This window comes from Burkholderia sp. 3C (genome assembly GCF_054589155.1).
Window position 1 is genome coordinate 45,506 of sequence record NZ_BAAILN010000087.1, and the last position, 56,622, is coordinate 102,127.

Consider the following 56,622-nt stretch of genomic DNA (forward strand, 5'->3'; position numbering starts at 1 on the left):
GGCCTCGTCGCGCAGGCCGCGTCGGCCGCTCCGGTCGCCGGCAAGGACTACGAAATCATGAAGTCGCCGCAGCCGGTGTCGGCGCCGGCCGGCAAGGTCGAAGTGATCGAGTTCTTCTGGTATGGCTGCCCGCACTGCTACGAATTCGAGCCGACGCTCGAGGCGTGGGTCAAGAAGCAAGGCAACAACATCGTGTTCAAGCGCGTGCCGGTGGCGTTCCGCGACGATTTCCTGCCGCACACGGGGATGTACTACACGCTGAACGCGCTCGGCGTGGCCGAGAAGGACACGCCGGCCGTGTTCAACGCGATCCACAAGGAAAAGAACTATCTGCTGACGCCGCAGGCGCAGGCCGATTTCCTGGCCACGCAAGGCATCGACAAGCAGAAGTATCTGGCCACCTACAACTCGTTCAGCGTGCAAGGCCAGGTCAAGCAGGCCGGCGAACTGGCCAAGAGCTATGCGATCGACGGCGTGCCGACGGTCGTGATCCAGGGCAAGTACAAGTCGGGGCCGTCGTACACGGGCAGCATCGAAGGCACGGCGCCGGTGCTCGACTGGATCGTCCAGCAGGTCAAGGACAAGAAGCTGTAAAACCCCTCCTACCGCTCGGGACGCCGGCATGACCGCTCCACTCAAGGTCTTCATCACCGGCGCATCGAGCGGCCTCGGGCTCGCGCTCGCCGCTGCCTACGCACGGCAGGGCGCGACGCTCGGGCTGGTTGCCCGCCGCGCCGAGGCGCTCGCCGATTTCGCGCGGCAACATCCCGCCCTCCCCGTTTCGATCTTTCCCGCCGACGTGCGCGACGCCGAGGCGTTGCAGCGCGCCGCCGCGGCCTTCGTGGCCGAGCACGGCTGGCCCGACGTGGTCATCGCCAACGCCGGCATCAGCAAGGGCGCGATCACCGGCGAAGGCGATCTCGCGGCGTTCCGCGAGATCATGGATATCAACTACTACGGCATGGTCGCCACCTTCGAGCCGTTCGTCGCCGAGATGAAGGCGCGGCGGCGCGGCACGCTGGTCGGCGTGGCGAGCGTGGCCGGCGTGCGCGGGCTGCCCGGCTCGGGCGCCTACAGCGCCTCCAAGTCGGCCGCGCTCAAGTACCTCGAAGCGCTGCGCGTCGAGCTGCGGCCCTCGCAGGTCGGCGTGGTCACCATCGCGCCCGGCTACATCCGCACGCCGATGACCGAGCACAACCCGTATCCGATGCCGTTCCTGATGGATGCCGACCACTTCGCGGACCGCGCGCTGCGCGCGATCGCGGCGCAAGACGCGTTCCGCGTGATCCCGTGGCAGATGGGCATGGTGGCGAAAATTCTGCACGTCGCGCCGCGCTGGCTCTACGACCGCGTGTTCGAGAAGGCGCCGCGCAAGCCGCGCACGCCGGGCCGGCCCGGCGAATAACGGGCGCGGCCACCGCCCGCCCCCGATGCACCGGAAAACAACAGCGCGCGGCCGGCCCGGCGCCGATCCCGATGCGTCCGCAACCGTCATCTCCGCCGCCACGGCGGCCGCGCCGCGATCGCCGCGCGCCTTCCGACATGCTTTCACACCTTGCCCGCTTTGACGGTATCCTAGTTGCCCGGCGCCCGGCCGCGAGCCGCCGCGCCAGCCGACAACAGACCAAGCCCGTGGGAGATCTCATGCGTTTCACGATGTTCGCCGCCGCCGCGCTCGTCGCCGCCGCCCCTCTCCTCGCCACCGCGAAGCCGCTCACGGTCTGCACCGAATCGAGCCCGGATGGCTTCGACGTCGTGCAGTTCAACTCGCTCGTCACCACCAACGCATCGGCCGACGTGATCTTCAACACGCTGGTGTCGTACGACGAAGCCACCAAGAAGGTCACGCCGGCACTGGCCGACAAGTGGGACGTCAGCGCCGACGGCCGCTCGATCACGTTCCATCTGCGCCCGAACGTGGCGTTCCAGACCACCGACTACTTCAAGCCCACCCGCACGCTGGACGCCGACGACGTGGTGTTCACGTTCGAGCGCATGCTCGACAACGACAACCCGTGGCACAAGGTGGCCGGCGCGAGCGGCTTCCCGCACGCGCAATCGATGGGCCTGGTGAAGCTGGTGAAAGCGGTGTCGAAGGTGGACGACCACACGGTGAAGTTCGAGCTGAACGAGCCGAACGCCACATTCGTGCCGATCCTGACGATGGGCTTCGCGTCGATCTACTCGGCCGAGTACGCCGACCAGTTGCTGAAGGCCGGCAAGCAGCAGGACCTGAACGCCAAGCCGATCGGCACCGGCCCGTTCGTGCTCAAGAGCTACACGAAAGATGCCGTGATCCGCTACGACGTCAACCCGACCTACTGGGGCGCCAAGCCGAAGGTCGACCGGCTGATCTACGCGATCACGCCCGACGCGACCGTGCGCGCGCAGAAGGTGAAGGCCGGCGAATGCCAGATCGCGCTGTCGCCGAAGCCGCAGGACGTGGCCGCCGCGAAGGGCGACAAGGCCGTCACGGTGGTCCAGACGCCCGCGTTCATGACCGCGTTCGTCGCGCTCAACACCGAGCACAAGCCGCTCGACAACCCGAAGGTGCGCGAGGCGCTGAACCTGGCGTTCGACCGCACGACCTACCTGAAGGTGGTGTTCGACAACACCGCGACGCCGGCCGTGAACCCGTATCCGCCGAACACCTGGAGCTACGCGAAGTCGATCTCGGCCTACCCGTACGATCCGGCCAAGGCCAAGCAACTGCTCGCGCAGGCCGGCTTCCCGAACGGCTTCTCGACCACCATCTGGGTGCGCCCGACGGGCAGCGTGCTGAACCCGAACCCGAAGGCCGGCGCGGAACTGCTGCAGGCCGATTTCGCGAAGATCGGCGTGAAGGCCGAGGTCAAGGTGATCGAATGGGGCGAGCTGATCAAGCAGGCCAAGCTCGGCCAGCATGACATGCTGTTCATGGGCTGGGCCGGCGACAACGGCGATCCGGACAACTATCTGTCGCCGCTGTTCAGTTGCAACGCCGTGAAGTCGGGCATCAACTTCGCGCGCTACTGCGATCCGCAGCTCGACAAGCTGATCGCCGACGGCAAGGACACCGCCGACGTGGCCAAGCGCACCAAGGCCTATGAAGCGGCGCAGAAGATCATCCACGATCAGGCCGTGTGGATCCCGCTCGGCTATCCGACCGCCTATGCCATCACGCGCCCGAACGTGAGCGGCTATCACGTCAGCCCGTTCGGCCGCCAGAACTTCGGCGCCGTCTCGGTGCAGTAAGCCACCTCGGGCGGGCGGCGGCCTGGGTCGACCGGGTCCGCTGCCCGCTTGTCTGCCGGTCCTCAGCGCGGCGCGCCCGCGCCGCGGAACCGGAACACCCCATCCCCGCCCGTCTCGCGCACCAGCTCGCCATCCAGCCAGAGCAGGTGCAAATGCGCGATCGCCTCGCCGAGCGCGAACGTGAGCTGATGCACGTCGAGCTCGCGGCGGCGGAACATGATCGGCACGATGTCGGCCGCGCTCGTCGGCTGTTCGGCGCACGCCTGACGCACTTCGTCGAGCCGCGCCGCATGATGCTCCCGCAACTGCTGGATGCGCGTGCGCACGCCGCGAAACGGCTTGCCGTGCGACGGCAGCGCCAGCGTGTCTTCCGCCATCGGCTCGTAGCGGGCCAGCGAATCGAGGTAGAGCCGCAGCGGGTTCGCTTCGGGCTCCAGATCGAATACCGACACGTTGGTCGAGATGCGCGGCAGCACCATGTCGCCCGAGATCAGCAGCTTGTCGTCGGCGCAATGCAGCGCGCAGTGCTCGGGCGAATGGCCGAAACCGGTCACCACCTCCCAGCGGCGCGCTCCGATCGTCACCGTGTCGCCGTCGCGCAGCCGGCGGTAGCGCGCCGGCACCGCGGGCACCAGGTTCGAGTAGTAGCTGTTGCGGTTGCGCAGCGTGTCGAGCTTGGCCTCGTCGGTCAGGCCGTGGCGCGCGAAGTGCTCGGCCGCCGCCGGGCCGCCCGCGTTCGAGCCGTTGCCGGCCGCCATCACGTTGCCGAACAGATATTCGCCGAGCGTCATCCAGAGCCGCACCTGCCAGCGGCGGCGGTCGCCGCCCTCGCACAGCCAGTTCGCCAGCCCGAGGTGATCGGGGTGGCAATGCGTGACGAGCACGCGCAGCACGGGCAGGCCATCGAGGTGCGCATCGAATACCTGCTCCCAGTGGCGGCGAATGTCGTCGGACGCGATCCCGCAGTCGATCACGGTCCAGCCGGCCTGCCCGTCGATCTCGTCGCGCAGCAGCCAGAGGTTGATGTGATCGAGCGAGAACGGCAGCGGCATGCGCAGCCAGCGCACGCCCGGCGCGACTTCGAGAAAGTCGCCGGCGGGCGGCAGCGTGTCGGCGAACGGGTAGTCGAGTTGGTGTTCCAGGGCGTTCATAGCGTCTCGTCTGTTGTGTGCGGGCTTGCGCCGGAATCGGCGGCGGGGAGTGGGTCGATTCTAGCGCGGGTGGTGCGGCGCCGTTCGCACGGCGCGGCGCGACCGGGGCGGTCAGGCGCCGCGGCCATCGGCACACGCATCGGCGCGGCAAAAATATTTCCCGCCACGATCGCCCCCGAACCCGGCCGCTTGCCGGAAGATGCCGGCATCCGCCGCGAACCTCGCCGATCCGGCCCCGTACCGCCCCCGTCACGGCCGCGCGCGCCTTAGGTTTCCGCCCGGCGCGGCGGTAAAATGGCGGCTCGCCCAGCCACGAGCACGGACGGCCCATGCACCACTTTCCCAAACTGCTATCGTCGCAAATCGGTTTCGATGTCGCCCAGACGATGCTGGAAAACTTCGATCGCCATTACCGGATCTTCCGGGATGCGGCCATTGAAGCGAAAGCCCGGTTCGAGGCCCGTGACTGGCATGGCCTGCAGGCGCTGGCGCGCGAACGCATCACGTCCTACGACGCGCGCGTGCGCGAATGCGTGATCCTGCTCGAAGACGAATACGACGCCGCAACCATCGACGACGAAGTCTGGCAGCAGATCAAGCTCCACTACATCGGCCTGCTGACCACGCACCTGCAACCCGAGTGCGCGGAAACCTTCTTCAACTCGGTGTGCTGCAAGATCCTGCACCGCTCGTATTTCCATAACGCGTTCATCTTCGTGCGCCCGGCGATCTCGACCGAGTACCTGGAGAACGCCGCGCCGGCCGCCAAGCCCACCTATCGCGCCTATTACCCGGCGCGCGACGGCCTGGCCGCCACGCTCGAACGGATCGTCACGAACTTCCAGCTCGCGCCGCCGTTCGAGGATCTGGCGCGCGACACGGCCTGCCTGATGCAGGCGATCGACGACGAATTCGGCGCGTTCGACGAGGCGGCCAACTTCCAGATCCATGTGCTGTCCTCGCTGTTCTTCCGCAACAAGAGCGCGTGGATCGTCGGCCGCATCATCAACGGCGATCGCACGCTGCCGTTCGCGGTGCCGGTGCGTCATGCCGAGAGCGGCGCGCTCGCGCTCGACACGGCGCTGCTGCGACGCGAGCAGTTGCAGGTGGTGTTCAGCTTCGCGCACTCGTATTTCCTCGTCGACATGGATATCCCGTCGGCCTACGCCGGCTTTCTCGGCACGATCATGCCGGGCAAGCCGAAGGCCGAGATCTACACCTCGCTCGGCCTGCAGAAGCAGGGCAAGAACCTGTTCTATCGCGACCTGCTGCATCACCTTTCGCATTCGAGCGACCGCTTCATCGTCGCGCCGGGCATCAAGGGGCTCGTGATGCTGGTGTTCACGCTGCCGTCGTTCCCGTACGTGTTCAAGGTGATCAAGGATCGCTTCCCGCCGCCGAAGGACACCTCGCGCGCACGCATCATGGAGAAGTACCAGCTCGTGAAGCGCCATGACCGCCTCGGGCGCATGGCCGACACGCTCGAATATTCGAGCGTCGCGCTGCCGCTCGCGCGGCTCGACGACGCGCTGCTGCGCGAGCTCGAGCAGGAAGTGCCGTCGCTGCTCGAATACGAAGGCGACAGCGTCGTGATCCGGCATCTGTACATCGAGCGCCGCATGACCCCGCTGAACCTGTATCTCCAGCACGGCAGCGACGCCGAGGTCGCGCACGGCGTCAGGGAATACGGCAATGCCGTCAAGGAGCTGATTCAGGCGAACATCTTCCCCGGCGACATGCTCTACAAGAACTTCGGCGTGACGCGCCACGGCCGCGTGGTGTTCTACGACTACGACGAGATCGAATACCTGACCGATTGCGCGGTGCGCCGCGTGCCGCCGCCGCGTCACGAGGAAGACGAAATGTCGGACGAGCCGTGGTACTCGGTCGGCCCGCGCGACATCTTCCCCGAAACCTACCGGCCGTTCCTGCTCGGCGACCCGCGCGTGCGCGAGGCGTTCCTGGCCCAGCATCCGGATTTCTTCGAGACGGCGCTCTGGCAGGACAGCCAGGACCGCGTGACGCGCGGCGAACTGCCTGATTTTTTTCCTTACGACCCGTCGCTACGCTTCAGCGTGCGCTACCCGGCGCGCTTCGCGCGGCCCGACAGAGCGCCACGCGCCGCGTAAGACGACGGCCCGATATCCACTCCCCAGCACGGACCACCGCGATGAATGCCAACACTCACCCGCTCTCCCACCTGTTCGACAACAACGAAGCCTGGGTCAAGCGCAAGCTCGCCGACGATCCGCAATTCTTCGAACGCCTGAAGGACCAGCAGGCGCCGGAATATCTCTGGATCGGCTGCTCCGATTCACGCGTGCCGGCCAACCAGATCATCGGCCTGCCGCCCGGCGAAGTGTTCGTTCACCGAAACATCGCCAACGTGGTCGTCCACACCGATCTGAACTGCCTGTCGGTGCTGCAGTTCGCGGTCGACATCCTGAAGGTCAAGCACGTCATGGTGGTGGGCCATTACGGCTGCTCGGGCGTCAACGCCGCGCTGAACAACCGCCGCGTGGGCCTCGCCGACAACTGGCTGCACCACGTGCAGGACGTGCGCGACCGCCATGCCGCGCTGCTCGACGAATGGCCGGTGGGCGAGGCGCGCTACCGCCGCCTGATCGAACTGAACGCGATCGAGCAGGTCGTCAACGTGTGCCGCACCACCATCGTCAACGACGCCTGGTCGCGCGGCCAGCCGCTGACGGTGCACGGCCTCGTGTACGGCGTGCACGACGGCCGCATGCGCAACCTCGGCATGGCCGTGTCGTCGGCCGACGAGCAGGCGGGCGTCTACCAGCGCTGCGTCGATGCGCTGTCGGCCGGGCGCGCGCGCGGCGAGGAGAACGACAACGACATGGTGACGGCCGACGCGGCCCAGCTCACCGATGTCGCCGAACAAGTCGCGAACACCTTGAAGGAGACCAAGCATGACAACTGTTGATCAGGATCCCGTCGTCATCGCCGCGGCGGCCCGCACGCCGATCGCGGGCTTCCAGGGCGTGTTCGCCTCGCTCACCGCGCCGCAGCTCGGCGCGGCAGCGATCACGGCGGCGCTCGAACGCGCGGGCGTGGCGCCCGAGCAGGTAAACGAAGTGCTGATGGGCTGCGTGCTGCCGGCCGGCCAGGGCCAGGCGCCGGCCCGGCAGGCCGCGCTCGGCGCGAAGCTGCCGCTCGGCACCGGCTGCACCACGATCAACAAGATGTGCGGCTCGGGCATGCGCGCGGCGATGTTCGCGCACGACATGCTGCTGGCCGGCTCGGCCGAGGTGGTCGTGGCAGGCGGCATGGAGAGCATGACCAACGCGCCGTACCTGCTGCCGAAGGCGCGCGGCGGGATGCGCATGGGCCACGGCCAGGTGCTCGACCACATGTTCCTCGACGGCCTCGAAGACGCCTACGACAAGGGCCGCCTGATGGGCACCTTCGCCGACGAATGCGCGGCCGAATTCGGCTTCACGCGCGAAGCGCAGGATGCCTACGCCATCGAATCGCTGGCCCGCGCCAGGCACGCCAACGAGAGCGGCGCGTTCGCCTGGGAAATGGCGGACGTCACCGTGCCCGGCAAGAAGGGCGACACCGTGGTGTCGCGCGACGAGCAGCCGTTCACCGCGAACCCCGAGAAGATCCCCACGCTGCGCCCCGCGTTCGGCCCGAACGGCACCGTGACGGCCGCCAACGCCTCGTCGATCTCCGACGGCGCGGCCGCGCTCGTCATGATGCGCGCGTCGACGGCCGAGCGGCTCGGCGCCACGTCGATCGCCCGCGTGGTCGGCCACAGCACGTTCGCGCAGGCGCCGTCGCGCTTCACCACGGCCCCGGTCGGCGCGCTGCAGCGCCTGTTCGAGCGCACCGGCTGGCGGCCGGCCGATATCGACCTGTTCGAGATCAACGAGGCGTTCGCCGTGGTGGCGATGGCCGCGATGCGCGAGCACGGGCTGCCCCACGAGCGCGTCAACGTCAACGGCGGCGCCTGCGCGCTCGGCCACCCGATCGGCGCCTCGGGCGCACGCATCCTCGTCACGCTGCTCGGCGCGCTGCGCGCACGCGGCGGCAAGCGCGGCGTCGCCAGCCTCTGCATCGGCGGCGGCGAAGCCACCGCGATGGCCGTCGAACTGATCTGAACCCGATCCGATTCACCGGGCGGGGCGCGTGCCCCGCCAGCAAGGAGCCCTTCTGATGAAAACCGTCCTGATCGTCGGCGCCTCACGCGGCCTCGGCAGGGAATTCGTCCGTCAATACCGGCACGACGGCTGGAACGTGCTGGCCACGGCGCGCGACGCCGCCTCGCTCGACGCGCTGCGTGCGCTCGGCGCCACGGCCCACGCGCTCGACGTGACCGACGCCGCCCAGCTCGCCGGCTTCGGCTGGAAGCTCGACGGCGAACGGCTCGACACCGCGGTGGTGGTGTCGGGCGTGTACGGCCCGCGCACGCAAGGCGTGGAAACCGTCGACGCGGCCGACTTCGACGCCGTGATGCACACCAACGTGCTCGGCCCGATGCAGTTGCTGCCGATCCTGCTGCCGCTCGTGGAAGACGCGCGCGGCGTGCTCGCGTTCGTGTCGAGCCAGATGGGCAGCACCGGCGACATGCGCGGCACCACCGGCTGGCTCTATCGCGCCAGCAAGGCCGCGCTCAACAACGTGGTGCGCGCCGCCGCGCTGCAAACGCGCGAGGCGGCCTGTCTGTCGCTGCATCCGGGCTGGGTGCGCACCGACATGGGCGGCGAGACCGCCGCGCTCGACGCCGACACCAGCGTGACCGGCATGCGCCGCGTGCTGGCCGACGCCGCCACCGACATCGCCAAGTCCAACGGCCGCTTCTTCCAGTACGACGGCGAGGAACTCGCGTGGTGAGCCAGTCGCCCGAGCGCCCGGCGGCGTGCCCGTGCGGCGGCGCGCAACCGAGCCGCAAGCCCGAGCGCGCACCGCAATACACGGCCTGTTGCGGCCCCCTGATCGACGGCGGCACGCCGGCCCCCAACGCGTGGCAACTGATGCGTTCGCGCTACACCGCCTATGTGCTCGGTGCGACCGATTACCTGCGCGCCACCTGGGACCCGGCCACCTGTCCCGCCGATCTCGACGGCGAAAGCGGCACGCGCTGGCTCGGCCTCGACATCAAACGTCACGTCGAACAGGACTCGAGCCACGCGCTCGTCGAGTTCGTGGCGCGCTTCAAACAAGGCTCGCGCGCCCATCGCCTGCACGAAACCAGCCGCTTTTCCCGCGACGAACACGGAATCTGGCGCTATATCGACGGCGATGTAAGCGAACGCTGATTTCACGCTGCCGTCACGGAACGCAGATAAAGAAAGGGTTTTTACTGCGTTGCACAAGCTGAATTTGTCGGGCTAGGATGGATCCGGTTTCAAACGAATCGGGTCATAGGTCACGACATGGCGTGGAGCAAGGTGTTTGCAGGTTGGATGGCGGCGTGCGTGCTGTCGGCCGCCCAGGCCGGCACGCTTGCCACGCCCGAAACGTCCGTGCCGGCGGCCGGCGTTTCGTCTTCAAACGTTGCGGGCGCGCTGGCCGCTGCCGAACGTTTCGATTACAACGAACCGGGCCTACCGCAAGTCACGGCCGACATGAACGAGCAGATCATCCGGATTCCGGCCGATCACAACGGCTCCGTGATGCTCGAAGCCACCGTCTTCAAGCCGAACGGCCCCGGCCCGTTCCCCCTCGTCGTCTTCAATCACGGCAAGAACCCCGGCGATCTGCATGACCAGCCGCGCAGCCGGCCGATCGCGTTCGCCCGCGAGTTCGTGCGTCGCGGCTACGCCGTGGTCGCGCCGAACCGCGAAGGCTTCGCGGGCTCCGGCGGCACCTACGTGCAGGAAGGCTGCGACGTCGAGCGCAACGGCATGGCGCAGGCGAGCGACGTGAGCGCCACCGTCGATTACATGGCCAAACAGTCGTACGTCGATGCGAACCGCATCGTGGTGGCCGGCACCTCGCACGGCGGGCTGGTCTCGCTGGCCTACGGCACCGTCGCCGCGAAGGGCGTGCGCGGCATCATCAATTTCTCGGGCGGCCTGCGCCAGGACCTCTGCGACGGCTGGCAGAAGAACCTGGTCGGCGCATTCGATTCGTATGGCGAGCAAACCCGCGTGCCGTCGCTGTGGATGTACGGCGACAACGATTCGGTCTGGTCGCCGGCACTGGTCGAAAAGCTGCGCGAAGCGTACGTGTCGCACGGCGCGAGCACGCTGTTCGTCGATTACGGCGTCTACAAGGACGACGCGCACCGCCTGATCGTCGATCGCGACGGCGTGCCGGTGTGGTGGCCGTCGGTCAACGCGTTCCTGGCCGAACTGCATATGCCCACCACGGTGCTGTACGCCGTGGCCTGCCCGCACACGCCGTCCGCCTCGGGCTACGCCTCGATCGACGCCGTGAACGCCGTGCCGTTCCTCGATGCGGCCGGCCGCGACGGCTACCGCCACTTCCTGAGCCAGCATCCGAGCCGCGCGTTCGCGGTGTCGTCGGAAGGCGCGTGGTCGTGGGCCGAAGGCGGCGACGACCCGATGGCGCTGGCGCTCGACAACTGCCGCCAGCAGGGCACCGGCCCGTGCCGCCTGTACGCGGTCGACAATTCGGTGGTCTGGCGCAGCAACGAAGCCACCGCCACGGCGCAGGCCGTCGTGCCGACCGATCCGGTCGTGGCGCGTCCGCTGGCCAGCCGCTAACGCCTGCGCTGCTTCTCGGCTCGCGTTCAGTTCCGCTTCGCGCCTTCGCACCTTCGCACCGTTTCGTATCGCTTTCCTCGCGCGGCCTTTCCCGGCCGCGCCTCGTCTTGCCCATCAATCCTTTCTCGAAGCTTTCATTGCGCACGTCGCCCACGCGGGCGACGGTCGATCCATCCCCTTTTCACCAACGCTCCCCCCTCCCCGCATCGCCCGATTTGCGTCGATCGAATGCACGCGGATTGCCGTCGCTATCTCCGGCCTTTTCGAGACATCACACCCGAACCGTCGCCAGCATCCCGAAACATCGCCGAAACCATGCCGGACAAGGCTTTGCCGGTTTGTAACCGATGCTGCGCCAGGCCCGGAATCGCGCTAATCTCTGGCCCGTTTTGGTTTTGCACGCAGGCGCGTGCGCGGCCGCCGTCGAGCCCGACGCGCCTCGGCCGCCATCGCCGATTCGCCCGCGCGGCAGCCTTGGGCGCCGCCCGCCCGAATCCCGCCGCGCCGCGTCCCGTTCCGGAGCCGTTTTGAGCACACACACCGATGACTGGGTTGCGCGCAGCCTGCGCGCAGTCTGGCACCCCTGTACGCAGATGAAGCACCACGAGCGCATGCCGCTCGTCCCCGTCGCACGCGGCGCCGGCCCCTGGCTGTACGACCGCAGCGGCGCACGCTACCTCGACGCCATCAGCTCGTGGTGGGTGAACCTGTTCGGCCACGCGAACCCGCGCATCAACGCGGCGCTGAAGGCGCAGCTCGACACGCTCGAACACGCGATGCTGGCCGGCTGCACGCACGAGCCGGCGATCGAGCTGGCCGAACGGCTGGCCGCGCTCACGCAGCACACGCTCGGCCACGCGTTCTTCGCCTCGGACGGCGCCTCGGCCGTCGAAATCGCGCTGAAGATGAGCTTCCACGCCTGGCGCAACGCCGGCCGCGGCGAGAAGCGCGAATTCGTGTGCGTGGCGAACGGCTATCACGGCGAGACGATCGGCGCGCTCGGCGTGACCGACGTGGCGCTGTTCAAGGATGCCTACGACCCGCTGATCCGCCACGCGCACGTGGCGGCCTCGCCCGACGCGCGTCAGGCCGCCCCCGGCGAGACCGCCGAGGACGTGGCCGCGCGCGCGCTGGCCGATGTCGAAGCACTGTTCGCCGAACGAGCCGGCACGATCGCCGCGCTGATCGTCGAGCCGCTCGTGCAATGCGCGGCCGGCATGGCGATGCACGATCCGTCGTACGTGCGCGGCCTGCGCACGCTGTGCGACCGCTACGAAGTGCACCTGATCGCCGACGAGATCGCCGTGGGCTGCGGGCGCACCGGCACCTTCTTCGCCTGCGAGCAGGCCGGCGTGTGGCCCGACTTCCTGTGTCTGTCGAAGGGCATCAGCGGCGGCTACCTGCCGCTCTCGCTGGTGCTGTCGCGCGACGCGATCTACGAGGCGTTCTACGACGACGACACCGCGCGCGGCTTCCTGCACTCGCATTCGTACACCGGCAACCCGCTGGCCTGCCGCGCGGCACTGGCCACGCTCGACCTGTTCGCCAGCGACGACGTGCTGGCCGCCAACGTGCGCAAGTCCGCGCGCCTGGCCGCCGCGCTCGCGCCGCTCGGCGAGCGCGACGAGATCCGCCATCTGCGCCAGCGCGGCACGATCTTCGCGTTCGACGTGGCGCTCGACGCCGAACAGGCACGCGGCTTCTCGCGCCGCTTCTTCGAGCAGGCGCTCAAGCGCGAACTGCTGCTGCGCCCGATCGGCACCAGCGTCTATCTGATGCCGCCTTATGTGCTGGACGACGGCGAACTCGACTGGCTCGCCGCGCAAACGCAAGCGACGCTCGACGCCACGCTCGCGGAGGTGCGCGCATGAGCACGCCGAACCTGCTCGCCGCGCAAACCCGGGCGACGCGCGACGCCACGCTCGCGGAGGTGCGCGCATGAGCCAACCCAACCTGCTCGCCGCGCTCGAACGCGGCCTGGCCGAGATCGACGCGCAAGGGCTGCGCCGCGTGCGCCGCATCGCCGACACGGCGTGCAGCGCGCACATGACGGTGGACGGCCGCGAGATCGTCAGCTTCGCCAGCAACGATTACCTGGGCCTGGCCGCCCATCCGGCGCTGATCGAGGCGTTCGCCGAAGGCGCGCGCCGCTACGGCTCCGGCAGCGGCGGCTCGCACCTGCTCGGCGGCCATTCGCGCGCCCACGCACGGCTCGAGGACGAGCTGGCCGCATTCTCCGGCGGCTTCTGCGACGCGCCGCGCGCGCTCTACTTCAGCACCGGCTACATGGCGAACCTCGCCGCGCTGACCGCGCTGACGGGCCGCGGCGCGGCGATCTTCTCCGATTCGCTGAACCACGCCTCGCTGATCGACGGCACGCGGCTCTCGCGCGCCGACATCCACGTGTATCCGCACGGCGACGTGGACGCGCTGGCCGCGCTGCTCGCGGCCTCGACGGCCGACACCAAGCTGATCGTGTCCGACACGGTGTTCAGCATGGATGGCACGATCGCCCCGCTGCCGCGCCTGATGGCGCTGGCCGAGGCGCACGGCGCATGGCTCGTGATCGACGACGCGCACGGCTTCGGCGTACTCGGCCCGCAAGGGCGCGGCGCGCCGGCCGCGTACGCGCTGCGCTCGCCGAACCTGATCTACGTCGGCACGCTCGGCAAGGCGGCCGGCGTGGCGGGCGCGTTCGTGATCGCCCACGAAACCCTGATCGAATGGATGATCCAGCGCGCGCGCAGCTACATCTTCACGACGGCTGCGCCGCCATCGGTCGCGCACGCCGTGTCGGCCAGCCTCGCGCTGATCGGCGGCGACGAAGGCGAGGCGCGCCGCGCGCATCTGGCCGCGCTGATCGAACGTACCCGCGCGATCCTGCGCAACACGCGCTGGCAGCCGATCGATTCGGCCACCGCCGTGCAGCCGCTCGTGATCGGCGAGAACGACGCCACGCTGGCCGCGATGCGCGCGATGGACGCGCACGGCCTGTGGGTGCCGGCGATCCGCCCGCCCACCGTGCCGGCCGGCACCTCGCGGCTGCGCGTGTCGCTGTCGGCCGCGCATTCGTTCGAGGATCTGGCGCGGCTCGAAGCGGCGCTGGCCGAGGCCGGTGCCGACTTGGCGGAGGCGGCGGCATGAGCGCGCTCTCCTGCTTTGTCACCGGCACCGATACCGAGATCGGCAAGACCTTCGTGTCGGCCGCGCTGCTGCACGGCTTTGCGCGGCACGGCCTGCGCGCGGCGGCCATGAAGCCGATCGCGGCCGGCGCGGAGGAACGCGACGGCGTGCTGCACAACGAGGATGCCGACCAGCTCGACGCCGCCGCCAACGTGGCGCTGCCGCCCGCGATCCGCACGCCGTTCATGCTGAAGGCGCCCGCCGCGCCGCATATCGTCGCCGCGCAGGAAGGCGTGACGCTCGACATCGCGCCGATCGTCGCCGCCCACGCGCAGGCCTGCCGGCAGGCCGACATCGTGGTGGTGGAAGGCGTGGGCGGGTTCCGCGTGCCGCTCGGCCCGACCGGCGACACCGCCGATCTGGCCGTCGCGCTGCAACTGCCGGTGGTGCTGGTGGTGGGCGTGCGGCTCGGCTGCATCAACCACGCGCTGCTGAGCGCCGACGCGATTGCCGCGCGCGGCCTGCGCATCGTCGGCTGGGTCGCGAATCGCGTCGACCCCGCGATGCTGTACGCTGACGAGAATATCGCCACCGTCGCCCAGTGGCTCGACCGCGAACACGGCGTGCCGCTGATCGGCGAGATCGCCCATATGACGCCGCCCGCGCCCGACCAGGCCGCCGCGGCACTCGACATCGACCGGCTGCTGACGGCGCTGCGCGCCGCGCGGCCGTAACCATTCGCTCCCCGCTCTTACCGAGGACTCCCGACCATGAGCCAAGCCCACACCGTCGCCACGGACGCCGCCAAGACGCCCGACGCCGTGACCATCGCCGCGCCGACCTCGCCGCGCTGGCGCGTCGCCGACGTCGTCAAGCTCTACGAACTGCCGTTCAACGATCTGCTGTTCCGCGCGCAGCAGGTGCACCGCGAGCATTTCGATGCGAACGCGATCCAGCTCTCCACGCTGCTGTCGATCAAGACGGGCGGCTGCGAGGAAGATTGCGGCTATTGTTCGCAGTCCTCGCATCACGAAACGGAACTGAAGGCCAGCAAGCTGATGGATGTCGGCGCCGTGCTCGACGCGGCGGCCGCCGCCAAGGCGAACGGCGCGACGCGCTTCTGCATGGGCGCCGCGTGGCGCAGCCCGAAGGAGCGCCATATCGAGCCGCTGGCCGAGATGGTGCGTGGCGTGAAGGCGATGGGCCTCGAAACCTGCATGACGCTCGGCATGCTCGACGACGGCCAGGCCGAGGCGCTGTCCGAAGCCGGCCTCGACTACTACAACCACAACCTCGACACCTCGCCCGAGTTCTACGGCCAGGTGATCTCGACGCGCACCTACCAGGACCGTCTCGACACGCTCGACCGCGTGCGCGACGCCGGCATCAACGTGTGCTGCGGCGGCATCATCGGCATGGGTGAATCGCGCCGCGAACGCGCCGGCCTGATCACGCAACTGGCGAACATGAGCCCGTATCCGGAATCGGTGCCGATCAACAACCTCGTCGCGATCCCGGGCACGCCGCTCGAAGGCACCGCGCCGCTCGATCCGCTCGAATTCGTGCGCACCATCGCGGTGGCGCGGATCACCATGCCGAAGGCGATGGTGCGTCTGTCGGCCGGCCGCGAGCAGCTCGACGATTCGATGCAGACGCTGTGCTTCATGGCCGGCGCGAACTCGATGTTCTACGGCGATCAGTTGCTGACCACCAGCAACCCGCAGGCGCAGAAGGATCGCGAACTGCTGGCGCGGCTCGGCATGCGCGCGGAAGCGGCGCAGCAGATGCCGGTGGACGCGGCGGCCGACGCGGTGAAGTGCGCGCACGCGCCGGGGCCGGTGGCGAACTGAGTTGGTTGTTTGGCTTGAATGGGATCGGCGCACAGGGGTTGGGGTGCGCCGGTTTTGTTTTTGGGCGGCCCTAGCGCCCCACCCCATCCAGCGTCGCCCGCACCTTCCCCACCAACCTCGCATCCACCGGCCCCCAGGTCTCGCCGCGCTCGCGCACGCCCGAGCCGAGATGCACGGCGCGCACACCGGTAATCCGCACGAATTCGCCGATCGTCTCCACCGTCAGCCCCGCGCCGGCCAGCACTTCGCACGATTGCCCCACGGCACGGCGCGCAAGCCGCGTGACCGCATCGCGCCCCGCCAGCACCGACGGGTGCCCGCCCGAAGTCAGCACATTCGTGACGGCGGGCGTCTTCAGCAAGATATCGAACGCGGCGTTGAGATCGCGCGACACGTCGAACGCGCGATGGAACGTGATCGGCTTGCCGCCGGCCGCCTCGACGATGCGCGCCAGCGCGGCGGTGTCGATATCGCCCTGCGCGTTCAGCGCGCCGAACACGATGCCCGAAGCGCCGGCCACCACCGCGGCACGCGTGTCGCGTTCGAGGATCGCCAGTTCGTCCGGCGCATAGACGAAACCGCGCGCATGCGGGCGCACGATCACGTTGACGGGAATCGCCACGGCGGCCGTGACGGCCTCGATCAGCCCGATGCTCGGCGTCAGGCCGCCTTCGGCCAGGCCGGTGACGAGTTCGATACGATCCGCGCCCGAGCGCGCGGCGGTTTGCGCGTCGGACAGCGTGGTGGCGATGACTTCGAGGAGGATCGGCGCGGCAGGCATGGAGGCGGCTCCGGTTGGGTCGGCGGAACCGGCATCGTAACCGAGAAGCCCCCCGCACCTCGCCCCGCGCCGGCCTCAGCTCAGGTGGCCCACGCCCCCTCGTGCCAGTCGATATCGCCGCACAGCACGCGCACCGCATCGTCTACCCGCACCGCGATCGACAGCGTCACGCACGGCAGCGCCTCGTTGATCGACAGATACGGCTTGGTCACATGCACGCGTTGCGGCTCGGCGATCGCCGCGCGGAAATACGGCCGCCGCAGCCAGTTCGCGCCCTGCGCGTCGGCGAGCGGCAGGAAGCGCGTCTCGTGCGACGCGCGGTCGGCGCGCAGCACCACGTTGCGGCCGGCCTGACGGCCATGCGCGTCGAGCAGGAAGCAGCGCGCCGCGTCGTCGAGCGCGAGGAAGTTCCAGCACACCTCGTCGAGCGATTCGCCGGCCGCGAGCCGCTCGGCCGCACGTTCGAACGCACGCAGATACGGCGCGATGCGCTGCGCGTCGCGCCGCTCGCGCGCCTCGGTCTGCAGGCGGTAGCGCTCGGTCAGCTCGCCGATGCAGGCCGAGGCGGCAGCGCCGTCGGTCAGCCCGGCGGCCGGCCGGCCGAAGAAATAGCCCTGCACGAAATCGGCCTCGCAGGCGAGCGCGACCTGCGCGTCGTGCTCGGTTTCGATGCCCTCGATCAGCACCAGCTTGCCGGCCTCGTGCAGCAGCGTGACGAGCCCGTGCAGGATCGCGATCTGCCCGCTGCGATGCTGCGCGTGCGACAGCATGATGCGATCGAGCTTGACGATGTCCGGGTTCAGTTGCCAGATCCGTTCGATGTTCGAATGGCCGGCGCCGAAATCGTCGAGCGCGATCAGGAAGCCGTGCCCGCGAAATTCCTGCACCGCCTCGGCAAGCCGATCGAGATCGTCGGCGCGCTGCTCCAGCACTTCGAGCACCACGCGGCGCGGCGAGATGTCGAGCCGCTTCAGGTTCGCGAGCAGCGCGGCGGCCTGGAACGGGTCGGTCAGCACGCCCGGGTGCACGTTCAGGAACAGCCACTCGCGCTCGGCGCCGAGCAGCGAGAAATTCTCGAGGTGCAGCGCCTGCGCGAGCCGATCGACCTGCATCGCCTCGCCGCGCCGCGCGGCCTGCCCGAACACGTCGAGCGGCGACACCGGCCGGTCGAGCGCATCGTGCGCGCGCAGCAGCCCCTCGTAGCCCACGGCGCGCTGGTGCGACAGGCTGAAGATCGGTTGAAACATGCTCGACAGCGCCAGATCACGGTGGCTCGACGCCGCCCGCTCGAAGCCGGACGTCACCTCGCGCTCGAACCGGTAGGGCGAACCCGACGACACCGGGGCCGTCATCGCCAGCGGCCGTTCCTGCTGCATGGTCAACATGCGACGTCCCTCCTGATGGCCGCCGCCGTTGCCGGCACGCGACCCGTTATCGATCCGCTGCTCATCATTGCACCCTCGGTCATTTCGCCGTGTTGTCGTCAGGTATAAGCAAGCTCCGTGCTCACTGGCAAAAACCGGGCAAAGCCGCGCCGCCATTGACTCGATGCACCGCGCCGTGATCCTGAAAGCACCAATTCGGTGCGCATCGGCACGACGCCGTTCATCTTCGCGCGCTACACTCGCCCGGTCCCCCGCCTTACGAGAACCCGACTTTATCGATGGAAATCGTCTTCACCGTCCTCATCCTGCTGCTCGCGGTCGCGCTGTCCGGCATCGTGATCCGCCTGCTGCCCTGGCGCCCGCCGCTGCCGCTCATGCAGATCGCCATCGGCGCGCTGCTGGCCTGGCCACGCCTGAAGCTGCATGTGAGCTTCGATCCCGAAATCTTCATGCTGCTGTTCATCCCGCCGCTGCTGTTCGCCGACGGCTGGCGGATTCCGAAACGCGAGCTGTACCTGCAACGACGCGCGATCCTGATGCTGGCGTTCGGGCTGGTGTTCATCACGGTGGTGGCGGTCGGCTACTTCGCGCACTGGCTGGTGCCGGGGCTGCCGCTGCCGGTGGCGTTCGCGCTGGCCGCCGTGCTGTCGCCCACCGACGCCGTGGCGCTGTCGGGCATCGCCGGGAAGGGCCGGATTCCGCCGCAACTGATGCACATCCTCGAAGGCGAGGCGCTGATGAACGACGCGTCGGGCCTGGTGGCGCTGAAGTTCGCGATCGCCGCCGCGCTCACCGGCGTGTTCTCGCTGCGCGAGGCGTCGCTCGATTTCGTGCTGGTCGCGACCGGTGGCCTGGCGGCCGGTGCCGCGCTGGCCTGGCTGTTCAGCCTGCTGTCGACGCGCTTCCTGAACGCCGCGCAGGAAGGCGACCCGGCGCCCGGAATCGTCATGACGCTGCTGATCCCGTTCGCGTCGTACCTGATCGCCGAGCATTTCGGGCTGTCAGGCATCCTGTCGGCCGTGGCGGCCGGGATGATGATGAATTACACGAGCTTCTCGCGCAGCAGCACGGTGGCCGCGCGGGTGCGCGCCGAGAGCACCTGGTCGATGATCGAGTTCGTGTTCAACGGCATGGTGTTCATCCTGCTCGGCCTGCAGATGCCGCAGATCATCGGCCGCGCGCTGGTGTCGGCGCACCACGAGAGCGACGTGCTGGTGGCCGCGATGATCGGCTACGTGCTGGCGATGCTGGCCGCGCTGTACGCGATCCGTTTCACCTGGATCTGGCTGCTGCGCTGGATCGCCAGCCAGCGCGCCGCGCGGCGCGGCATGACCGGCGCCATGCCCGGCTTTCGCACCCTCGCGCTGATGACGGTGGGCGGCGTGCGCGGCGCGGTCACGCTGGCCGGCGTGCTGTCGCTGCCGGTGACGCTCGGCAACGGCACGCCGCTGGCCGGGCGCGACACCGCCATCTTCATCGCCTCGGGCGTGATCCTCTGCTCGCTGCTGGTGGCGGTGGCGGGCCTGCCGCTGCTGCTGCGCGGCCTGCGCTCCACCCCGAACCCGCACCTGCGCGAGGAACGCGCGGCGCGCGCGACGGCGGCGCAGGCGGCGATCCGCGCGATCGACGCCACTCACGACACGCTGATCGCCGATCTCGACGAAGCCGATGCCGCGCGCTGCACCGACATCACCGCGCGCGTCATGGATCTCTACCGCCGCCGCCTCGATAGCCTCGACGACGACGACAGCGACGACGCCGCCACGCTGCGCGCCGAAGCCAAGCAGGCCGAACGCATGGAGCTGCAGATGAAGCTCGCGGCGATCCGCGCCGAGCGCGCGGCGCTGTACCGGATCCGCACCGAGCAGAAGATCAACGACGTGACGCTCGCCAAGCTGATGCGCGAAATCGACCTGTCGGAGACGGCGCTGACGACGCGCAAGAAAGGGCTGACCTGAGCACGACGGCCGCGCGTTGCCCGCGCGGCCGTCGTTTTTTAGCCGCGCTCCTCCGGCTTACTTCGCCGCAACCACCACCGGAATCCCGCGCAACGCGCCCGCGCCCTTGATCGCGTCGATCGCTTGCGCGACCGCCGCGCTCGTCGCCGCCTCGATGCCCGCCTGCAAGGCCAGCGCCGGTTCGGCGCGCTTCATCGCGGCCACGCCCGCCAGCTTCACCGGCCCGTAGCCACGCACCTTCGCGGGCAGCGCGGCGAGCGCCGCCACGGCCTGTGCGTTGCCGTCCCTGCCCTCTTTGCCATCTTTGCCCGCGTTCCCCGCTGCAAGCGCCGCGAACGCACGCGTCATGGTGACGGCGTAATCGTCGGCCAGCGCGCGCTCCATGCGGCGCTCGGCGGTGCGGCCGAACGGATCGAACGGCGTGCCGCGCAGGCCGCGGCAGCGCGCCAGCACGCCGAGCACCGGCCACATCCAGCCGCCGAAACGCTGCTTTTTCGGGCGCTCGCCGTGAACGGCCTTCGTGGTGGCGGGCGGCGCCAGATGGAAAGCGATCCGGTAATCGCGGCCGGCCACGCCGTCGAACTGCTCGCCGAGCGCGGCGCGAAAGCTGCCGTCGCTGTAGAGCCGCGCCACCTCGTATTCGTCCTTCACGGCCAGCAGCCGGTAGAACGCGGTCGCCACGGCCTCGGCGATCCGCGCGTCGCCGGTGGCGCGCGCGGCGTCCACCAGCGTGCGGTAGCGCGCCACCACGCGCCGGCCGCCGTAGGCATCGAGCCGCGCCGCGCGATCCGCCACCAGCGCGTCGAGCGTGCGCGGCGCGGCGGCGGCCCGCACCGGATGACGCGCCTGCCACAACGCCTCGAGCCCGGCCGGATCGCCCGCCGCCATCCGCCCGATCGAAAACGCCAGCCGGTTCGCGGCCACCGCCACGCCGTTCAGTTCGAGCGCGCGCATCAGCGCCGCCAGCGACACCGGCACCAGCCCGTGCTGCCACGCGAAGCCGAGCATCAGGATGTTGGCGCCGATCGAATCGCCGAGGAACCGCGCGGCCAGCGCCTGCGCATCGCATTCGGACACGCGCGCGTCGCCGGCCGCGTGATGCATCTTGTCGAGCAGCGCGTCGGCGTGCAGGCTCGCGTCGGGGTCGCGCACGAACGCGGCGTTCGGGATCGGGTGGGTGTTGACGACGATGCGCGTGCGATCGTGGCGCACCGTCTGCAAGGCCTCGGCGCTCGCGCCCACCACCATGTCGCAGGCCAGCAGCAGGTCGGCCTGCTGCGTGTCGATGCGCACCTGGTTCAGCCACGCGTCGCGCGCGGCGATCCGCACGTAGGACAGCACCGCGCCGCCCTTCTGCGCGAAGCCCATGAAATCGAGCACCGACGCGCTGTTGCCCTCCAGGTGCGCGGCCATGCTGATCAGCGCGCCCACCGTCACCACCCCGGTGCCGCCCACGCCCGTCACCAGCATGTCGTACGGCGCCGCCTCGAGCCGCGCGGCGGGCGACGGCAGCGCCGCCACGCGCTCGGCCAGCGCGGCCTCGTCGAACGCGATGCCGGCCGCCTTCTTCAGCGCCGCGCCCTCGACGGTCACGAAGCTCGGGCAGAAGCCGTTCACGCACGAGTAATCCTTGTTGCACGACGATTGATCGATGCGGCGCTTGCGGCCGAGCGGCGTCTCGACCGCCTCGACGGAAAGGCAATTCGACTGCACGCCGCAATCGCCACATCCTTCGCACACCTGTTCATTGATGAAGGCGCGCCGGGCCGGGTCGGGATACTCGCCCTTCTTGCGGCGGCGGCGCTTCTCGGCCGCGCAGGTCTGGTCGTAGATCAGCACCGTCACGCCGTCGGTGTCGCGCAGCTCGCGCTGCACGGCGTCGAGTGCGTCGCGATGATGGAAGCTGGTGCCGCGCGGAAACGCGTCGCGCAGGCCGTCGTACTTCTGCGGCTCGTCGGACACCACCACGAAACGCGACACGCCCTCGGCCTCCACCTGCCGCGCGATCTGCGGCACCGACAGGCTGCCGTCCACCGGCTGGCCGCCGGTCATCGCCACCGCGTCGTTGTAGAGGATCTTGTAGGTGATGGTGGCGCGCGCGGCCACCGCCTGCCGGATCGCCAGGAGTCCGGAATGAAAGTAGGTGCCGTCGCCGAGGTTCTGGAACACGTGGCGGGTGCGCGTGAACATCGCGTGCGCGGCCCAGTCCACGCCCTCGCCGCCCATCTGGATCAGCCCGGTGGTGTCGCGCTCCATCCACGACGCCATGAAATGGCAGCCGATGCCGGCCTGCGCGACCGAGCCGTCCGGCACCCGGGTCGAGGTGTTGTGCGGGCAGCCCGAACAGAAATACGGCGTGCGCCTGACCGCATCGGCCGCGTTCGACAGGATGGCCGGCGCGATCAGGTCCACCACGCGCTCGCGACGATCGAGCGCCGGGCGATGCCGCGCCAGCCAGTCGGCGAACACCGGCAGCACCCGCGACGGGCGCAGCTCGCCGAGCGCAGACAGCAACGGCGCGCCGGCAGCATCGTGCTTGCCGATCACGCGCGGCCGCGCGCCCGAGCTTCGGTTGTACAGATGCTCCTTGATCTGCTGCTCGATCACCGGCCCCTTCTCCTCGATCACCAGCACCTCGTCGAGGCCCTCGACGAAGCGCTCGAGCCGCGTGGTTTCGAGCGGAAACGACAGGCCGACCTTGTAGATGCGCACGCCGGCCGCGTCGAGATCGGCGGCGCTCAGGTCGAGCCGCCGCAGCGCTTCCATCAGGTCCGGATGCGCCTTGCCGCAGGTCACGATGCCGACGCTCGCGTGCGGGCTCGGCGCGATCCAGCGATCGATGCTGTTCACGCGCGCGAAATGGCGCACCGCGTCGAGCTTGGCCGCGAGCCGCGCCTCGATCGTCAGGCTCGGCAGGTCGGGCCAGCGGTTGTGCAGGCCGCCCGCCGGCGCGTCGAACGGCGGCGGCTCGGGCCAGTGCGTGACGAGCGCATCGAGATCAACCGTCGAGCCCGATTCGACCGTCTCCGAGATCGCCTTGAAGCCCACCCACGCGCCCGAGAAACGCGACAGCGCCCAGCCGTACAGGCCGAATTCGAGCATGTCGGCGAGATTCGACGGGTTGAGCACCGGCATCTGCCAGCCCATCAGCGCGAAGTCGCTCTGGTGCGGCATCGACGACGACACGCAGCCGTGATCGTCGCCCGCCACCACCAGCACGCCGCCGTGCGGCGACGCGCCGTAGGCGTTGCCATGCTTGAGCGCGTCGCCGGCACGATCGACGCCAGGGCCCTTGCCGTACCACATCGCGAACACGCCCTCGACGGTGCGCTCGGCATCCGCCTCGACGCGCTGCGTGCCGAGCACCGCCGTGCCGCCCAGTTCCTCGTTGATGGCCGGCAGGAAGCGCACGCGGGCCGCGTCGAGCAGCGCCTGCGCCTTCCACATCTGCTGATCGACCATGCCGAGCGGCGAGCCGCGATAGCCGCTCACGAAGCCGGCCGAATCGACGCCGCGCGCCGCGTCGCGCTGGCGCTGCATCAGCAGCAGGCGCACCAGCGCCTGGGTGCCGGTCAGGAAGACGCGGCCGTGGGTGGCGGTGAGGTTGTCGGTGAGTTGGTAATCGGCGAGGGCGGGCGTGCCTTCGGTGGGCAATCGGGCGGTCATGGGGCTGTCTCCGGATGTCGGCGCCGGCGCGCCGGTTCGGCGTGGCCGGGGCACGGCGGTTTTTTCGCTATTTTTTGCCCGCCCGCGAGAAATGTTTTTCCTGATCCCCCGGCCGATCGGCCGATTCGAGAAAATTCACCGAGGTTTTCAACCGATATCGAGTGAAATTTCGCTCAAGCTTTGTGCATTCGGGGTTGTTGCAACGCACCAATGAAAAAGGCGGAAGCGCCTGCGCGCTCCCGCCTTCTCGTCTTTCCGCGTCCTTCTGCGTGCTGCCGTCTGCTGCGATCCCGGCGCTTACTTCCGGTCGACGATGATCTGGTCGAACGTGCCGCCGTCGGCGAAGTGGGTCTTCTGCACGTTGTCCCAACTGCCGAAGATCTGCTCGACGCTGAACGTCTTGAGCGTCTTGAACTCGGCCGCGTGCTGCTTGAGCACGGCCGCGTCGCGCGGGCGCAGGTGATGTTTCGCGATGATCTCCTGCCCGGCCGGCGAGTACAGGTAATCGAGGTAGGCCTGCGCGACCTTGCGCGTGCCCTTCTTGTCCACCACCTTGTCGACGATCGCCACCGGCGGCTCGGCCAGGATGCTGGCCGACGGGTAGACGGCGTCGAACTGCTCGCCGTTCGCGCCCGCATCCATCAGCGCCACTTCGTTCTCGAACGTGACGAGCACGTCGCCGATATCGCGCTGCGTGAAGGTGGTGGTCGCGCCGCGGCCGCCCGAATCGAGCACCGGCACGTTGCGGAAGATCGCCTTCTCGAAATCGACGGCCTGCGCGTCGCTCGCGCCCTTGAGCTTCTGGTAGCCCCAGGCGGCCAGGTACGCATAGCGGCCGTTGCCCGAGGTCTTCGGGTTGGCGATCACGACCTGCACGCCGGGCTTGGCCAGGTCGCTCCAGTCGTGGATCTGCTTCGGGTTGCCGTGACGCACCAGGAACACCATGGTGGTCGAATACGGCGAGCTGCTGTCGGGCAGGCGCTTGCGCCAGTCCTTCGGCAGCAACTGGCCGCGATCGGCCAGCAGGTCGATGTCGTTCGGCTGGTTCATGGTCACCACGTCGGCCTGCAGGCCTTGCAGCACCGACAGCGCCTGCGCGCTCGACGCGCCGTGCGACTGGCGGATCGAGACCGTCTCGCCGGTCTTCTGCTTCCATGCCGCGATGAAGCCCGCGTCGATGTCCTTGTACAGCTCGCGCGTCACGTCGTACGACACGTTCAGCAACGCGGTGTCCGCGTGCGCGGCCGGTGCGGCCGTGACCAGCATCGCCGCCGCCCCCGCGATCAGCCAGCGGCCGATCCCTTGCGTCTGATTCATCGAGTCCTATCCCCTGTGTGGTCTGTCAGCCATTGGTAAGCGGCGATTGTAGCCAGCCCGGCGCGTGCGCCCTAAGACTCCTTCGTGCTTAGGTCACAACCAAAAGTCATTTGGCGGCTTGGGCGTGGAGAGCCGATGGCATGGTTCGCGCTGGTCAACGCGCGAAGGCCGATGCTAAGATTGCGGCTCGTTTCTTCACGGTTCACGTTCATGTCGTCGTTCGCGATGCCTTCGTTCCCGCGCCCTGCCACCCTCGCCCGCTCGTTCGATGCGGCCGCGGCCGTGCTTGCGCGCGCAACCGTGTTGAAACTGAAAAAACGACTTCTCGACTGACGGGGAGTCGCGTCCCGTCAGGCGAAAGCCGGACGGGAACGCTCTCGGGCCTCAAGGCCCGCCTCATACCCCGGTCCGGCGCCCGCCGGCGGAACGTTTCCTTCACCACGTTCCCACCGAGGTTTGCATGTCCATCGATTTTTCCGGCATCTGGCTGCCGATCGTCACACCGTTCACGTCGCGCGAAGGCGAGGCTATCGATCACGCGTCGCTCGCGCGTCTCGCGCGGCATTACGTCGAGGCCGGCATCGCCGGCTTCGTGGCCTGCGCCACCACCGGCGAGGGTGCGCTGCTCGACGACGCCGAACAGGCCGCCGTATTCGCGATGCTGCGCGCCGCCGCGCCGGGCGTGCCGATCGTGCTGGGCCTGTCGCACAGCGCGACGCGGGGTGCCGTCGCGCGCGCCCGCGAACTGGCCTCGCTGGCGCCCGACGGCCTGCTCGTCACGCCGCCCACCTACGTGCGGCCGACGCAGGACGGCATCCGCCGTCACTTCGAGGCCGTCGTGCAGGCCGCCGATCTGCCGATGCTCGTCTACAACATTCCGTATCGCACCGGCGTGAACATCGAACTCGACACGCTGAAGGCGCTGGCCGAGGATGCGCGCATCGCGGGCATCAAGGAATGCGGCGGCTCGATCGACCGGATGATGCGGCTCGTCCATGAGACACCGCTGCGCGTGTTCTCCGGCGACGACAACCAGAACTTCGCGGCGCTCTGCGTGGGCGCGCACGGAGCGATCGTAAGCGCTGCGCATCTGTTCCCCGAGTGGCACGTCCGGGCTTACCGATGCGTGCATCAGGGCGACTGGGCCGGCGCGCGGCGGATCGCGGTGGCGTTGCAGCCGCTGGTGCGGGTGCTGTTCGAGGAACCGAACCCGGCGCCGGTGAAGGCGGCGCTGGCGGCGCACGCGCGCTGCGCGGACGGCTTGCGCTTGCCGTTCGTGCCGGCCAGTGATGGGCTGCGTGCGCGGATGCGGGGGGTGATCGGGGCGGTGGAGGCGGGATTGAGGGGGGTGTGAGGGGTGAGGTGGCGGGTGGTGATCGGGCGGTGGCGAGCGCTGCCAGTTGAGGGCGGCCTCTGCCAGTTGAGGGCCGCGCGTTGCCGATCGCTGCCCGACGATGGCGGCCTCTGCCGGTTGAGGGTCGCGCGTTGCCAATCGCCGCCGACGGTGGCGGGCGCCGTCGGTTGAGGGTCGCGCGTTGCCAGCCACACGCCGAGCGCCGGCGATGTCGGCAGGCCCGGCGCGCCGATCATCCATGCACCCGCCCCGCTCAAGCCACCAGCGAATCCTCGGCAACCTCCGCCGAATCCGCCGCGCGGCTCACCGCCTGCCGGACGATCCGCATCAGTTGCTCGGCGGTCGGCGTGCGCGATTCGGCGCGCCGCAGCAGCACCAGCGGCAACGGCGGCAAATCCGGCAAGCCATGTGCGGCGGCATCGAGCGGCCGCACCGTTGCGGGCAGCCCGTAACGCGTGCGCACCGTCACGCCCAGCCCAGCCGCGGCCGCCGCCCACAAGCCGGCCAGGCTCGGGCTCGTGAAGGCGATCCGCCAGCGCAAACCGGCGCGATCGAGCGCCGCGGAACCGGCCGCGAAGAACGCGCACGGCCGGTCGAACGCGACCAGCGGCAACGGCTCGCCGTTCTCGCGCCACGCCTCGGCGGCGGCCCGCGCGGCGGGCGAGGCCGCGCCCGCCCAGCACATCGGCGCCATCGCGATCAGTTCGGCCTCGATGCCCTCGCGCGCCGCCACCGAGGTGGCCGCGGGGTCGCCCCAGACCAGCGCGAGATCGAGCTGCCGCGCGTCGAGCCGTTCCAGCAGTTCGGTATTGCGCGCCACGCGCGCCTCGATGCGCACCAGCGGATGCGCGCGCGCAAAACGCCCGAGCACGTCGGGCAGCAGGCTCTCGCCGAAATCCTCCTGCATGCCGATCCGCACCCAGCCGTCGAGCGTCGCGCCGCGCACCGCCGAGGCGGCCTCGTCGTTCAGCTCGATCAGCCGACGCGCATAACGCAGCATCGCTTCGCCGGCGTCGGTCAGCGCCAGCCCGCGCCCCGCCTTGCGGAACAGCGGCGCGCCGGCCTGCGCCTCGAGCTTGCGAACCTGCGCGCTGACCGCCGACGACGAACGCGCCACCTGATCGGCCGCCTTCGCGAAGCTGCCGAGATCGATGCCGGCAACCAGACTGCGCAGCGCGGCGATGTCGAAGTTCGTATGCGACATGGCAATCATCCTGATTTATCGAACGATTCAAACAAAACTTTCTGATTTTCAGCATGAATCTACGAGGCGACACTGACGGCGTCAACCACTCCCGGACCCGCACCATGCGCCTCTCCTCTTTCTCGACGCCTGCCCGAGCCCCGCTCGCGCGACCCGCGCACGCCGAACGCGGCGAGGCGCATCGCTGGCGCGTGCTGGCCGTCGGCGTGCTGGCGAACGTCGCGTTCTCTGCGGCGGCGGCCGGCATTCCGACTACCGCGATCTCGCTGCGCAGCGCATATCGGCTCGACAACGGCGCGCTCGGCATCGTGATCGGTGCGCTCGGGTTGGGCGTGGCGGTGTTCGAGGTGCCCTGGGGGCTGGCCGCCGACCGCTGGGGCGACCGTCGCGTGCTGCTCATCGGGTTGGCCGCGATGGCGGCCATGCTGGCGGCGATGGCGGCCGGCATGGTGCCGCGCGGCGGCTGGACGCCGCCGCTCGCGTGGCTGGTTGCCGCCATGGCGTTGACCGGCCTGACGGGCGGCAGCGTCAATGGCGCGAGCGGCCGGGCCGTGATGCGCTGGTTCCGCGACAACGAACGCGGCCTCGCGATGAGCATCCGGCAGACCGCCGTGCCGTTCGGCGGTGGCCTCGGCGCGGCGCTGCTGCCGCCGCTGGCCGCGCACGCGGGCTTCGCGGCCGTGTTCGGTGTGCTGGGCGGGTTCGTGGCGCTGGCGGCGCTGCTGACGTGGCGCTGGCTGCATGAGCCGCCTGGGGATGAGGTGACGCCGGTTGCCGGGTCTGCTGGGTCTGCTGGGTCTGCTGGGTCTGCTGGGTCTGCTGGGTCTGCTGGGTCTGCCGGGTCTGCTGGGAATGCTGGAACCACGGGGGCCACCGAGACCACCAGAACCACTGGAGCCGTCAATGCCGCTAGTGCCTCCGCCACTCAATCCCTGCGCGATCCAACGCTGCGGCGTCTCGTACTCGGCATCGGGCTGCTCTGCGCGCCGCAGTTCGCCATCCTCAGCTTCGCGACGGTGTTCCTGCACGATTTCGCCGGCTTCAGCACGGCGCGCATCGGCATCGCGATGGTGACGATCCAGCTTGGCGCCATGGTGTCGCGCGTCTGGAGCGGACGCGCGACCGACCGGCGCGGCAACCGGCGCGCGTTCGTGCGCGGCACGGTCGGGCTGGCGCTCGCTCTGTTCGCGGCGCTCGTCGCGGCCACGTTCGCCGCCAGCGGAGCGCGTTCGGCGCTGACCATCGATCTCGCCGCGCTGCTGTTGGTGGCGGCCGGCATCGCGGTTTCCGCCTGGCACGGCGTGGCCTATGCCGAACTGGCGACGATGGCCGGCGCGCAGCGCGCGGGAACCGCGCTTGGCATGGCCAATACGGTCGTCTATGCCGGCTATTTCCTGACGCCGCTGGCCATCCCCGCCTTGCTGGCATGGGGCGGCTGGCAACTCGTCTGGTTGGCCGCCGCCGCGGTCGTGCTGCTCGCGCTGCCGTGTTTCCCTCGCGCGGCGGCCCGCTGAGGTGACGAGGATCGGGCGGCGGGACGCTTCATACGCGCTTCACACGCCCGTCGCACCGGCGGGCGATACTGTGCGCCCCGCCCGCGCCGCTGCCCGCGCGCCGGCGAACCCGCCAAGGAGGTAATCGATGTTCCGACCGGCTGCCGCGTCCGTCCTGTTGATCGCGCTGGGGCTTGCGGCCTGCAGCGACGATTCGCATCACGGCTCCTCGACGTCGTCCGATGCGGCGGCGAACCTGCCCGCCAGCGGCGACGGCAACGCCAGCGCGTTCAACGGCGATGCGTCGGCGGCATCAAGCGCCGCGCCCACGCCGGCCTCGGGCCAGCCGCCGCTCGCGCCGCCGGTGGTGCATTACCCGCCGAGCGACGACGCGGCATCGGGCGCCATGCCACCCGCACCGCCGCCGCCGGGCGGCCCGGGCGGCCCGGGCGACCCCGGCACGCCGGCCCCGCCGCCGGGAAATGCACCGAGCGCGGACGGAAATGGCAACGCGAGCCCGCCGTCGAACATTCCGCCGAGCCAGTTGCCGGTGCCGAATTCGGGATCGAGGCCGTTAAGGGGGTGAGTCGGCAGGTGCTGACTGAATCGGCGGCGCACCGCCGGCACCGGTTCAACGCTCGGCATCCAGCGCGGCGAAATGCTCGCGCAGCAACAGTTCCTGCTGCGCAAAACCTTCCGGCTTCTTCGCTCTGAGCTTCTCGAGGTTGTGCAGCTTCCATCGAATCGCCGGCAATTCGCACAAGTGCTCGCAGGGCATCAAGGACCAATCAGGCTCGGCTCGCGCCAACGACAGCAGGAATTCACGCTGACGCTCTGTCAGCGCAGCCGGCAATTCGCGATGCAGTCGTGCCTGCGTGGCTTCGAGCGCATCGAGGCCGACAGGTTCGACGGTCATCCCGACGAAATCGGCCTCGTAGACGCGCGCCATCGGGCGTCGGCCGGCAAACAACACTTCGTGCATGGGCCGGTTGTGCCCGGCAAGGTACGCGACGAACGCATCGACGATATCGTCACGCAAGCCGAACCCCTCGTACATCCGCATCACGTCGAACAGATCTCGCGGATGCTGGCGATCGAGCGCCGCAACGAGCTTGCTTCCGTACAGTTCGGACTCATGAAGCGTCGGCACCGTGACGCGCGTGGCAAACAAGGCTTCCGCAGCAGGCACGAGGGGCCGCATGACGGGTTCGAGCAAGGTGCCTCGAAACACGTAATTGACTTCCACCTTGACAGACACATCGCCGGAAATCACGGTGAGCTTGACGTCCTCGCCCTTGGCTTTTCCCGATGCGCTCGAGGTTCTCGTCGCATGCCCCTCGGCCTCGATCTGCGCACTCGCGCGCCCCAGCTCTTCGGCAATTGCACCGATCGCCTCCTCGCGTGACAAGCTCCGGTCGGTCACGACGACATCGATGTCGACCGACAGGCGCGGCATGTCCTGCACGAACAGATTGAGCGCCGTGCCGCCTTTCATCGCGAAACGCGGCGTATCGAAGATGATCGGCGCGATGCCGAGCATCAACCGGACCGTGCTTGCGTAGATCTCGTCCATCATGGTTTGAGTGTCAGCCGCTCCCCGTTTGGTGTTCTGTTCGACCATCGTTTGCCCGGCCCCAGACGATCGACATGTTTTTGCAAACCGTCGGCCCAGGAAAAACCGGCTTCGAGCCCCAGGTCGCGCACCAGGCGCACCACTTTCACCCGGGTGCAGTGGCTCAGGAACTCGTCCAGCACATCGCGACGGAGATTGCGCAGGCCGACCATCAGATTGCGCGCCTCCTCCAGCGACTGGCCCTTGCCGACATCGCTGGCAAGCTCCAGCACCGCGCGCTCCGGCACCGAAACCAGCACGCCCGGATCGCGGGCCGGAAGCGGCTGCAAGCCCGTCTCATAAGGTTGACGCTCGTCGAACAACGCGGTCGTCTGGTACGAATAGGGCTGATGCTCGGCCACCCAGGCGGGAAAGCGATACGGCTTCTGCCCCCACAAGACGACCGTCTCGCGAAACGCCAGGTTATGACGCACGCCTTGCCATGCAAGCGCCGTCTTGCCGCCCACATGAAGGCCCGGTATGCGCCGGCTCAAGTAAGCGATCGTGCCATCCCCTGCGGGCTTGTCGCCGGTCAGCAGGTAGGCGCCCTGCGACAGGCGCTGCAGCCAACCGGCTTTGACCATATGTGACGCCAGCGCGGCGCTGACGCCCCATGCCCGAAGCATCTCGGAATCGATCGGGAAGCCTCGCGGGCTTTCCTGCATCAGCCGTTGGACGGAATTGTTGCTCATTGAAGCGCTCGTTGCGTTATCTGATTGCAGTATATATGGCAATCATTTGATAATTTGCAATTTTTTAACGCATCGACGCAGCACCGGTTTCATTCACAGCCCCATAGGGCCGACGTTATTTTTTTGCAGAAAATGGCCGATACATTTGATTATCTGCAATCAAACAACGCAACCCCCAAAGCAAAACGGGCGGCCCGCAGGCCACCCGTCCCCAATCCAATCCCCGTCCCCCGCCTCAAACCGCAAACGCGAAATTCCGCTCCCCCGCCGCTCTGAACACATCGCCCCGCGCCTCTTCACGCGCCTCGCGAAACCGCAGCGGCGCGGCGCAATGCACGAGCGTATCGATGAAATACTTGGCGCGCGGCCACGGCCCGAAGCCGGCCGCGGTATTGATATGCCCGGCATCGCCGAGATTGACGAACGCGCTGCCGAACTGGCGCGCCAGCTCGCGCGCGTCGCCAAGCGTCATCCATGGGTCGGTCTCGCTGCCGATCAGGATCGACGGCACCGGCAGGCGTCGTGCCTCGAACGCACCGGCAAACGCGAATTTCTGCGGGCTGGCAGGCGCGACGAACAGCACGCCGGCCACTACCGAGGGGTCGAGCGCGAGATCGCCGCGCAACAGCGCATGCGCCGTCGCGAGACAGCCGAAGCTATGGGCGGCCAGCACGACCGGGCCGCGTTCGCGCGCAAGCGTGTCGCGCACCGCGCCGGCCCAGCGCCCCAGATGCGGCGCCTCCCAGTCGTCCTGCTCCACGCGCAGCGAGCGCGCGAACTGCCGTTCGAGCCAGCTTTGCCAATGCGCTCCCTCGCTGCCGTGCAGGCCGGGCACGGTCACCACACGCGGCGGCCACGTCGATTTGCTGCAGATGGACATCGCTTCCCCCTCGCTTGCGGGCGAACCCGTTTCCGATCGTTTGACGCACCGATTGTCGGCCGCGCCTCGCGGGCGGCGAACCAATTTTTCCTGCTTTGCAATTTCGACGCTGCGGCGTCGGATCACCCGACGCCGTAAAATGGCCGTTTCCCGCGCGACGGGGCCAGATGCCGGCTTCGCGCCCCCCCTTGCGCAACCCGCCAGCACCCAAGCACTCATGCAGATCCTGTTCCACGACACCCAAGATTCGTTCGCCGACTGGCGCGCCGGCATCGAAGCCGCGCTGCCCGGCGCGACGCTGCGCGCCTGGCACCCGGGCGACGCCGCCCCCGCCGACTACGCGATGGTCTGGCGCCCGCCCGCCGAATTGCTCGCGCCGCGCGCGGGCCTGAAGGCGATCTTCAATCTCGGCGCCGGCGTGGACGCGCTGCTCGACTTCGAACGCGAACAACCGGGCACGCTGCCGGCCGGCGTGCCGCTCGTGCGGCTCGAAGATACCGGCATGGGCCAGCAGATGATCGAGTACGTCGCCTACGGCGTGCTGCGCTATCTGCGCCGTTTCGACGACTACGCCGCGCTCCAGCGCGAGCACCGCTGGCAGCCGCTCGATGCGCACCCGCGCGAGCGGTTCGTGGTGGGCGTGCTCGGGCTCGGCGTGCTCGGCGCGCAGGTCGCGCGCGCCCTGGCCGGGCTCGGCCTGACCGTGCGCGGCTTCAGCCGCAGCGCGAAATCGCTGGACGGCGTGACCACCTTCCACGGCAGCCCGCGCCCCGGCGACGCCGGCTTCGACGCGTTCTCGCAAGGCCTCAAGGTGCTCGTCAACCTGCTGCCGAGCACGCCCGACACGCACGGCGCGCTGCATGCCGGCGTGTTCGCGCAACTCGCGCCCGGCGCGTTCGTGATCAACGTCGCGCGCGGCGCGCATCTGGTCGAGCCGGACCTGCTCGACGCGCTCGCCTCGGGCCAGCTCGAAGGCGCGCTGCTCGACGTGCTGCACACCGAACCGCTGCCGGCCGAGCATCCGTTCTGGGCGCATCCGCGCATCACCATCACGCCGCACGTCTCGGCCGAAACCGAACGCGACGGCGCGGTCGCGCAGATCGCCGCGAAGATCCGCGCGTTCGAGCGCGGCGACGCCGTCACCGGCATCATCGATCTCGCGCGCGGCTACTAGCCGCCGCACCCGCCGGGCCGCGCGGCGCGATCCGCCGCCGGCCCGCCAATCGCACCCGGCGCACGTACCGCGTGCGCCACCGAACGATGGAGACAAGCATGACCACCCCCACAGCCGTGAAGATCGTCGAGGTCGGGCCGCGCGACGGTCTGCAGAACGAAAAGACCTTCGTGCCCACCGACGTGAAGATCGCGCTGGTCGATCGGCTCTCGCATGCGGGCTTCCGCAACGTCGAAGCCGCGTCGTTCGTGTCGCCGAAATGGGTGCCGCAGATGGCCGACGGCGCCGAGCTGATGGCCGGCATCGCGCGCCGCCCCGGCACGCTCTATTCCGCGCTGACGCCGAACCTCAAGGGCCTGGAGAACGCGCTGGCCGCGCGCGCCGACGAGGTCGTGATCTTCGGCGCGGCGAGCGAGGCGTTCTCGCAGAAGAACATCAACTGCAGCATCGCCGAGAGCATCGCGCGCTTCGAGCCGGTCGCGCGGGCCGCGAAAGAGGCCGGCGTGCGGCTGCGCGGCAGCGTGTCGTGCGCGCTCGGCTGCCCGTATCAGGGCGAGGTGCCGGTGGCCGCCGTGATCGACGTGGTCGAGCGCTTCGCCGCGCTCGGCTGCGACGAGATCGACATCGCCGACACCATCGGCGTGGGCACCGCCGCGCAGACGCGCGCGGTGCTGGCCGCCGTCGCCCGGGTGTTCCCGCGCGAGCGGCTGTCGGGCCACTTCCACGACACCTACGGGCAGGCGCTCGGCAACATTTACGCCGCGCTGCTCGAAGGCATCGAGATCTTCCACGCCTCCGTCGCCGGCCTGGGCGGCTGCCCGTATGCGAAGGGCGCCACCGGCAACGTCGCGACCGAGGACGTGCTGTACCTGATGCAGGGCCTCGGCATCGAGACCGGCATCGACCTGATGGAAGTCGTCGAGGCCGGCGACTTCATTTCGCGCGCGCTCGGCCGCGCCAACGCCTCGCGCGCCGGCCGCGCGCTGCTCGCCAAGCGCGGCGACGCGCAAGCGGCCAGCGCCTGATCGCCTCCCCGCCCTTTCACTCTTCATAACGACCGACTCATGCCGACTCCGACCCCAGCCGACCAGCTTCCCGAATCCGCGCGCCGCGTCGCGCAACTGTTGATCGAGCGCGGCCACGCGAAGGGCGTGGTGGTGCTCGACGAAACCGGCCGCACCTCGGCCGAAGCCGCGGCCGGGCTCGGCTGCGACGTCGCGCAGATCGCCAAATCGATCCTGTTCCGGCGCAAGTCCGACGGCGCGCCGGTGCTGGTGGTGGCGAGCGGCGCGAACCGCGTGGACGAGAAGAAGGTGGCCGAGCGCGTCGGCGAGATCGGCCGCGCCGATGCGAAGTTCGTGCGCGAGAACACCGGCTATGCGATCGGCGGCGTCTGCCCGATCGGCCATCTGGTCAAGCCGGTGATGCTGATCGACGCGGACCTGTTCGCCTACAATGCGCTGTGGGCCGCGGCCGGGCATCCGCACGCGGTGTTCACGCTGTCGCCGCAGGAGCTGGCCGACCTGACCGGCGCGCCGGTGGTGGACGTGGCGCTGCGCGAGCCGGCGTGAGCCGCGACGGCGCCGAGGTGGCCGGGGTGGCGTCCCCCTGCGTGGGCGTGTGCCAGGTCGATGCGAAAGCGAACTGGTGCACCGGCTGCCGGCGCACGCTAGACGAAATCGCGGCCTGGCGGGATCTGGATGCGGACGGGAAGCGGGAGGTGTTGAGGCGGGTGGAGGGGCGGTGGTTCGATGAGCGGTGAGCCGCGCGCGCCGAACAAAAAAAAGCCGTTCAACCAAGAATTGTTGAACGGCGCTCAGAGTCGAATCCCGTTGACGTGATCAACGATGAGCCCATCATACGAGCACCGATTTTGCGTCGGCATCGGGAGTTTCCCTACAGATCGAAATCCACGCGCCGCACTGTGCTGCGCGCCCGTTTCCGCTAGATCGCTGCGGGCATACCGCGCCTCGCATCATTGGCGCCGATGAGCGAAACGGTGCACGGAAAACTTGCTCGCGCTTCGGGGATCATGTGCGGCGCAAACGCATTTGCCGGGAAGCGAACCGCGTCGGCGGCGGGGACATGCCTGCACGCTGTTTGAGTTGAATCACCCAAGCGGTTTCTTTCAAACGTCATCGTTTGGATTTGGGGTAATTTAGCCAACCCCAATCAACCTCGACCAATAAAACATGGCAATCCCGGCATACATGTGGCTAAAGGATGATGGCGGCGCGAAAATCGCCGGCTCGGTCACGGTTCAGGATCGCGAAGGAAGCATCGAAGTCATTGGATTCGGTCACGGAATCAACCTTCCAGTGGACAACAAGACCGGCGATATCACGGGTTGTCGCACTCATGCCCCGATGCATATCGAAAAGGAATTCGACGCATCCAGTCCTTACCTGTACAAAGCCGTCTCCAGAGGCCAGACACTGCAATCCGCCGAGCTCAAGTGGTACCGGATCAACGATGCAGGCCAGGAAGAGGTGTACTTCATCATGCTCATGGAGGGCGTGAAGGTCACCGGCATCAATCCAGGAATGGCAAACACCAAACTCGACGACATGTTCCGACTCAACCACGTCGAATCGGTGTCTTTGCTGTATGACCGTATCACTTGGCACGATACCGACGGCAACATCAAGTTCACGGATAGCTGGAGCGATTGGTCCTGATCATGGCGCTACAAGGCAAATTCGTTGTCGGCAAGGCGCCGCTTGAGCCGCTTACCCTGTTTGGCGTGGGGACGTTCATGGCTTTCTCGGGCAACAGCATTTACCGCAACCGTGGCGGCTGCACAGCCGTCCTCAACAATGGCCCTATTCCTGCTGGAAAGTATTGGATCGTCGATCGTCCGACCGGAGGCATTCGCTCACGCACCGAAGCGTGGCTTAAAGATACGACCAACGCTCTGATTGGAAAACCATCGCATCGCGACGAGTGGTTCGCGCTTTATCGAGACGACGGCCTCATCGACGATTGGACATGGGTGGATGGGGTAAGGCGCGGGCAATTCCGGCTGCATCCGGCAGGGGGGCGAGGTGCATCGCTCGGATGCGTCACCTTGCCAAGTTACGCCGATTTCTCGCGAATACGGCAAGCACTTCTGCACACCAGCACGCTACCTGCCGGCAACTCCGGGATAAACGCTTACGGTTGGATAGAGGTGATCGCCAATGGCCGTTCTTGTCCGTAGGTTTCTCCAGGCAACGTTGCTGTGCGGCCTGTTTTTCATATCCGTCAGGTACATTTACGGCGCTCTGCTTTTTTATCCGCCGTGGCACGACAGCTATTCGTTTTTCATTGCCGAATCACTTGGATTTCGGGATATCGAGCTATTTGATTCCGTCCTGGCACTCATGGCCGGCGTGATCATGACAATAGTCGAATATCTATTGATACGATCGATATGGAGACGCCGTCGCTGCCCGTGGAAAAACTCGGAGATCAGCAACCACTGAAATGCCATCGATCCCGGCAGCGTCAACCGCCGCCCTCCCCCGCCTCGAAGAACGCCAGAATCTCCTCCAGCAACACCCCCGGCGCTTCCTCCGGAATGTAATGCCCGCATTCGAGCGCGCGGCCGCTCACGTCGCGCGCCACGGCGCGCCATTCCTCGAGCGGATCGAAGCAGCGCGCCACCGTGCCCTCGGCGCCCCACAGCACGCGCAACGGGCAGGCCACGCGCGTGCCGCGTTCGAGATCGGCGCGGTCGTGGTCGAGATCGATGGTGGCCGACGCGCGGTAGTCCTCGCACATCGCATGCACCGCGCCCGGCTGTTTCAGCGCCTGCCGGTAGGCATCGAGCGCGGCCGGCGCGAACGGCGCGAGGCCGGCCGAACGGCTGCCCATCACGCGCTCGACGTACGCGTCGGGGTTGCCCTCGATCAGCGTCTCGGGCAGCGGCGGCGGCTGGATCAGGAAGAACCAGTGGAAATAGGCGGTGGCGAACGCACGATCGGTCTTTTCGTACATGGCGAGCGTCGGCGCGATATCGAGCAGCATCGCGCGCTCAACCACCTCGGGATGATCGAGCGCCATGCGGTGCGCGACGCGCGCGCCGCGATCGTGCGCGCACACGCAGAAGCGCTCGTAGCCGAAGTGGCGCATCACGGCGACCTGGTCGGCCGCCATCGCGCGCTTCGAATACGTGAGGTGCGCGGCGTCGCCCTTCGGCTTGGACGACGCGCCGTAACCGCGCAAATCCGTGGCGATCACGGTGAAGCGGCGCGCCAGCACGGCCGCGACGCGATGCCAGATCATGTGGGTCTGCGGATGGCCGTGCAGCAACAGCAAGGGCGGCCCGGAGCCGCCCTTGACGCCGAAAATGTCGACGTCACCCACCGTCACATTGAACGATGCAAACTCGTCAAACGGCATGGCGATCACCTCGACGATCGGATTGTTGTAGCCGCCATTGTAGGAGCCGGGTGCGGCGCGAACAGGCGGCAGCCCACGCAAACCGTAGAACCCGAACACTCATTCGATACGAACGTTCGATGCATCGCTCTACAATCGCACGACCGTTCGTATTAATATGCGACGACCGGCGCGCACGGGTGCGTGCATCGTCCTGCACACCGTGCCCGACACGCGCCGCGCCGCCTCGCTACACTCATGCAGCCGCCCGCGAAACACGCAGGCGCAAGACGATCCAGGAGACTCCCACCATGGCCCTGCCCGCCGTCCTCCAGCGCCTGTCGCTGCCCGTCATCGCCTCGCCGATGTTCATCGTCAGTTATCCCGAACTGGTGCTCGCGCAGTGCAAGGCCGGCATCGTCGGTTCGTTCCCGGCGCTCAACGCGCGCCCGGCCGAATTGCTCGACGCATGGCTCACGCAGATCGAGGACGGCCTGGCCGCGCATCGCGAGGCGCATCCGGAAGCGGTGATCGGCCCGATCGCGGTCAACCAGATCGTCCATCAGTCGAACGTGCGGCTCGAACACGACGTGCGCGTCTGCGTCGATCACAAGGTGCCGATCTTCATCACGAGCCTGCGCGCGCCGTCGCCCGAGATCGTGCAGGCGGTGCACAGCTACGGCGGCATCGTGCTGCACGACGTGATCAACCTGCGCCACGCCGAGAAAGCGCTCGAAGCGGGCGTGGACGGCCTGATCCTGGTGGCGGCCGGCGCGGGCGGCCATGCGGGCACCACCTCGCCGTTCGCGCTGGTGGGCGAGGTGCGCAAGCGCTTCGACGGCCCGATCGTGCTGTCGGGTTCGATCGCCAACGGCGGCGCGATCCTGGCCGCTCAGGCGATGGGCGCCGACCTCGCCTACATGGGCACGCGCTTCATCGCCACGCAGGAAGCGCACGCGGTGGAAGGCTACAAGCGCGCGATCGTCGACGCGAAATCGGCCGACATCGTCTACACCAACCTGTTCACCGGCGTGCACGGCAACTACATCCGCGAAAGCATCGTCAACGCCGGGCTGGACCCGGACGCGCTGCCCGAAGCCGACAAGTCGAAGATGAATTTCGGCAGCGACAAGGCGAAGGCCTGGAAGGACATCTGGGGCGCGGGCCAGGGCGTCGGCCTGATGGACGACGTACCGAGCGTCGGCGACCTGGTCGCGCGGCTCGCGCGTGAATACGACGACGCAAAGGCGCGGCTCGGGATTCGCATCTGAACCGGCGCTCGGCGCTTCGGCTCGCGCGATGCGATAAAAAAAACCGGCTGCGAGGCCGGTTTTTTCATTCACCACTGCGTGCGGAACAACCGCGCGCGTTTCAACTCACCGCGACGCGCTTCAAACGCGGCGCGGCGGCCTCCGCCAGATAGGCATCGACGGTCGGGCACAGCGACTGCCCCGAGAACCGGTCGGCCAGGAAATCGACGAACGAACGCACCTTCGCCGACACATGCCGGCGGCTCGCGTACACCGCGTAGATCGGCAGCTCGCGCGGCGGCATCACGTCGAGCAGCAGCGGCACGAGGCGGCCGGCTTCGATGTCGTCGCCGATCACCTCGGTGCCGAGCATCGCGATGCCGCTGCCGTCGAGCACCGCCACGCGCAGCGCTTCGAGGTGATTGATGATCAGGTTGCCCGACAGCGTCACGCGCGAGGCCGCGGCCGATTCGAACGCGAGCGAATCGATCGAGGTCGGGCCGCTGTCGCGACGCAGATAGTTGTGGTGTTCGAGATCGGCCAGCGTGGCCGGCGTGCCGTGTTCTTCCAGATAGGCCGGCGAGGCCACCAGCAGGATGTGCGCGGTGGCGATCTGGCGCGCGACCAGCGACGACGACTTCAAGCCGAACGGCGCGGCACGTACGGCCACGTCGTAGCCTTCGTCGATCAGTTCGACGACGCGATCCGACAGCGTGATCTCGACGGTCACATCGGCGTAGCGCGCCGCGTAGCCGGTCACGGCCTGCATCACATGGCGCAGGCCGAACGCCGACAGCGTGGTCACGCGCAAGCGGCCCTGCGGCACGATGCTCGCCGCGCCGACCGCCTGGCCGGCCTCGTCGAGTTCGGTCAGCGCTTGCACGAGGCGCTCGTAGTACTCGCGCCCGGCTTCGGTGGGCGCGACGCGACGGGTGGTTCGATGCAGCAGCCGCGAGCCGAGCTGCTGCTCAAGATGCATCACGTGCTTGCTCGCCATCGCAGCGGACATTTGCATCCGCTCCGCCGCGCCGACGAAGCTGCCCACTTCGACGACGTAGCGAAACACATTCATGCTGACGAGGGTATCCATACCAAAGCTCGCGATCCAGTTGACTTCAATAGGCTCAATTGGAAGCGACTGTAGCAAAGGCTGGCAAGGCAAAAGGTCAACAAACGCAAAACGCCGCGTAATTCCCCAGTTTCGCTACAGAACTGCTCGGCAACGGCAAAAAATGCCGAGCGGGTGTTGCGTGCCGTACACGCATCGGCGTTCAGAAGCGCACGCGCATGCCGCCGCCGAACGTGTAGCCGGTCGATTGATTCGACAGGTGATCGTACATGTAGGCCGCGTAGAGATCGGTGCGCTTCGACAGCGGATAGTCGTAGGCGAGCGCCCAGGTCTGATGCGTCTGGTCGAGGCCGCCCGCGTCGCGCGAATACGCGTACGACGCCAGCGCACTGCCCGCGCCGACCGGCACCGACACACCGCCCTGCGCGGTGTTCACGTGCCAGCTTCCGGTCTGCATGTCGTTCTTCGTATACATGTACTGCCCGTACAGCTTCACGAACCTGAGGTCGTAGCTGACGCCGAGCTGCGTGACGCTCTGGCTCTTCATGCCGGCCACCAGCGAGCCGAGGTCGGTCGGGCTGTTGTTGAAGTTGACGTACTGATACACGGCCGTCGCGGCGAACGCGCCGCGGTAATACTGCATCTGGCCACTCCATTTCTTCGCGCCGTTGCTGCCCGCCTGGTTGCCGAGCGCGTACATCGCGCTCGCGCTGAAGCCGTTGAAATCGGGCGACGTGTACGACACCGCGTTGTTCCAGCCCGAATCGCCCACCACGCCCTGATCGGTCGTGTAGGTGGGGAACGTGCCCAGGCCGAGGAACACGTGATAGACGATCGGCGAGAACTCGTACGAATCGATCAGCGGGTTGAACAGGATCGTCGAGATGAACAACTGCGTGGTCAAGCGCCCGGCGCGCACGGTGCCGTACGGCGTTTCGAGGCCGACGTAGGAATTGCGGCCGAAGAACGTATCGCCGTCGAAGCGGCCGTACTTGCCGTTTTGCGGGCGAAAAAAATCCTCGAACGTGAACAGTGCCCGGTAGCCGCCGCCCAGATCCTCGGTGCCGCGCAGGCCCCAGTACGAAGTCGACATGCCGCCGCCCTGCACGCCCCATGCGCGTTCGTTACCGGGGAATTTCTGCGCGCCGACCCACGCGTCGACCTGCCCATACAGTTGCACGCTCGATTGTGCCCGTGCGGGCGCGGCAACCGAAAAGCAGGCCGCGAACGCGGCGCAAGCGACAGCACCGGACGCAGTCCGGCGAGCGAAAGACTTCATGAGATCTCCGAATCAATTCGTTGGGAACCGGTGCGCGTATCGTTGTTTGGGCTGCATGCGCACGGTGAAGCACGGCCATCTTCATGGACCGATAAGCCGGTCAAAAATGGGCGGACTTATGTTCGGTATAGCGGGGTCGCGATTGCCGCGGGCGCGGGTGCAGGTGCCGGCCCACCGACGAGGTGCGAAAGATGACGCAAGCAGCGAAGCGCGCGAAGCGCCGCGAACGAAAGACGGCGCGACGGTGGCGCCTACGCGTCAGCAGGCGTGCAAAAGCCCGCCGACAAGGGCGTTATCAGGAAGGAACTGGGGGGAGAGAAAACAGACAGCGCGACACGGCCGGAGAGCCCGGCCGGCCGCATCAATTGTTGCGGTAGAACGACGAGAAGAACGTGTTGCGCGCGCCGCCGCCTTCCTGCTCGCGCGGTTGCGGCGCCGGACGGCCGCCGCGCTCCTCGTTGTAGCGCGCGACGTCGGCGCGGATCGACCCGCTGCGCATCGGCGCGTAGTTGGAACCGGGGCGCTGCATCGATTCGGCGTTGGCGCTGATCGGGCGATACGGATTGACGGGCGCATACCGCCCCTGCTGGCCCGACTCGCGGCCGTAGACGTGCGCCTGACCGTGCCCGTATTCGTGCCCGTCGCGCTGGCCGTACGACGGCGCCGTCACCGGCCGCAGCCCCCAGCGGGGCCCGCCGCTGCTCACGCCCATGCGCGGCTGTGCGTACGGAGCACCCGCCCCGCCGTGCGCGAACTCGCGATGCGCACCGCCGCCACCGCCCGGGCCACCGTGCGGATGGGCGAACGCAAGCGAGGCGCACAGCGCTGCTGCCGCGCCCGCCATCCATCGCCCGATATTCCGTTTTGCCCGATCCACGTTCGTCATCCCTTGTGCGCTCACTGACCGCGTATTGCTGGTTCCCTATTTAGGACATGAGCTTTCAGCAGTAATTTATGGGCATGCCGTTTTTGTGTCGAGCCGAAAAATGTTAGGCCGGCGGCACCGATGTAACACCGTGTTACCCCGGCCTTTTTCGAGATTTTTCGTAAGTTTTTCAAGGATCTTCAAGGCCGCCACGATAGGGTTTTCCTGAAAGGTTTTTGCGTAAAAAAGGGATGGTGGAATGCGATTTCTTATGATTGTCTTTCATCAATCAATTCTCGAAATGAATTTGCCTATTGAATAGGCAACCGGGACAATACGCGCCGGAGCGCGTCGGCCGACAGACCACGGCGGCGCGCCTCGCACCCGCTCCTCCGTTTCCGTTCTTGAGATGCCGATGGCCCGTCCCCGTTTTCTTCCCGACAATTTCACGCTGGCCCTGGTCGGCACCGTCGTCTTCGCCAGCCTGCTGCCGTGTCGCGGCCAGGTCGCGCACGCCGCCAACTGGGCGACCAACATCGCCATCGGCCTGCTGTTCTTCCTGCACGGCGCGAAGCTGTCGCGCGAGGCGATCGTGGCCGGCGCAACCCACTGGCGGCTTCATATCGTCGTGATGCTGAGTACCTTCGCGCTGTTCCCGCTGCTGGGCCTCGCGCTGCGCCCGCTGCTCTCGCCGCTCGTCACGCCGGCGCTGTACGCGGGCGTGCTGTTCCTCTGCACGCTGCCGTCCACGGTGCAGTCGTCGATCGCGTTCACGTCGATCGCCAAGGGCAACGTGTCGGCCGCCGTGTGCTCGGCGTCGGCGTCGAGCCTGCTCGGCATCTTCATCACGCCGGCGCTGGTCGGCGCGATGCTGACCACCCAGTCGGGCGCGGGCCATTCGGCCTGGAGCACGGTGGGCAGCATCGTCATGCAGTTGCTGGTGCCGTTCGTGGCGGGCCAGTTGCTGCGCCCGGTGATCGGCAACTGGATCGAGCGCAACCGCGGCGTGCTGAAGTTCGTCGATCAGGGCTCGATCCTGCTGGTGGTGTACGTGGCGTTCAGCGAGGCCGTCAACGAAGGCCTCTGGCACCAGATCCCGGCGGCGGCGCTCGGCGGCCTGCTGCTGGTGTGCGTGGCGCTGCTCGCGATCGCCCTGGGCATCACGGCGCTGGTCAGCAAGCGGCTCGGCTTCAATCGCGCCGACTGCATCACGATCATCTTCTGCGGCTCGAAGAAGAGCCTCGCGTCGGGCATCCCGATGGCGAAGGTGATCTTCGCCGCACATGCGGTCGGCGCGATCGTGCTGCCGCTCATGCTGTTCCACCAGATCCAGTTGATGGTGTGCGCGGCGCTCGCGCAACGCTGGGGCGCGCGCGACACCAGCCTCGACGACGCGGGCCACGCCGGCCGGCATTGATCGCACCCCGAAATTTGCCACACGCCTTCTATTACCCATAGTCATTTAATAACTAAAAATAAAATGACTATGGGTGCATCGGGCCTTTGCGCGAGCCGGTGCGAAGGCCCGGCCTCGTACCCGACGCGAACGGGCCGGCACGCCGGAGCCGTCATAAAAAATTCACTGCTCCGGGGCCGGTGGCGATTGTTAAATTGTGTGTCTCGACGCCCGCCTGCCCTCGTCTGCCCGTCCCCCTCATGCCTCCGCCCCTCTCCGTTGTCGCCGAACCGGCGCGCGTCGCCGACCTGCTTGCCGCCAGCGCGCTGAGTGCGCAATTCCAGCCGATCGTCGCGATTTCCGGCGGCGCCATCATCGGCTACGAAGGGCTGGTGCGCGGGCCGGCCGGCTCGCCGCTCGAAATGCCGGCCGCGCTGTTCGCGCAGGCCGCGCGCGAGGGCTGCTCGCTCGAACTCGAACTGGCCGCGGCCACCGCCTGCGTGAACGGCTTCGCCGCCACCGGCCGGGACGGCCAGTTGTTCGTCAATTTCAGCGCGCATGCGATCGTGCAGCTCGCACGGCATCGCGAGCGCGTGCTGTCGGCCATGCCGGCCAACCGCATCGTCATCGAACTGACCGAGCAGCATCCGGCCAGCGACCTGCCCGGCCTGCCGGCGGCGCTCGCCGAATTGCGCGGCTCGGGCGTGTCGTTCGCGCTGGACGATTACGGCACCGCCAACGCCAGCATGAGCGCCTGGGTGCGGCTGCGGCCCGACATCGTCAAGATCGACCGCTTCTTCATCGACGGCATCGCCAGCGACCCGCGCAAGTTCGAGGCGGTCAAGGCGATGCAGCATTTTTCGGCGGCCACCGGCGGGCTGCTGATCGCCGAAGGCATCGAATGCGCGGCGGACCTGATCGTGGTGCGCGATCTCGGCATCGATTACGGCCAGGGCTTCTTCCTCGGCCGCCCGGCCTACGTACCGGCCGAGCACACCGCCGAGGCCGCCCGCGACGCGCTGCACGCCTCGCACATCGCGGTGTTCCCGGGCGTGGCGCGCACCACCGCCGGCACGCGGCCGGATGCGACCGTCACCGACAAGATGCGCGTGATCGCACCCGCGCTGCCGAGCCACGCGACCAACAACCAGGTGCTCGAACTGTTCCAGCGCCGGCCCGATCTGCATGCGGTGGCGGTGGTCGAGAACGAGCGGCCGATCGCGCTGATCAACCGCCGCGGCTTCATGGATCGCTACGCGCTGCCGTATCACCGCGAGGTGTTCGGCAAGCGGCCGTGCCTGCAGTTGGCGAACGACACGCCGCTGATCGTCGACAACGCCACCACGGTCGAGCAACTGACGACGCTGCTGGCCAACCACGACCAGCGCTACCTGACCGAAGGCTTCATCATCACCGACCACGGCCGCTACGCCGGCCTCGGCACCGGCGAGAGCCTGGTGCGCGCGGTGACCGAAGTGCGCGTCGAGGCGGCACGCTACGCGAACCCGCTGACGTTCCTGCCCGGCAACATCCCGATCAGCTCGCACATCGCGCGGCTGGTGGGCAAGGATGCGGCGTTCCACGCCTGCTACGTCGATCTGAACCAGTTCAAGCCGTTCAACGATCAATACGGCTACTGGCAGGGCGACGAGGTGCTGAAATTCGCCGCCGCCGTGCTGGCGGACGTGTGCGACCCGACCCGCGACTTCCTCGGCCACGTGGGCGGCGACGATTTCCTGGTGCTGTTCCAGAGCGACGACTGGCAGGCGCGCGCGCAACGCGCGATCGACCGCTTCGACGAGGGCGCGCAGCGCTTCTACGCCCATGCCGACCGGCTCGCGGGCGGCATCCACGGCGAGGACCGGCGCGGCAATCCGGCGTTCTTCGATTTCGTGACGATGGCGATCGGCTGCGTGCGCGTGCCCGGCACGCGCCGCTACCGCAGCGACGAGATCGCCTCGGTGGCCGCGCTGGCCAAGCGCCGCGCCAAGCATCATCCGGGGCACCTCTACGAGATCGACGTGGACGAAGGCCGCGCCTGGCTGCGCGCGCACGGCGAGCAGCCGAAGGCCGTGCCGTCCGGGCCGCCGCCAGCCGAACCGCTCGACGACTGAGCCGTACTGCCGGCCGAACTATTCGGCGCCTGAGCCACACTGTCGGCGAACGACTCGACGCCTGCGCCGCTCCGTCGGCTGAATCGCTCGACGCCTCAGCCGCTCCGTCGGCTGAATCGCTCGACGCCTCAGCCGCTTTGCCGGCCGAACCGCTCGACACCTGCGCCGCACCGCCGGCCGACGCGTCGCTTTCCGCTCCGCACCGCGCGGATTTCGATCGCCTTTCCGTGTTCACTTCCCTCGCGCATGTTTAGCAAACGCAATAAACACGTGCACGCCGCTTATCTCCGAATAAACCCCTAATTTACGGGTATTCACCGACTTCTATCCGGCATCCCCGCACATTTTCAGCCGAAATTTTTACTATACAATCGCTCGCACCCTAAACACTTTGGTCTGGCGAGCATGGGCACCACTATTCGCGATGTGGCTCAAGCGGCGAACGTATCGATCGGCACGGTTTCGCGCGCACTGAAAAACCAGCCCGGCCTGTCCGAGGCGACGCGCGAGCGCATCGTCGCGGTGGCCGCGCAGCTCGGCTACGATCCGGCGCAATTGCGGCCGCGCATCCGCCGGCTCACGTTCCTGCTGCACCGCCAGCACAACAATTTCGCGGCGACGCCGTTCTTCTCGCACGTGCTGCACGGCGTGGAGGAAGCGTGCCGCGACCGCGGCATCGTGCCCGCGCTGCTGACCGTCGGCCCGACCGACGACGTGCTGCGCCAGATGCGCCCGCACGCGCCCGACGCGATCGCCGTGGCCGGTTTCATGGAGCCCGAGACGATCGACGCGCTGGCCGCCACCGGCCGTCCGCTCGTGCTGATCGACATGTGGGCGCCGGGCCTGCGCTCGGTCAACATCGACAACGCCGCCGGCGCCTCGCAGGCGATGCGCCACCTGTTCGACACCGGCCGCCAGCGGATCGCGTTCATTGGCGGCTCGCTCGCGCACCACAGCATCGCGCAGCGCGCGCTCGGCTTCCGCCGCGCGTTCTTCGAGGCCGGCCTGCTGTTCGATCCCGCGCTCGAAGTCACCATCGACGCCGGGCTCGACCCCGACACCGGCGCCGCACGCGCCATGGAGCGCATCCTCGACGGCAGCGCGCCGCGCCCCGACGCCGTGTTCGCGTTCAACGACGCCGCCGCGCTGGCCGCGATGCGCGTGTGCCTCGCGCGCGGGCTGCGGGTGCCCGAGGACATCGCGTTCGTCGGCTTCGACGACATCCTCGGCGCCGCCCACGCCGCGCCGCCGCTCACGACGCTGGCCGTCGACAAGGAAGCGCTGGGCCGCCGCGGCGTCGAGCTGCTGCTGGCCGATGCGCCCGAGCACACCGAAATTCGCCTGCCCGTGCGGCTGATCGAACGCGCGAGCAGTTCCGTCGCGGCTCTGACGCGGCGCCTCTTCACCACGGACACCCCCGACATTCCCGCCATCGCCTCATGACGACACCCGCCTTGCCGCTCGCGCCGGACACGCCGGCGCCGCACGTCGCGAATTTCCGCGACGCCGGTTTCCTGCTTTCCCACGTGGAGCACACGCTGCGCTTCTACGCCCCGACCGTGTACGACGAGACGGGCGGCTTCTTCCATTTCTTCCGCGACGACGGCACGATCTACGACCGCACCACGCGCCACCTCGTCAGCAGTTGCCGCTTCGTCTTCAACTACGCGATGGCGTACCGCCAGTTCGGCGGCCGGCAACACCAGGATTACGTGCGCCACGGCCTGCGCTTCCTGCGCGACGCGCATTGGGACCCGGTCAACGAAGGCTACGACTGGGAGCTCGAATGGCGCGACGGCCGCAAGGTCGCGGTGCGCGACGGCACCCGCCACTGCTACGGCCTCGCGTTCGTGCTGCTGGCCGCCGCGCATGCGGTGATGGCCGGTGTCGACGAAGGCCGCGCGCTGGTCGCGCACACCTTCGATCTGATGGAACAGCACTTCTGGGATGCACCCGGCGGCCTCTACAAGGACGACGCCACGCCCGACTGGCAGGTGTCCGGCTATCGCGGCCAGAACGCCAACATGCACACCACCGAGGCGCTGCTGGCCGCCTACGAGGCCACCGGCGAGGTGCGCTACCTCGATCGTGCCGAGCTGGTGGCGACCCACATCACGCAGCGCCAGGCCGCGCTGTCGCAGGGCCTGGTGTGGGAGCACTACCACGCCGATTGGTCGATCGACTGGGATTACAACAAGGAAGACAGCACCAACATCTTCCGGCCGTGGGGCTTCCAGCCCGGCCACCAGACCGAATGGGCCAAGCTGCTGCTGATCCTCGAACGGCACCGTCCGCTCGACTGGCTGCTGCCGCGCGCGATCGAGCTGTTCGACGCCGCGTTCGCGCACGCCTGGGACAGCGAGCACGGCGGCCTGGTGTACGGCTTCGGCCCCGACTACACGGTGTGCGATCACGACAAGTATTTCTGGGTGCAGGCCGAGACCTTCGCCGCCGCCGCGCTGCTCGGCGAGCGCACCGGCAGCGAGCGCTTCTGGGATTGCTACGACGAGATCTGGCGCTATAGCTGGCAGCATTTCGTCGATCACCGCTACGGCGCCTGGTATCGCATCCTGACCTGCGACAACCGCAAGTACAGCGACGAGAAAAGCCCGGCCGGCAAGACCGACTATCACACCATGGGCGCCTGCTACGAGGTGCTCAACGCATTGCCCGGCGCGAACGGCGCCGCCATCCCGCATCGCAAGGAGATCGCACTATGAGCGGCGCCTCGTTTCCCCATTTCGTGTCGGCCGGCGACATCCTGACCGACATGGTCCGGCACGGCGCAGCCCAATGGACCTCGGTGCCCGGCGGCGCCGGCTGGAACGTGGCGCGCGCGGTGGCGCGGCTCGGCGTGCCGAGCGCGGCGGTGGGCGCGCTCGGGCGCGATTGCTTCTCCGACGTGCTGTGGCGCGAGAGCGAGGCGGCCGGCCTCGACCTGCGCTTCCTGCAGCGCGTCGAGCGCCCGCCGCTGCTGGCGATCGTTCATGAGACGCAACCGCCGTCGTACTTCTTCATCGGCGAGAACAGCGCCGACCTGGCGTTCGATCCGGCCGCGCTGCCGGCCGGCTGGGAAGCGCCGCTGCAATGGGCGCACTTCGGCTGCATCAGCCTCGTGCGCGAGCCGCTCGCCGGCACGCTGATCGCGCTGGCCGCGCGCCTGCGCGAGCAGGGGGTGAAGATCAGCTTCGATCCGAACTACCGCAACCTGATGACGGCCGGCTACCGCCCGACGCTCGAGAAAATGGTGAAGCTGGCCGATCTCGTGAAGGTGTCCGACGAGGATCTGCGGCACCTGTTCGACGGCGACGAGGCCGAGGCGATCGCGACCCTGCGCGCGCTGAACCCGGCCGCCACCGTGCTGGTCACGCGCGGCGCGCAAACGGCCACGCTGTACGCGGGCGAGGCGGTGTTCGAGGCGCAGCCGCCGCGCGTCGAAGTGGCCGACACGGTGGGCGCGGGCGATGCGTCGATCGGCGGCCTGATCGTCAGCCTGATGAACGCGCCGCAGCGCGGCTGGGCCGAGCACCTGGCGTTCGCGCTGGCCTCGGGCGCGGCCGCCTGCCGTCACACCGGCGCGCACGCGCCGACGCTCGACGAGGTCGTCGCGCTGCTGGCGCCCTGAGTCACCCGCGCCAGGGGCCGGAGCGTAGCGCGAGAACCGCGCGTTCCGGCCCTGCTTCAAGCCGTTCCGGCTGCCAGCTTCCGCTTCCGTCGATCCGCTCGAATCGCCCGCCAGGCAAGGCATTCGGTTTGCGGCGGCCGCCTCGACAACGCACCGACATCGCCTTCTGCACCACCGCGCGCGCGATGCTAGGATGAACGCTCCCACTCTCCGGGAGACCTTCATGAACGGCATCCGCATGACGGCCCGCGGCTATACGGCGAACGCCTATACCCGCGCGGCGGAAGGGGACCGCTTTCGCGGCTACGTGATCCTGTCGCGCTCGGACGGCGACTTGCCCGACAACACCGAATACGAAACGGACACCGTCCGCGCGAGCGAGCGCGAGGCGCTCGACGACGCGGAGGCACTGGTCCGGCGCATCGTCGGCGAGTTGTCGCATTGATCGAAAGGAGCTCGCGGCGCGCCCGAGCGGCGCGCCGCCGCGTCACCAGAGCTTGGCGATCACCGAGAGAATCATCATCAGCACCAGCGTGGACATGAACGGGAACGGATAGCTGCGCGAGCCGATCCGCAACGTCACGTCGCCCGGCAGCTTGCCCACGCCGAGCTTCGACAGCCACGGCCAGGAGCGCGACAGCAGCATCACCGCCACGAACGACACCAGCAGCCAACGGAACATCGCGCCCCCTACAGTGCGTGCGAGCGTTCGCCGCGTGCGAACGCTTCCAGGCCGTCGATGCCGCGCCCGAACGCGATCACCTTGAACAGCTCGCCCATCTCCGATTCGGAGATCAGCTTCTGCACGGCGTTGGCGGCGGGCAGGAAGCGCGCCGCGTCGGACGGATCGAGTTCGGCCAGCACATCGGTGATGCCCGCGTTGAGCAGGAACCGCCCTTGCGACGTATAGCCGAGCAATTCCGCGCCGGCCGCGACGCCGGCTTCGTGGATACCAGAAAACTCGACGTGCGCGGTGATGTCCTGCAGGCCCGGCCAGACGAACGGATCGCCGTGCGCACGGTGGCGGTAATGGCACATCAGCGTGCCCTCGCCGCGCTGCGGGTGGTAATACTCGCGCAGCGGAAAACCGTAGTCGATGAAGAACGCCGCGCCGCGCCGAAGCATGGTGCAGACGGTGCGCGTGAAGGCGCGCGCCGCCGCGTGGGTTTCGCTCAGGTAGCCGGCCGGCAGATCGAGCGGGTCGAGCAGCGCGATATCGGCCGCGTCGCGCAGCGGGCGATCCTCGAACACGAACGCGCGCTCGGCGTTCACCGCCACGCCGCGTTCCTGCCAGCCCGCCTCGCCGCGCACCACCAGCCGCACCGGCATCGCGTCGAGCACCTCGTTGCCGACCACCACGCCCTCGAACGCCTCGGGCAGCGCATCGAGCCAGACCACCCGCGCCGCCAGCGCCTCGGGCAGCAGCGCCTCGACGGTGTCGCGCTGGCGCTCGCGCAGCTCGCCCGACAGCTCGACGATCTCGTAGCGCTCGGGCGGCGTGCCCATTTCGTCGAGCGCGGCGATCAGCCCCGCCGCGAGCTTGCCGGTGCCGGCGCCGAACTCCATGATGCGCTGCGTGCCGCTGGCCGCCAGCGCTTCGGCCACCGGGCGCGCGAGCGTGTACGCGAACAGCGGCGAGAGTTCGGGAGCGGTCACGAAATCGCTGCCGTCGTCGCCGCGCCGGCCGAACTTGCGCGCGCCGCCGCTGTAATAGCCGAGGCCGGGCGCGTAGAGCGCGCGATCCATGAAGCGGGAAAACGGCATCCACCCGCCGATGGCCGCGATCTCCGCGCGCAACGACGCGGCGAGCGTTTCCGACTGCGCGAGCGCGTCGGGGCCGGGAACGGGTAAACTAGCGGGTTCGTGAGCTTTCGGGTTCATCCCGGCATTGTAAATGACCGATTCCGCCGCAACCTCCGCCGGCGCAGCACAATCCGCGCCCGCAGCGCGTGGCGCACGGGTCGCGCTGATCACGGGCGCCGCCCATCCGGGCGGCCCCGGCGAGATCGGCCGCGCGCTCGCGCTGGGCTTCGCGCGCCGGGGCTGGGACGTTGCGCTGGCCGTGGAGGCCGAGGCGGCCCGCCCGGCCGCCGCGCGGCTCGCCGCCGAAGTCGAGGCGCTCGGGCGTCGCGCGGCGGTGCTGCTGGCCGATCTGTCGGACGAACGCGGCGCCGCGTCGCTCGTGCCGGCCTGCATCGATGCGCTGGGCCGGCCCGGCTGCATCGTCTGCCAGGCCACGCCCGATCCGGCGGCGGCCCCGGCCGACGACGCCGCCAGCGCCGGTTACGGCGCGCTGCTGGCCGCGTACGCGCGGCAGGTGGCGGCGCCGGTGGTGCTGGGCCGCGCGCTGGCCGAGGCAACGCCCGAGGCCGCGCGCGATGACGAAACGCTGCGCGCGGCGCTGATCCATCTGCTCGACGACGCGCTGGTTCATCCCGCGCCGCAACGGCTCTCGCATGCGCTGGCGCAAGCCGCGCTGCACCGCGCGACGGTCGCCCAGGCGCTGGCGCTGGCGCCGAAGGTGCGGGTCGCGGCGCTGGTGCGCGGGCGCGCGCCGCACGCCGACGAGCTGGCCGAGGCAGCCTGCTACCTGGCCGGCGCGGCCGGCGTGACGGGCGCCACGCTCACGGTGGACGGCGGCGAGCATCTCGCCCCGCCCGACGGCCGACAACCCTGACAGGCGCTCGCCCGGCGCCCCGATTTCGCGTGTTCGCACGCCCCTTTGACTGGAACGACCATGTTTTCCGCCCTCCTGCACCCCAGGCTCGCCGACTGCCGCAGGCTTTACCTGCGCAACCATGAGGTTTCCATGCGGATCGGTGCGTTCGAGCACGAGAAGCGCGGCGAGCAGCGCGTCGTGATCAACATCGACGTGTTCGTGCCGCTGTCGCTCACCACGCCGGTGCAGGACAAGCTGCGCGAAGTGATCGACTACGATCTGATGAAGCAGGCCGTCGCGCATTGCATCGCCGACGGCCATATCCATTTGCAGGAAACGCTGGTCGATTCGATCGCCGCCCGCCTGCTCGCGCACGATGCCGTGCGCGCGGTGCGCGTCTCCACCGAAAAACCGGACGCCTACCCCGATTGCGACGCAGTGGGCGTCGAAGTCTTCCGCATCAAGGACGAGGAGCGAGCATGAATGCGCCCCATACCCCCGAACAACACGACGCCGTCGAGGCCGCCGAAGCCGGCCGCCCCGTGCTGACCCGCCGCGAACAGAAAGCCGCCTACGAGAACAACAAGCTGCACAAGCGCATCGTGCGCCAGGTCGGGCAGGCGATCGGCGATTACAACATGATCGAGCACGGCGACAAGGTGATGGTCTGCCTGTCGGGCGGCAAGGACAGCTACGCCATGCTCGACGTGCTGATGAGCCTGCGCGAGCGCGCGCCGATCGATTTCGAGATCGTGGCCGTCAATCTCGACCAGAAGCAGCCCGGCTTCCCCGAGCACATCCTGCCCGAGTATCTGCGGCAGGTCGGCGTGCCGTTCCACATCGAGAACCAGGACACCTACAGCATCGTCAAGCGGCTGGTGCCCGAGGGCAAGACCACCTGCTCGCTGTGCTCGCGGCTGCGGCGCGGCATCCTGTATCGCGTGGCGGGCGAACTGGGCGCGACCAAGATCGCGCTCGGCCATCACCGCGACGACATCGTCCAGACCTTGCTGCTGAACATGTTCTACGGCGGCAAGCTCAAGGGCATGCCGCCCAAGCTGCAATCGGACGACGGCAAGAACATCGTGATCCGTCCCCTTGCCTACGTGAAGGAAACCGATCTCGAGAAGTACGCCGAGCTGCGCGAATTCCCGATCATCCCGTGCAACCTGTGCGGCAGCCAGCCGAACCTGAAGCGCGCCGAGATGAAGGCGCTGATCCGCGACTGGGACAAGCGCTTCCCGGGCCGCGTCGAGAACATGTTCAACTCGCTCGCCAAGGTGGTGCCGTCGCACCTGATGGATACCAGCCTGTATCCGTTCGCCGGTTTGCGCGCGAGCGGCCAGGCCGACCCGGACGGCGACATCGCGTTCGACGAAGACCCGTGCGGCACCGATGCCGCCGCGCCGGCCGGGGGCGCCCAAGCGATCTCGATCGTCCAGTTCGACGATCTGTAACGATGGTTCACGATTGTCGCGAAAGGCCCGCCCAGCGGGCGTTTCGCGGCAAAATCGGGGCCATTCGGCCGCCGTTCGGCGGCAACCTGCATGCTAGAATTCTCGATTCTGAACACTCCACATGCGGGCGCCATGAATATCGTGATTTTGGCGGCAGGCACCGGTAAGCGGATGCGCTCGGCGCTCCCGAAGGTGCTCCATCCCCTGGCTGGCAAGCCACTCCTCTCCCACGTCATCGATACCGCCCGCACGCTCGCGCCGTCGCGCCTGGTGGTGGTGGTCGGCCATGGCGCCGACGCGGTCAAGGCCGCGGTCGATGCGCCCGACGTGCAATTCGCCCTGCAGGAACAACAGCTCGGCACCGGCCACGCGGTCCGGCAGGCCCTGCCGCTGCTCGATCCGGCCGTGCCCACGCTGGTGCTGTACGGCGACGTGCCGCTCACGCGCGCCAGCACGCTCAAGCGCCTGACCGACGCCGCCACCGACTCCCGCTACGGCATCCTGACCGTCACGCTCGACGATCCCACCGGCTATGGCCGGATAGTGCGCGACGCGTCCGGCAACGTCACGCGCATCGTCGAGCAGAAGGATGCCTCGCCCGAGCAGCTCAAGATCGCCGAAATCAACACCGGCATCATCGTCACGCCCACCGCGCAGCTCGCGATGTGGCTCGGCGCGCTCGGCAACAACAACGCGCAGGGCGAGTACTACCTGACCGACGTGGTCGAGCAGGCCATCGAAGCCGGCTTCGAGGTGATCACCACCCAGCCCGACGAGGAATGGGAAACGCTCGGCGTCAACAGCAAGGCGCAGCTCGCCGAACTCGAACGCATCCACCAACGCAATCGCGCCGAGGCGCTGCTGGTCGACGGCGTGACGCTGGCCGATCCGGCGCGCATCGATATCCGCGGCACGCTCGACTGTGGCCGCGATGTCTCGATCGACGTGAACTGCGTGTTCGAAGGCAAGGTCGTGCTGGCTGATGGCGTGTCGATCGGCGCGAACTGCGTGATCCGCAACGCCACCGTCGGCGCGGGCACCCGCATCGACGCGTTCTCCCACATCGAAGGCGCGCAGATCGGCGCGCAGGCCGTGGTCGGCCCCTACGCGCGGCTGCGGCCCGGCGCGTCGCTGGCCGACGAGTCGCACGTGGGCAACTTCGTCGAGATCAAGAACGCCGTGCTCGGCCACGGCTCGAAGGCCAACCACCTGACCTACATCGGTGATGCCGACATCGGCGCGCGCGTGAACATCGGCGCCGGCACGATCACCTGCAACTACGACGGCGCGAACAAGTTCCGCACCGTGATCGAGGACGACGTGTTCGTCGGCTCCGACACCCAGCTCGTCGCGCCGGTGCGCGTGGGCCGCGGCGTCACGATCGCGGCCGGCACCACCGTCTGGAAGGATGTCGGCGAGGGCCAACTGGTGCTCAACGACAAGAAGCAGACGGAGAAATCCGGCTACGTGCGCCCCACCAAGAAGAAGGGCTGAGGCAGGCGCCCGCAGCCTTGTTGCTTACCCGGTTTTGAACGTTTCGAAGGCGCACCTGAACTGCGCCTTCATCATTTGGAGGATCGATCGTCATGTGCGGCATTGTCGGCGCAGTTGCGCAACGTAATATCGTTCCGGTGCTGATCGAAGGTCTGCGCCGGCTGGAATACCGTGGCTACGATTCGTGTGGCGTGGCCGTGCTCGAGAACGGCGCGCCCAAGCGCGCACGCAGCACCGCGCGCGTGGCGGATCTCGACGCCCAGGTGCGCGACGCCGGCTTCGAAGGCTTCACCGGCATCTCGCATACGCGCTGGGCCACGCATGGCGCGCCCGTCACGCACAACGCGCACCCGATCTTCTCGTCGGATGCCGTCGCCATCGTGCACAACGGCATCATCGAGAACTACGAAACGCTGCGCGAAGGGCTGCGCGCCAAGGGCTACGAGTTCGTCTCGCAAACCGACACCGAAGTCATCGCCCATCTCGTGCACAGCCTGTATCGCGGCGACCTGTTCGCCGCGGTGCGCGAGACCGTCGCGCAACTGCACGGCGCCTACGCGATCGCCGTGATCCACAAGGATCAGCCCCACACCGTGGTCGGCGCCCGCCAGGGTTCACCGCTGGTGGTGGGCTTCGGCGACGGCGAGAACTTCCTCGCCTCCGACGCGCTCGCACTGGCCGGCAGCACCGACCGCTACACGTTCCTGGAAGAAGGCGACGTGTGCGAACTGTCGCTCACGGGCGTGAAGATCGTCGACCGCGCCGGCGCGCGCGCCGAGCGCGAAGTGCGCGTGGTCAGCGCCTACGGTGGCGCCGTCGAGCTTGGCCCGTATCGCCACTTCATGCAGAAGGAAATCTTCGAGCAGCCGCGCGCGATCGCCGACACGATCCCGCCGATCGAAGCGTTCGACCCGTCGCTGTTCGGCGACAGCGCAGCCGCCGCGTTCGCCGAGATCGACAGCCTGCTGATCCTCGCTTGCGGCACCAGCTCCTATTCGGGCATGACCGCCAAGTACTGGCTCGAATCGATCGCGAAGATCCCCACGCAAGTCGAGATCGCCAGCGAGTACCGCTACCGCGATTCCGTGCCGAACCCGCGCCAACTGATCGTCGTGATCTCGCAATCGGGCGAGACCGCCGACACGCTGGCTGCGCTCAAGCATGCGCAATCGCTCGGCCACAAGCACACGCTGGCCGTGTGCAACGTGGCGACCAGCGCGATGGTGCGCCTGACCGAGCTGCAATTCCTGACGCGCGCCGGCACCGAAATCGGCGTGGCTTCCACCAAGGCGTTCACCACGCAACTGGTGGCGCTGTTCCTGCTGGCCGCGACGCTCGGCAAACTGCGCGGCCATGTGGATGCGACGCGCGAAGCCGACTACATCCGCCAGTTGCGCCACCTGCCGGCCGCGCTGAACAGCGTGCTGGCGCTGGAGCCGCAAATCATTGCGTGGTCCGAAGAGTTCTCGCGCAAGGAAAA

51 protein-coding genes (1 of these 51 running past the window's edge) are annotated in these 56,622 nt (G+C 68.4%); 36 read left to right on the plus strand and 15 right to left on the minus strand.

All coding sequences use genetic code 11. The annotated features are described in order from the left end of the window. The 3 genes from ACYP33_RS15410 to ACYP33_RS15420 all read left to right on the plus strand — a co-directional run. The coding region (locus ACYP33_RS15410; protein WP_459622709.1) for a thiol:disulfide interchange protein DsbA/DsbL at positions 1-594 on the plus strand (594 nt) is incomplete at its 5' end. A 28-nt stretch (positions 595-622) separates the two neighbouring features. Continuing rightward, on the plus strand, positions 623-1,405 hold the full coding sequence (locus tag ACYP33_RS15415) for an SDR family oxidoreductase (RefSeq protein WP_459622710.1): 783 nt from the start codon (positions 623-625) through the stop codon (positions 1,403-1,405). A gap of 239 nt (positions 1,406-1,644) precedes the next feature. Then, positions 1,645-3,234: an ABC transporter substrate-binding protein gene (locus ACYP33_RS15420; protein ID WP_459622711.1), complete on the plus strand. Its 1,590-nt coding sequence runs from the start codon at positions 1,645-1,647 to the stop codon at positions 3,232-3,234. A 62-nt stretch (positions 3,235-3,296) separates the two neighbouring features. On the opposite strand, the gene ACYP33_RS15425 is transcribed toward ACYP33_RS15420, so the two are convergent. After that, positions 3,297-4,385: an MBL fold metallo-hydrolase gene (locus ACYP33_RS15425; RefSeq protein ID WP_459622712.1), complete on the minus strand. Its 1,089-nt coding sequence runs from the start codon at positions 4,383-4,385 to the stop codon at positions 3,297-3,299. Positions 4,386-4,714: 329 nt separating this feature from the next. Here ACYP33_RS15425 and aceK point away from each other — a divergent pair, with 329 nt between their 5' ends. The 10 genes from aceK (at position 4,715) to bioB (ending at position 16,056) form a co-directional block, all read left to right on the plus strand. After that, on the plus strand, positions 4,715-6,514 hold the full coding sequence (aceK, locus tag ACYP33_RS15430; RefSeq protein WP_459622713.1) for a bifunctional isocitrate dehydrogenase kinase/phosphatase: 1,800 nt from the start codon (positions 4,715-4,717) through the stop codon (positions 6,512-6,514). A gap of 41 nt (positions 6,515-6,555) precedes the next feature. Further along, on the plus strand, positions 6,556-7,332 hold the full coding sequence (gene can, locus ACYP33_RS15435) for a carbonate dehydratase (RefSeq protein ID WP_459622714.1): 777 nt from the start codon (positions 6,556-6,558) through the stop codon (positions 7,330-7,332). Continuing rightward, on the plus strand, positions 7,319-8,512 hold the full coding sequence (locus ACYP33_RS15440) for an acetyl-CoA C-acetyltransferase (protein ID WP_459622715.1): 1,194 nt from the start codon (positions 7,319-7,321) through the stop codon (positions 8,510-8,512). Before can ends, ACYP33_RS15440 begins: the two co-directional genes overlap by 14 nt. Positions 8,513-8,567: 55 nt before the next feature. Continuing rightward, positions 8,568-9,245: an SDR family oxidoreductase gene (locus ACYP33_RS15445; RefSeq protein ID WP_459622716.1), complete on the plus strand. Its 678-nt coding sequence runs from the start codon at positions 8,568-8,570 to the stop codon at positions 9,243-9,245. Beyond that, the gene (locus ACYP33_RS15450; RefSeq protein WP_414450894.1) at positions 9,242-9,670 is read left to right on the plus strand and encodes a YchJ family protein; all 429 of its coding nucleotides are present in this window, start codon (positions 9,242-9,244) and stop codon (positions 9,668-9,670) included. The genes ACYP33_RS15445 and ACYP33_RS15450 overlap by 4 nt, the downstream gene beginning before the upstream one ends. Positions 9,671-9,787: 117 nt before the next feature. Next, complete coding sequence (locus ACYP33_RS15455; protein WP_414450893.1) at positions 9,788-11,083, plus strand: dienelactone hydrolase family protein; 1,296 nt, start codon at positions 9,788-9,790, stop codon at positions 11,081-11,083. A 527-nt stretch (positions 11,084-11,610) separates the two neighbouring features. Then, entirely contained in the window at positions 11,611-12,954 is a 1,344-nt protein-coding gene (gene bioA / locus ACYP33_RS15460) for an adenosylmethionine--8-amino-7-oxononanoate transaminase (RefSeq protein ID WP_459622717.1), read from the plus strand. A 67-nt stretch (positions 12,955-13,021) separates the two neighbouring features. Continuing rightward, the gene (gene bioF, locus ACYP33_RS15465) at positions 13,022-14,227 is read left to right on the plus strand and encodes an 8-amino-7-oxononanoate synthase (RefSeq protein WP_459622718.1); all 1,206 of its coding nucleotides are present in this window, start codon (positions 13,022-13,024) and stop codon (positions 14,225-14,227) included. Then, the gene (gene bioD, locus ACYP33_RS15470) at positions 14,224-14,940 is read left to right on the plus strand and encodes a dethiobiotin synthase (RefSeq protein ID WP_459622719.1); all 717 of its coding nucleotides are present in this window, start codon (positions 14,224-14,226) and stop codon (positions 14,938-14,940) included. Before bioF ends, bioD begins: the two co-directional genes overlap by 4 nt. 36 nt (positions 14,941-14,976) lie before the next feature. After that, on the plus strand, positions 14,977-16,056 hold the full coding sequence (gene bioB / locus ACYP33_RS15475; RefSeq protein ID WP_459622720.1) for a biotin synthase BioB: 1,080 nt from the start codon (positions 14,977-14,979) through the stop codon (positions 16,054-16,056). Positions 16,057-16,126: 70 nt separating this feature from the next. On the opposite strand, the gene ACYP33_RS15480 is transcribed toward bioB, so the two are convergent. Next, the gene (locus ACYP33_RS15480) at positions 16,127-16,837 is read right to left on the minus strand and encodes a copper homeostasis protein CutC (protein ID WP_459622721.1); all 711 of its coding nucleotides are present in this window, start codon (positions 16,835-16,837) and stop codon (positions 16,127-16,129) included. A gap of 80 nt (positions 16,838-16,917) precedes the next feature. Further along, on the minus strand, positions 16,918-18,222 hold the full coding sequence (locus ACYP33_RS15485) for a sensor domain-containing phosphodiesterase (RefSeq protein ID WP_414443238.1): 1,305 nt from the start codon (positions 18,220-18,222) through the stop codon (positions 16,918-16,920). Positions 18,223-18,500: 278 nt separating this feature from the next. Between ACYP33_RS15485 and ACYP33_RS15490 the strand changes: the two genes are divergently transcribed. Beyond that, entirely contained in the window at positions 18,501-20,180 is a 1,680-nt protein-coding gene (locus tag ACYP33_RS15490; protein WP_414443239.1) for a Na+/H+ antiporter, read from the plus strand. Positions 20,181-20,237: 57 nt separating this feature from the next. Here the strand turns inward: ACYP33_RS15490 and ACYP33_RS15495 are convergent, their stop codons facing one another. Next, positions 20,238-23,846, minus strand: a complete 3,609-nt coding sequence (locus tag ACYP33_RS15495) for an indolepyruvate ferredoxin oxidoreductase family protein (RefSeq protein ID WP_459622722.1) — start codon at positions 23,844-23,846, stop codon at positions 20,238-20,240. 297 nt (positions 23,847-24,143) lie between these two features. Continuing rightward, positions 24,144-25,163 carry a sulfate ABC transporter substrate-binding protein gene (locus ACYP33_RS15500; RefSeq protein ID WP_414450885.1) on the minus strand — a complete coding sequence of 340 codons (1,020 nt, stop codon included), beginning with the start codon at positions 25,161-25,163 and terminating at the stop codon, positions 24,144-24,146. A 135-nt stretch (positions 25,164-25,298) separates the two neighbouring features. Here ACYP33_RS15500 and ACYP33_RS15505 point away from each other — a divergent pair, with 135 nt between their 5' ends. Together ACYP33_RS15505 and dapA are read left to right on the plus strand one after the other, a co-directional pair. Further along, positions 25,299-25,496, plus strand: coding sequence for a hypothetical protein (locus ACYP33_RS15505; protein WP_459622723.1), 198 nt, complete (start codon positions 25,299-25,301; stop codon positions 25,494-25,496). Positions 25,497-25,623: 127 nt separating this feature from the next. Beyond that, entirely contained in the window at positions 25,624-26,517 is an 894-nt protein-coding gene (gene dapA, locus ACYP33_RS15510) for a 4-hydroxy-tetrahydrodipicolinate synthase (RefSeq protein WP_459622724.1), read from the plus strand. Between the two features lie 253 nt (positions 26,518-26,770). Here dapA and ACYP33_RS15515 read toward each other — a convergent pair whose 3' ends face one another. Next, positions 26,771-27,730 (minus strand): LysR substrate-binding domain-containing protein, encoded by a 960-nt coding sequence (locus ACYP33_RS15515; protein WP_459622725.1) that lies wholly within the window; start codon positions 27,728-27,730, stop codon positions 26,771-26,773. Between the two features lie 95 nt (positions 27,731-27,825). On the opposite strand from ACYP33_RS15515, the gene ACYP33_RS15520 reads away from it, so the two are divergent. Further along, positions 27,826-29,235: an MFS transporter gene (locus tag ACYP33_RS15520; RefSeq protein ID WP_459622726.1), complete on the plus strand. Its 1,410-nt coding sequence runs from the start codon at positions 27,826-27,828 to the stop codon at positions 29,233-29,235. Positions 29,236-29,362: 127 nt separating this feature from the next. Next, positions 29,363-29,800 carry a hypothetical protein gene (locus ACYP33_RS15525; RefSeq protein WP_459622727.1) on the plus strand — a complete coding sequence of 146 codons (438 nt, stop codon included), beginning with the start codon at positions 29,363-29,365 and terminating at the stop codon, positions 29,798-29,800. Between the two features lie 45 nt (positions 29,801-29,845). Here ACYP33_RS15525 and ACYP33_RS15530 read toward each other — a convergent pair whose 3' ends face one another. The 3 genes from ACYP33_RS15530 to ACYP33_RS15540 all read right to left on the minus strand — a co-directional run bounded on the left by ACYP33_RS15530 (position 29,846) and on the right by ACYP33_RS15540 (position 32,398). After that, on the minus strand, positions 29,846-30,787 hold the full coding sequence (locus ACYP33_RS15530) for a nucleotidyl transferase AbiEii/AbiGii toxin family protein (RefSeq protein ID WP_459622749.1): 942 nt from the start codon (positions 30,785-30,787) through the stop codon (positions 29,846-29,848). Beyond that, positions 30,787-31,518, minus strand: a complete 732-nt coding sequence (locus ACYP33_RS15535) for a type IV toxin-antitoxin system AbiEi family antitoxin domain-containing protein (RefSeq protein ID WP_459622728.1) — start codon at positions 31,516-31,518, stop codon at positions 30,787-30,789. Before ACYP33_RS15535 ends, ACYP33_RS15530 begins: the two co-directional genes overlap by 1 nt. A gap of 235 nt (positions 31,519-31,753) precedes the next feature. Next, positions 31,754-32,398, minus strand: coding sequence for an RBBP9/YdeN family alpha/beta hydrolase (locus ACYP33_RS15540; protein WP_459622750.1), 645 nt, complete (start codon positions 32,396-32,398; stop codon positions 31,754-31,756). A gap of 217 nt (positions 32,399-32,615) precedes the next feature. On the opposite strand from ACYP33_RS15540, the gene ACYP33_RS15545 reads away from it, so the two are divergent. The 6 genes from ACYP33_RS15545 (at position 32,616) to ACYP33_RS15570 (ending at position 36,771) form a co-directional block, all read left to right on the plus strand. Further along, the gene (locus ACYP33_RS15545) at positions 32,616-33,572 is read left to right on the plus strand and encodes a 2-hydroxyacid dehydrogenase (RefSeq protein ID WP_459622729.1); all 957 of its coding nucleotides are present in this window, start codon (positions 32,616-32,618) and stop codon (positions 33,570-33,572) included. Between the two features lie 98 nt (positions 33,573-33,670). Next, positions 33,671-34,597 (plus strand): hydroxymethylglutaryl-CoA lyase, encoded by a 927-nt coding sequence (locus ACYP33_RS15550; protein WP_414450877.1) that lies wholly within the window; start codon positions 33,671-33,673, stop codon positions 34,595-34,597. Positions 34,598-34,636: 39 nt separating this feature from the next. Further along, positions 34,637-35,143 (plus strand): YbaK/EbsC family protein, encoded by a 507-nt coding sequence (locus tag ACYP33_RS15555; RefSeq protein ID WP_459622730.1) that lies wholly within the window; start codon positions 34,637-34,639, stop codon positions 35,141-35,143. 41 nt (positions 35,144-35,184) lie between these two features. Then, complete coding sequence (locus ACYP33_RS15560; RefSeq protein WP_459622751.1) at positions 35,185-35,334, plus strand: DUF1289 domain-containing protein; 150 nt, start codon at positions 35,185-35,187, stop codon at positions 35,332-35,334. 430 nt (positions 35,335-35,764) lie between these two features. Next, on the plus strand, positions 35,765-36,250 hold the full coding sequence (gene tssD, locus ACYP33_RS15565) for a type VI secretion system tube protein TssD (protein WP_459622731.1): 486 nt from the start codon (positions 35,765-35,767) through the stop codon (positions 36,248-36,250). A 2-nt stretch (positions 36,251-36,252) separates the two neighbouring features. After that, positions 36,253-36,771, plus strand: a complete 519-nt coding sequence (locus ACYP33_RS15570; protein WP_459622752.1) for a DUF2778 domain-containing protein — start codon at positions 36,253-36,255, stop codon at positions 36,769-36,771. A 287-nt stretch (positions 36,772-37,058) separates the two neighbouring features. Here ACYP33_RS15570 and ACYP33_RS15575 read toward each other — a convergent pair whose 3' ends face one another. Beyond that, positions 37,059-37,955 carry an alpha/beta fold hydrolase gene (locus ACYP33_RS15575; RefSeq protein ID WP_459622732.1) on the minus strand — a complete coding sequence of 299 codons (897 nt, stop codon included), beginning with the start codon at positions 37,953-37,955 and terminating at the stop codon, positions 37,059-37,061. A 290-nt stretch (positions 37,956-38,245) separates the two neighbouring features. Between ACYP33_RS15575 and ACYP33_RS15580 the strand changes: the two genes are divergently transcribed. Further along, the gene (locus ACYP33_RS15580; RefSeq protein ID WP_414450872.1) at positions 38,246-39,205 is read left to right on the plus strand and encodes an NAD(P)H-dependent flavin oxidoreductase; all 960 of its coding nucleotides are present in this window, start codon (positions 38,246-38,248) and stop codon (positions 39,203-39,205) included. 100 nt (positions 39,206-39,305) lie between these two features. Here the strand turns inward: ACYP33_RS15580 and ACYP33_RS15585 are convergent, their stop codons facing one another. From ACYP33_RS15585 to ACYP33_RS15595, 3 genes are all read right to left on the minus strand, one after another. Beyond that, positions 39,306-40,274, minus strand: coding sequence for a LysR family transcriptional regulator (locus tag ACYP33_RS15585; RefSeq protein WP_414450871.1), 969 nt, complete (start codon positions 40,272-40,274; stop codon positions 39,306-39,308). 181 nt (positions 40,275-40,455) lie between these two features. Further along, complete coding sequence (locus tag ACYP33_RS15590) at positions 40,456-41,532, minus strand: porin (RefSeq protein ID WP_459622733.1); 1,077 nt, start codon at positions 41,530-41,532, stop codon at positions 40,456-40,458. A gap of 361 nt (positions 41,533-41,893) precedes the next feature. Next, entirely contained in the window at positions 41,894-42,418 is a 525-nt protein-coding gene (locus tag ACYP33_RS15595) for a peptide-binding protein (RefSeq protein WP_459622734.1), read from the minus strand. 394 nt (positions 42,419-42,812) lie between these two features. Between ACYP33_RS15595 and ACYP33_RS15600 the strand changes: the two genes are divergently transcribed. The 6 genes from ACYP33_RS15600 (at position 42,813) to ACYP33_RS15625 (ending at position 49,977) form a co-directional block, all read left to right on the plus strand. Beyond that, positions 42,813-43,814, plus strand: coding sequence for a bile acid:sodium symporter family protein (locus ACYP33_RS15600; protein WP_414450868.1), 1,002 nt, complete (start codon positions 42,813-42,815; stop codon positions 43,812-43,814). A 239-nt stretch (positions 43,815-44,053) separates the two neighbouring features. Further along, complete coding sequence (locus ACYP33_RS15605; RefSeq protein ID WP_459622735.1) at positions 44,054-45,907, plus strand: EAL domain-containing protein; 1,854 nt, start codon at positions 44,054-44,056, stop codon at positions 45,905-45,907. 405 nt (positions 45,908-46,312) lie between these two features. Then, complete coding sequence (locus ACYP33_RS15610) at positions 46,313-47,350, plus strand: LacI family DNA-binding transcriptional regulator (RefSeq protein WP_459622736.1); 1,038 nt, start codon at positions 46,313-46,315, stop codon at positions 47,348-47,350. After that, entirely contained in the window at positions 47,347-48,627 is a 1,281-nt protein-coding gene (locus ACYP33_RS15615; protein ID WP_459622737.1) for an AGE family epimerase/isomerase, read from the plus strand. The genes ACYP33_RS15610 and ACYP33_RS15615 overlap by 4 nt, the downstream gene beginning before the upstream one ends. After that, a complete protein-coding gene (locus ACYP33_RS15620) occupies positions 48,624-49,532 on the plus strand; it encodes a carbohydrate kinase family protein (protein WP_459622738.1) in 909 nt (302 codons plus the stop codon). Before ACYP33_RS15615 ends, ACYP33_RS15620 begins: the two co-directional genes overlap by 4 nt. A 223-nt stretch (positions 49,533-49,755) precedes the next feature. Continuing rightward, positions 49,756-49,977 carry a hypothetical protein gene (locus ACYP33_RS15625; protein ID WP_459622739.1) on the plus strand — a complete coding sequence of 74 codons (222 nt, stop codon included), beginning with the start codon at positions 49,756-49,758 and terminating at the stop codon, positions 49,975-49,977. A 42-nt stretch (positions 49,978-50,019) separates the two neighbouring features. Here ACYP33_RS15625 and ACYP33_RS15630 read toward each other — a convergent pair whose 3' ends face one another. Then, entirely contained in the window at positions 50,020-50,214 is a 195-nt protein-coding gene (locus ACYP33_RS15630) for a DUF2905 domain-containing protein (RefSeq protein WP_414450864.1), read from the minus strand. Positions 50,215-50,222: 8 nt separating this feature from the next. Continuing rightward, entirely contained in the window at positions 50,223-51,413 is a 1,191-nt protein-coding gene (locus tag ACYP33_RS15635; RefSeq protein WP_459622740.1) for a class I SAM-dependent methyltransferase, read from the minus strand. Positions 51,414-51,426: 13 nt separating this feature from the next. Between ACYP33_RS15635 and ACYP33_RS15640 the strand changes: the two genes are divergently transcribed. From ACYP33_RS15640 to glmS, 5 genes are all read left to right on the plus strand, one after another. Then, positions 51,427-52,209, plus strand: coding sequence for an SDR family NAD(P)-dependent oxidoreductase (locus ACYP33_RS15640; protein WP_414450862.1), 783 nt, complete (start codon positions 51,427-51,429; stop codon positions 52,207-52,209). A 60-nt stretch (positions 52,210-52,269) separates the two neighbouring features. After that, positions 52,270-52,674, plus strand: coding sequence for a dihydroneopterin aldolase (locus ACYP33_RS15645; protein ID WP_414450861.1), 405 nt, complete (start codon positions 52,270-52,272; stop codon positions 52,672-52,674). Continuing rightward, positions 52,671-53,648 carry a tRNA 2-thiocytidine(32) synthetase TtcA gene (ttcA, locus tag ACYP33_RS15650; RefSeq protein ID WP_414443268.1) on the plus strand — a complete coding sequence of 326 codons (978 nt, stop codon included), beginning with the start codon at positions 52,671-52,673 and terminating at the stop codon, positions 53,646-53,648. Before ACYP33_RS15645 ends, ttcA begins: the two co-directional genes overlap by 4 nt. A 132-nt stretch (positions 53,649-53,780) precedes the next feature. Continuing rightward, complete coding sequence (gene glmU, locus ACYP33_RS15655; RefSeq protein WP_414450860.1) at positions 53,781-55,142, plus strand: bifunctional UDP-N-acetylglucosamine diphosphorylase/glucosamine-1-phosphate N-acetyltransferase GlmU; 1,362 nt, start codon at positions 53,781-53,783, stop codon at positions 55,140-55,142. 92 nt (positions 55,143-55,234) lie between these two features. After that, on the plus strand, positions 55,235-56,622 hold the 5' portion of the coding sequence (gene glmS, locus ACYP33_RS15660) for a glutamine--fructose-6-phosphate transaminase (isomerizing) (protein WP_414450859.1). Its footprint extends 430 nt past the window's final position; only the first 1,388 of its 1,818 coding nucleotides appear in the window; its start codon is at positions 55,235-55,237; its stop codon lies off the right edge, out of view.

Excerpts from the sequence above, each read along its gene's own strand:
- ACYP33_RS15415 (WP_459622710.1), top strand. The coding sequence starts at position 623 with ATGACCGCTCCACTCAAGGTCTTCATCACCGGCGCATCGAGCGGCCTC.
- ACYP33_RS15420 (WP_459622711.1), top strand. The coding sequence starts at position 1,645 with ATGCGTTTCACGATGTTCGCCGCCGCCGCGCTCGTCGCCGCCGCCCCT.
- ACYP33_RS15425 (WP_459622712.1), bottom strand. The coding sequence starts at position 4,385 with ATGAACGCCCTGGAACACCAACTCGACTACCCGTTCGCCGACACGCTG.
- aceK (WP_459622713.1), top strand. The coding sequence starts at position 4,715 with ATGCACCACTTTCCCAAACTGCTATCGTCGCAAATCGGTTTCGATGTC.
- can (WP_459622714.1), top strand. The coding sequence starts at position 6,556 with ATGAATGCCAACACTCACCCGCTCTCCCACCTGTTCGACAACAACGAA.
- ACYP33_RS15440 (WP_459622715.1), top strand. The coding sequence starts at position 7,319 with ATGACAACTGTTGATCAGGATCCCGTCGTCATCGCCGCGGCGGCCCGC.
- ACYP33_RS15445 (WP_459622716.1), top strand. The coding sequence starts at position 8,568 with ATGAAAACCGTCCTGATCGTCGGCGCCTCACGCGGCCTCGGCAGGGAA.
- ACYP33_RS15455 (WP_414450893.1), top strand. The coding sequence starts at position 9,788 with ATGGCGTGGAGCAAGGTGTTTGCAGGTTGGATGGCGGCGTGCGTGCTG.
- bioF (WP_459622718.1), top strand. The coding sequence starts at position 13,022 with ATGAGCCAACCCAACCTGCTCGCCGCGCTCGAACGCGGCCTGGCCGAG.
- bioD (WP_459622719.1), top strand. The coding sequence starts at position 14,224 with ATGAGCGCGCTCTCCTGCTTTGTCACCGGCACCGATACCGAGATCGGC.
- bioB (WP_459622720.1), top strand. The coding sequence starts at position 14,977 with ATGAGCCAAGCCCACACCGTCGCCACGGACGCCGCCAAGACGCCCGAC.
- ACYP33_RS15480 (WP_459622721.1), bottom strand. The coding sequence starts at position 16,837 with ATGCCTGCCGCGCCGATCCTCCTCGAAGTCATCGCCACCACGCTGTCC.
- ACYP33_RS15485 (WP_414443238.1), bottom strand. The coding sequence starts at position 18,222 with ATGTTGACCATGCAGCAGGAACGGCCGCTGGCGATGACGGCCCCGGTG.
- ACYP33_RS15490 (WP_414443239.1), top strand. The coding sequence starts at position 18,501 with ATGGAAATCGTCTTCACCGTCCTCATCCTGCTGCTCGCGGTCGCGCTG.
- ACYP33_RS15495 (WP_459622722.1), bottom strand. The coding sequence starts at position 23,846 with ATGACCGCCCGATTGCCCACCGAAGGCACGCCCGCCCTCGCCGATTAC.
- ACYP33_RS15500 (WP_414450885.1), bottom strand. The coding sequence starts at position 25,163 with ATGAATCAGACGCAAGGGATCGGCCGCTGGCTGATCGCGGGGGCGGCG.
- ACYP33_RS15505 (WP_459622723.1), top strand. The coding sequence starts at position 25,299 with ATGGCATGGTTCGCGCTGGTCAACGCGCGAAGGCCGATGCTAAGATTG.
- dapA (WP_459622724.1), top strand. The coding sequence starts at position 25,624 with ATGTCCATCGATTTTTCCGGCATCTGGCTGCCGATCGTCACACCGTTC.
- ACYP33_RS15515 (WP_459622725.1), bottom strand. The coding sequence starts at position 27,730 with ATGATTGCCATGTCGCATACGAACTTCGACATCGCCGCGCTGCGCAGT.
- ACYP33_RS15520 (WP_459622726.1), top strand. The coding sequence starts at position 27,826 with ATGCGCCTCTCCTCTTTCTCGACGCCTGCCCGAGCCCCGCTCGCGCGA.
- ACYP33_RS15525 (WP_459622727.1), top strand. The coding sequence starts at position 29,363 with ATGTTCCGACCGGCTGCCGCGTCCGTCCTGTTGATCGCGCTGGGGCTT.
- ACYP33_RS15530 (WP_459622749.1), bottom strand. The coding sequence starts at position 30,787 with ATGGACGAGATCTACGCAAGCACGGTCCGGTTGATGCTCGGCATCGCG.
- ACYP33_RS15535 (WP_459622728.1), bottom strand. The coding sequence starts at position 31,518 with ATGAGCAACAATTCCGTCCAACGGCTGATGCAGGAAAGCCCGCGAGGC.
- ACYP33_RS15540 (WP_459622750.1), bottom strand. The coding sequence starts at position 32,398 with ATGTCCATCTGCAGCAAATCGACGTGGCCGCCGCGTGTGGTGACCGTG.
- ACYP33_RS15545 (WP_459622729.1), top strand. The coding sequence starts at position 32,616 with ATGCAGATCCTGTTCCACGACACCCAAGATTCGTTCGCCGACTGGCGC.
- ACYP33_RS15550 (WP_414450877.1), top strand. The coding sequence starts at position 33,671 with ATGACCACCCCCACAGCCGTGAAGATCGTCGAGGTCGGGCCGCGCGAC.
- ACYP33_RS15555 (WP_459622730.1), top strand. The coding sequence starts at position 34,637 with ATGCCGACTCCGACCCCAGCCGACCAGCTTCCCGAATCCGCGCGCCGC.
- tssD (WP_459622731.1), top strand. The coding sequence starts at position 35,765 with ATGGCAATCCCGGCATACATGTGGCTAAAGGATGATGGCGGCGCGAAA.
- ACYP33_RS15570 (WP_459622752.1), top strand. The coding sequence starts at position 36,253 with ATGGCGCTACAAGGCAAATTCGTTGTCGGCAAGGCGCCGCTTGAGCCG.
- ACYP33_RS15575 (WP_459622732.1), bottom strand. The coding sequence starts at position 37,955 with ATGCCGTTTGACGAGTTTGCATCGTTCAATGTGACGGTGGGTGACGTC.
- ACYP33_RS15580 (WP_414450872.1), top strand. The coding sequence starts at position 38,246 with ATGGCCCTGCCCGCCGTCCTCCAGCGCCTGTCGCTGCCCGTCATCGCC.
- ACYP33_RS15585 (WP_414450871.1), bottom strand. The coding sequence starts at position 40,274 with ATGGATACCCTCGTCAGCATGAATGTGTTTCGCTACGTCGTCGAAGTG.
- ACYP33_RS15590 (WP_459622733.1), bottom strand. The coding sequence starts at position 41,532 with ATGAAGTCTTTCGCTCGCCGGACTGCGTCCGGTGCTGTCGCTTGCGCC.
- ACYP33_RS15595 (WP_459622734.1), bottom strand. The coding sequence starts at position 42,418 with ATGACGAACGTGGATCGGGCAAAACGGAATATCGGGCGATGGATGGCG.
- ACYP33_RS15600 (WP_414450868.1), top strand. The coding sequence starts at position 42,813 with ATGGCCCGTCCCCGTTTTCTTCCCGACAATTTCACGCTGGCCCTGGTC.
- ACYP33_RS15605 (WP_459622735.1), top strand. The coding sequence starts at position 44,054 with ATGCCTCCGCCCCTCTCCGTTGTCGCCGAACCGGCGCGCGTCGCCGAC.
- ACYP33_RS15610 (WP_459622736.1), top strand. The coding sequence starts at position 46,313 with ATGGGCACCACTATTCGCGATGTGGCTCAAGCGGCGAACGTATCGATC.
- ACYP33_RS15615 (WP_459622737.1), top strand. The coding sequence starts at position 47,347 with ATGACGACACCCGCCTTGCCGCTCGCGCCGGACACGCCGGCGCCGCAC.
- ACYP33_RS15620 (WP_459622738.1), top strand. The coding sequence starts at position 48,624 with ATGAGCGGCGCCTCGTTTCCCCATTTCGTGTCGGCCGGCGACATCCTG.
- ACYP33_RS15625 (WP_459622739.1), top strand. The coding sequence starts at position 49,756 with ATGAACGGCATCCGCATGACGGCCCGCGGCTATACGGCGAACGCCTAT.
- ACYP33_RS15630 (WP_414450864.1), bottom strand. The coding sequence starts at position 50,214 with ATGTTCCGTTGGCTGCTGGTGTCGTTCGTGGCGGTGATGCTGCTGTCG.
- ACYP33_RS15635 (WP_459622740.1), bottom strand. The coding sequence starts at position 51,413 with ATGAACCCGAAAGCTCACGAACCCGCTAGTTTACCCGTTCCCGGCCCC.
- ACYP33_RS15640 (WP_414450862.1), top strand. The coding sequence starts at position 51,427 with ATGACCGATTCCGCCGCAACCTCCGCCGGCGCAGCACAATCCGCGCCC.
- ACYP33_RS15645 (WP_414450861.1), top strand. The coding sequence starts at position 52,270 with ATGTTTTCCGCCCTCCTGCACCCCAGGCTCGCCGACTGCCGCAGGCTT.
- ttcA (WP_414443268.1), top strand. The coding sequence starts at position 52,671 with ATGAATGCGCCCCATACCCCCGAACAACACGACGCCGTCGAGGCCGCC.
- glmU (WP_414450860.1), top strand. The coding sequence starts at position 53,781 with ATGAATATCGTGATTTTGGCGGCAGGCACCGGTAAGCGGATGCGCTCG.